The organism is Paraburkholderia sabiae, assembly GCF_030412785.1.
In the GTDB taxonomy this organism is placed as follows: Bacteria; Pseudomonadota; Gammaproteobacteria; order Burkholderiales; family Burkholderiaceae; genus Paraburkholderia; species Paraburkholderia sabiae.
This window is the reverse complement of the sequence record NZ_CP125295.1, coordinates 2,874,668-2,931,358: the sequence shown is the minus strand read 5'-3', so window position 1 is coordinate 2,931,358 and position 56,691 is coordinate 2,874,668. Positions and strand designations below refer to the sequence as shown.

Here is a 56,691-nt window from a genome sequence, read left to right as displayed (position 1 = left end):
CCCGCCATGCAAACGCCCATCGATCACCAGGCCGCCACCGATGAACGTTCCAACGAACAGATACAGAAAGTTGTGAATGCCACGCCCCTGGCCCATCACGAGTTCCGCGGCGCACGCAGCCGTCGTGTCTTTGGCGAACTCGACGGGCAAGCCCGTCATCGACGCAATGCGCGCGCGGATGTCGATGTCGTTCCATGCGTCGAGCGCCTCAGGCGGTGCGCCGAGAAAATCGCGCCATCCGCCGAGCCACAGCGGCGCCGCCACACCCACGCCAACTACTTTCTCGCGCCGCGCGCCAAGCTCGTCGTTGATGCGCGCAAGCTTGCTGTCGAGCGATGCGAACAGCGTGCGCGGATCGGGATACGCATATTCCTGCACTTCACGACAACACACGCGGCCTAGAAAATCCATCGCGAGTACATCCAGGCTGCGCCGCCCGACTTTCACGCCGATCGTATACGCGCCTTCCGCACGCAACGCGATGGGCACGGAAGGCTGCCCGATGCGCCCGCGCACGCGCGCCTGTTTTTCGAGCAGACCATCATCGATCAGCCGTTCGACGATCATCGACACGGTCTGCATCGACAGGCGCGTGAGCCGTCCCACGTCGGCCTTCGGCAACGGTCCATGCAGACGGATCGCCTGCAGCACGATACGTTCGTTGAACTGCCGCATGCCGACCTGGTTCGAGCCGACCGTGCGTTTTAGCGGTGAGCGTGTGCCCGTATCCATCGACGTTTTCTGGCTAGTGGTGCTCATGCATCAGGCAATCGCGCGAACATCGGCCTGCTTCGCGCCCGTCATGATGGCAACGGCATCGGACATGTGGATGTCGTTCTTGTTCACAAGCGCCGCGCGTCGTCCAAGCCGCTGGATGTGAATGCGATCCGCGATCTCGAACACATGTGGCATGTTGTGACTGATCAGAATCACGGGCAGGCCGCGGTCGCGCACGCGACGAATCAGTTCCAGCACCATGTTGCCTTCCTTCACGCCGAGCGCCGCAGTCGGTTCGTCGAGAATCACGACGTGCCGCGCAAACGCCGCGCTACGCGCCACGGCGACGCCCTGTCGCTGGCCGCCTGACAACGTTTCGACGGCCTGGCGCATCGAGCGGATGCCGATCTGCAAGTCCTTCATCGCGTTGGTCGCTTCGTCGAGCATGCGGCGTTTGTCGATCATCTTGAAGATCTTGCCGCGCCAGCCCGGCTTCACGAGTTCGCGTGCGAGGAACAGGTTCTCCGCGATGCTCATCGCAGGTGCGACGGCGAGATCCTGATAGACGGTTTCGATGCCTTGCTGGCGCGCGTCGATCGGGCTGCGGAATTTGACCGCCTTGCCATCCAGCAGCAGTTCGCCTTCATCGGGCACGAGCGCGCCGGAGAGCGCCTTGATCAACGACGACTTGCCCGCGCCGTTGTCGCCGATCACGGCCATGATTTCGCCGGGCATCACTTCGAAGTCGCAGCCGTCGAGTGCGGTGACCTGGCCATAACGCTTGATGAGTCCGCGTGCCTGCAGAACGGCTGTCTTGCCGTTAGCGCTGTTGGCGGAAGAGGGGGATGTCGACATGACAGGCTCCTTCGAATATCTGTTCAACGTGCGCCACGGCGCGACAGCTTGTCGGCGGCGACTGCGAGAATCACGAGAATGCCGGTGATCAGCACCTGGTACACCGACGACACACCCATCAACGTCAAGCCATTGCGGAACACGCCGACGATCAATGCGCCCAGAAGCGTGCCCGCAATCGAGCCGCGTCCGCCGAACAGACTCGTACCGCCGAGCACCACAGCCGTGATGCTGTCGAGGTTCTCCGTCTGACCTGCTTGCGGATCGCCGACACCCGTACGTGACACCGACAGCAGCGCAGCAATACCGTAGATCGCGCCCGACAGCGTGTAGACCGTGATCAGAATGCGTTGTGCGGAAAGACCCATCAAACGCGCGGCTTCCGGATTGTTGCCGAGCGCGTAGAGGTGACGGCCGGGCACGGTGTCGCGCAACACGAACCACGTCGCGAGATACATCAGCAGCGTGAGCACGGTGCCGTATGTGACGGTCGCCGGTCCGAGATTGAACGTGTTGCCGAAGAACATGATCGCGTCGGGCAGATTCGATACGCTCTCGGCATTCGAATAGATCTGCGTGACGGCGAATGCGATGTTCAAGGTGCCCAACGTAACGATGAACGCCGGCAGCTTGATACGCGTGATGAGCACGCCGTTGAGCAGGCCGAACAGCGTGCTCGCGCCGACGCCGCATAGGATCGCGATGGCGGGCGGCACGCCCAGCACGACGGCGAACTTCGTCATCACGATGGAGCCGAGCGCCATCACCATCCCGCATGACAGATCGATGCCGCCCGTCAGCACGATCAGCGTCTGACCGATTGCGATGACGGCGACGACCATCGTCTGCTGCAAAATCAGCGACAGGTTCTGGAACGAAAGAAAGCGGTTGCTCTGCGAAATAAAGAAGATGCACGCGAGCACGAGTGCTATCAACGGACCCGCTTCAGCAAGCGTCGGCAGATGATCGGCGAACCGCCGTTGATTGTGAGCGGGAACGGTGGGAGTCGACATGATGTGTTTCCTCGAAGCATTGCGTGATGCGCGTGCGGCAGATGCAATACCGCTGTGTTCACGCGGGAGAACTGGCGGAGATGCACGCCATGCGCATCTCCTTCACTGCGTGGTGACTGCCTTACTTGTTGCCCCAACAGTTGTCGAGGCCGAACTTCGTGTCCTTGCTGTCGACGCCGTTTTGCGGCTTGTCGGTGATCAGCGTGACGCCCGTGTCGTGATAGCCGGTGGCCTTCTTACCCGTCTTCGCGTACTCGACGCCGGCCTCGACGCCCAGCGAAGCCATCTTTAGCGGATACTGCTGCGACGTCGCGGCGATCGCACCAGCCTTCACGTTGCGCACGCCTTCGCAGCCGCCGTCGATCGATACGATCATCACGCTCTTGTCCTTGCCCGCGCTCTTCAGCGCGCGATACGCGCCTGCCGCTGCCGGTTCGTTGATCGTGTAGACGACGTTGATGTCGGGCGATTTCTGCAGGCAGTTTTCCATCGCCGTCTGACCCTTCGCCTGATCGCCGCGCGTGTCCTGGCTGCACACGATCGACGGATCGCCTTCCTTCACGCCGAAGCCCTGCAGAAAGCCGTTATGACGCAACACGCCGACGGAGACACCAGGCGCGAGGTCTAGCGTCGCGATCTTCGCGGGCTTGCCGCCGAGCGCCGCTTTCGCGTACTGGCCGATCAATACGCCCGCCTTGAAGTTGTCGGTGGCGAAGAGGGCGTCGGTTGCATCCTGCGGCTCAGTCGGCGTGTCGAGCGCAATCACGAGTGCACCCGCCGCGCGCGCTTTCTTGATGCTCGGCACGATCGCCTTTGTGTCGCTCGGCGTGATCAGAATCGCTTTCGCGCCTGCCGTGATCATGTTTTCGATGGCCGTGACCTGCGCGGCGTTGTCGCCGTCGAACTTGCCGGCCGCCGACAGCAGCTTCGCGCCGTCTTTCTGCGCGGCGGCTTCCGCGCCTTGCTTCATCTTGACGAAGAACGGATTGGTGTCCGTCTTCGTGATGAGGCCGACGATCGGTTGATCGGCGGCGAGACTCGTGCCCGCGCACCACAGCGCGGACGCCGCAATACACGCAGCGGCGATGCCCTTGACGACGGGCTGAATGTGGGACGCGCGGCGCTGCGGCCTGCGGGAAATCGGGTTCATGGGACGCTCCTCCGGATGATTGACAACGACGTTGTGATCAGCGGTCGATTCAGCGGCTGATTCGTGCGCTGATCGCGCCTTCTTGCGCATTCGCCGGACATTTGACTGCCGGCGATGCGGGCCTTACTAAATCAAGTTGTTTTAGTTAGTACAGCAGCGACGCTTCCGAAAATCAAGGTGGAGTTTTGATGCGGCGCGTGCCGGGTGATACATCCGGATTGCGCTGAAGCCTTTGCTGGATAAGGGTTTGAGCCATCAATTCCAGTGTGTCGCCGGTTCGTGAGATTGGGGTAAATCAGGAGCGCGTCGGACCGCCGATTAAGTTCTTTTGATCTAGCAATGAGCAAATGTTCGCCCAATTTGAATTTTTGCTTTCAGTATTGGCGGTGCGGATCAGGACTGCTGCTTGCTCTGTTCGTTGTCGAGGGTCCGAGCGCAACGACGCGAGCGGAGGTCGACGTGGAGAGCGTGAAAAGTGTGAAGCGCGTGAAGAGGGCACAGAATCGCGCGCTGGTTTTCGTCGCCACGCATCCCGCGCGATTTGCGTTGCAGGTGATCAAGGCATTCCGCAAGAACCAGGGGCTGCTGCTCGCGGGCGCGATCGCCTACTACGCGTTGCTGTCGATCGTGCCGCTGCTGATTCTGGTCGCGATTGCATTCAGTCATTTCGTCGGCGAGAAGCTGTTGCTCGATACGCTCGCGCGTCTGCTCGAATGGCTCGTGCCGGGACAGTCGCGAGCGATCGTCAATGAGTTGGCGAACTTTCTTGCGCATCGCTCGGTGATCGGCTGGTTTCTCGTCGTGACGATGATCTTCTTCAGTTCGCTCGCATTCACGGTACTCGAGAATGCACTGTCGATTATCTTCGTGCACCGCGTAGCGATCCGGCGCAGGCATTTTCTTCTGTCGGCGATATTGCCTTATCTGTTCAGTCTGTCGCTTGGTATTGGCGTGTTGCTGGTGACGCTCGTGTCGAGCAGTTTGCAGGCGATTGCAAGCGATAGCGTCGTGCTCTTCGGCCACGCAATTCCACTCACCGGCGCAACGCGCGTCGTGCTTTATCTGTTCGGTCTTGCGGGTGAGATCTTCGTGCTCACTGCAATCTATCTCGTGATACCCGCAGGGCGTACGACGTTGTGGCACGCGCTCTTTGGTGCAGTCGCGGCGGCAGTGCTATGGGAAATCACGCGGCGCGTGCTCGTGTGGTACTTTGCGACGCTGTCGCAAGTGAGTGTGGTGTATGGCTCGCTGACAACGGCCATCATCGTTCTGTTCAGCCTCGAAGCACTGGCCACGCTGATGTTGTTCGGCGCGCAATTGATCGCCGAATACGAGCGCCTCAATGTCAATCCGAAAGAACCTGCCGCGAAGCCCTTCGTGACGAACTAGAAATGAAATGAAAGAACATGTTGGGGCCGCATCGGAACGAATGCGCGCCGGTTAACGGCAGTCGTTGCGAAAACTTTAGCGTCGTTTGCAGACATGTTCTATTGTGCGTTTTATTCAGCAGAAGAATGCGCAATGGTCACAGCTTCGTCATGACCCGCCGACGATAATCCCGTCGCCCGCCAAATGGACCAATCAGAGCGGGCAGCACTGCCGCAGTGCAGTGACAGACCACGGGGAATACCACATGACCATCCGTCACCGCATCACTTTACTGGTGGTGTTGATGCTGGTCGCCTTGTCGGCGATCGGCGGATACGCTGTCTACCAAACTCGCGGCAGCGCTGCCGACGTCAGGCAGGTTACGCAGGGCGTCGTGCCGAGCGCGCTGGCTTCCGCCGACCTCGTCTCGCAAGTCAAGGACGTGCAGCTCGCGACCATGACGCTCGTGTACGCGCCCGACGCCAACATGGTCGAGCAGGCGCAAAAAGAACTCGGCACGAAAGAAAAGTCGCTACGCGAAGCACTCGACGTACAGGCCAAAGCTGCCGCGAGCCACGCGCAGGAAGGACTCGTCACGCAGGCGCGCGACAGCCTCGCGAACTACTTCTCCGCGATCAACGACACCGCGAAGATGAAGGCCGAAGGCAAGAACGACCTTGCGCAAGCCTATCTGTTCGCGAACGTCGCGCAGTACCGCGACGAACTGGAAGGCATCGTCGAAACGCTGCGCATCGAAAAGAACCGCCAGAAAGACGAAGCTATCGACGCGCTCAACACCGGCCTTGCGACGACGACGACGGCAATCGGCAGCGCATCGGGTGCTGCAATTCTCGTGCTGATCGCGATCGGCTTGCTGCTGTATCGCCAGATCACGCGACCGCTTTCGCGCATGCAGGTAATGATGAGCGAGATCGCATCGAGCCAGGATTTCACGCGCCGCGTGCCGGTTGGCCGCATGGATGAAATCGGTCATTCGATCGTCGCGTTCAACGGCATGATCGAGAAGATCCAGCAAAGCTCCGCGCAACTCAAGCAGAAGACGGCCGACATTCAGGCGATGTTGCAAAACATGCAGCAGGGCATTCTGACTGTGGTCGACGGCGCGGTGATTCACTCCGAGTACTCGGCTTATCTGGAAGCGATCTTCGAAACGAAGGACATTGCCAATCGTCCGTTGATGGATCTCGTGTTCGCAGACTGCGACCTGGGTTCGGATGTCGTGTCGCAAGTCGAAGCTGCCGTGTTTGCGTGCATCGGTGAGGACAGCATCAACTTCGAATTCAACCAGCATCTGCTCGTCAACGAATTGACGCGCAAGATGCCCGATGGCCGCGAGAAGACGCTCGATTTGAGCTGGTCCGCGATCACCGACGAAAGCGACACCGTGATGCGCCTGATGCTGTGCGTGCGCGACGTGACGGAGTTGCGCCAGCTTGCCGCGGAAGCGGGCGAGCAGAAGCGTCGCCTCGAAATGATCGGCGAAATTCTCGCGGTGAACGAAGAGAAGTTCCATCATTTCGTGGACAGCGCGACGGGCTTCATCAACGAGAACGAACGCATCATTCGTCAGCACACGCATGCCGATGGCTCGGCCGTTGCCGAACTGTTCCGCAACATGCACACGATCAAGGGCAATGCGCGCACGTATAGCCTTCAGCATCTGACCAGCATCGTTCACGAAACCGAGCAGCGTTACGACGCGCTGCGTCAACCGGAGTCGGCGCACGAGTGGGATCAGGAACAGTTGATGGCCGAACTCGAGCGCGTGAAAGAAGCGCTGCAGCACTACGCGACGATCAACGAAGTGAGCCTCGGCCGGCGCAAGGCGGGTCGTGTCGACAGCGCGGAACGCTATCTGGTGGTGGATCGCGAGCACATTCAGGAAAGCCTGCGTCTGCTCGATGCAGCGAATCCTGCTGACGTGCGCGATCTGCTGACGGCACGCGATTCGGTACGCAGAACCTTGCGTCTGCTCGGCACGGAGAAGGTCGAAGATGCGCTTGCAGGCGTGCTGCAATCGCTGCCGTCGCTTGCTACAGAACTCGGCAAGGCGGCGCCTGCCGTACGTATCGACGACAACGGCTATCGCGTTCGCACGCAAGCGGGCACGACGCTCAAGAATGTATTCATGCACCTGCTGCGCAATTCCGTCGATCACGGCATCGAGTCGATCGAACAGCGCGTTGAACTCGGCAAGCCGGAAGCGGGCGTGATCGATATCGAAGTGGGTGTGGCGGAAGGCGCGCTGCAGATCACGCTGAGCGACGATGGTCGCGGTCTCGCGCTGTCGCGCATTCGCGGCATTGCAGCCGATCGCGGCTGGCTGCAACCCGATTCGCAAGTGAGCGACGAAGCCGTGGCGGAATTCATTTTCCGTCCGGGCTTTTCGACGGCGCAAAACGTGACGGAAGTCTCGGGACGCGGCGTCGGTATGGACGCAGTGCGCGATTTCATCAAGCGCGAAGGCGGCCGCATCGAATTGCGCTTCACGGACGATCACGCGGGCGCGGACTTCCGCCAGTTCCAGACGATCGTCTATCTGCCGGAACACTGCGCGGTCGACAGCGTCGGTACGTCGATGGAAGATGCCGCGAAAACCGTGAGTTCGATTCAGGCGAACGCACACTTCGAATAGCAGGACGGGGAACGTTGTGGTCGATCAGTATGTGATTGCGGCAGCAGTGGCGGGCAGCGCGGTAGGCGCGCTGGCGGCTGTGTTCGCCCATCGGTGGTGGTATGGGCGAAAGGCCGTCGCGCAGCAGGCGACGGCGCTCGATTCGCAAAACAAGGCGCTCGAGCAGGCAGAAGAACGTCATGCGGCCGAGATTCGCCAGCACGAACAGCAGGCGCGCGAACTGCACGCGCTCGTCGAGACGTTGCGCGACGATGTCGCCGAGCAGTCCGTTTCCGCGGAAGACGCGCGAGCCGCATTGAATGCGTTGCAAGCGCAGAAGGACGAATGGCTGCAGCAGGCCACGCGTCTTGCGACGGAAGCGGGGCGTCTGCGCCATCTGTCGGCGACGTTCGAGCGCTGGCACGAGCAGATGATCTCGCTGATGGCGCAGAACCACGACATGCACTCGAAGAACAATGAGTTGTCGTCGATCGTGCGTCATGTGCTGATCGTGTCGTTGAATGCATCGATCGAAGCCGCGCGTGCGGGCGCGGCGGGGCGCGGGTTCTCGATCGTGGCGAGCGAAGTGCGCACGCTGGCGGCGCGCTCGCAGGAATTGTCGAAGAGCTATCACGACAGCCTGAACCGCAACGACCTTATCACGACCGCGACGTTTCAGGACATTCAGGCGGGCGGCAAGATGATCGCTGCATCGCTGGCGAGCGTGGAGTCGCTCGCCGGTCAGATTCAATCCCGGTTAGAGCAGGCGACGACGTGATCAGTCAGCAAGCGAAAGAAAGTATCGAGCGGATCTTTTTTCATTCCGCGCGCACGCGTTTGCCGATCGATTCCGCCGACGCGTGCGATATCGCGCCGCTCGATGCGCAGCAGGCCAATCAGGCGCTCGCGGCGCATATCGTTGTTCTGACGATATCGTCGATCGCATTCCGCTTCTTGCTCGTGCTGCATTTCGACGACGATCAGACCACGCGCGACTATTACCTGCGCGAGTCGGAAGAGCGGTCGCTGGGGGAAGCCTTGATGGAAGTCGGCAATCTGTGCTGTGGCGCGATCAACCAGAAGATGGTCGAGTTCTTTCCGGACCTCGGCATGTCGACGCCATATCAGCTTAGCGGCGCGTGCGTGCCTTATCTGACGGAGTTGAAGCCGGACTATCTGGCAGCCTTTCGCATCGGCATCGGCGCAAACGTACAACTCGGTGCGACGCTTTGCGTGTGTGCAAGCTCGCCCGTCGATTTCGTCGCGCACATCAACGAGGCCGAAGAGAGCACGGGCGAACTCGAACTCTTTTAATGTTTTAGAACTCTTCCGACGCAACGCGCGAAGAGGCTATTTTCAATCAATGCGCCGTTTCGAGGCGCGACGGGGTAAGCAATGGCAAAGGTTCTGGTAGTGGACGATTCGAGCACGGTTCGCGATGAAGTCGCGGGCTTTCTGAGGAAGAACGGGCTCGACGTCGATACGGCTGTCGACGGCAAGGACGGTCTGGCGAAGCTGAAGGCATCGCCCGGCATCCGTCTGGTGGTCAGCGACGTCAACATGCCGAACATGGACGGCCTGACGATGGCCGAGAAGATTCGCGGCGAACTGGCCAACGCAAGCGTCAACATCATCATGCTGACGACGGAAAGCAGCCCCGCGATGAAGGAGCGCGGCAAGGCAGCCGGCGTGAAAGGCTGGATCGTGAAGCCTTTCAAGGGCGACGCAGTGCTCGAAACGTTCCGCAAGCTGGCGAGCTAAAAGGCGGTGCGCGGTCATGGCCGGGCTGTCGCGTCGGGGGGCGCGGCAGCCCGGTTTGCTTCTGGGGATTGTAACGATTCCCTGAGAGATCTATTCGAGCCTCGCCTGTTTATCGGCGGCGGCCACGCCTCTACACTTTGTTCAACGGTTGCAGAACACAGGTTCTCGCGCAACCCAATGGACAGATACGGAGGTAGTTGCCATGAAATCCCTTGGTCGATTCGTCGTCGTTGCTGCGCTGCTTGGCGCTCCTTTCGACGCATTTGCTCAGAGTAACCAGCCAGTGACGCGTGCTCAGGTCCGCGAAGAACTCGTGCAGTTGCATAACGCCGGTTATAACCCGCTCGACGACCGCAATAGCTACCCGACACATATCCAGGCCGCGGAAGCGCGGCTAGCCGCGCAACAGGCGGCGTCCGAACCGCAAAGCGGATATGGCGGTGCGGCCAATAGTGTGTCGCAGTCGGGCATGCGCGCCGATGCGAACGGCATGACGTTCGCGCATCATTGAGAGCCTTCGTTTGAGCTGACGGAAAGCGGTAATAAGTGAGTCGGGAGCCGGGTGCTGTTCTACGCAGCCCGGCTCTTTCTTTTTTGACGTGATGTGCGAAGTGCGGCTCTTCACTGCTCATGCGACATGAATCGCATGGATGTCCATAAGCGCGCCTCTATTTGGGAAAAGAAGCAGTGAGTATGAATTTTTATCCTCCGCTTCTTTTTTGCCATCGACTATCTGGAAAGAGAAGCCGAGTACTCTATTCTTGTAATAGGCAGCGCTTTCTGACGGTGAAAGCGAAAAAGTCTTATGGATAGCGTGAGTAGTTGGATTATCGGCACCGATGCAAGCCTTTTGACATTCGCGGTATCCGATATGAAAACCCGCCTGGGCCGGAAACCCGCCGTCCCCTCTGGACAACGGATAGCGCCTGTCTTTTCATGTAATAGTTGAACTCTAGCCATATATGACCGGTCCATGGCATAGTGCCGGTATCTTCAATCAGGAGTTTCAATATGGCTACACTCGAAGCACTTCAGGCAAAGATAAAAAAGCTTCAGGCCGAGGCGGAAGCCATCGTGTCGAAAAAGTCGACGGCAGCGCTCGAAAGTATTCGCGCGCTGATGGCAAAGCACGATCTGACAACTGCTGATATCGACGCGCATCTCGGCCATAAGAAGCGTGGCCGTCCTTCGCTGAAATCGGCAGGCGTGCAGAAGAAAGGCGTAGCGAAGTATCTTGATCCGAAGACGGGTGCGACGTGGACGGGACATGGCCGTGCGCCGGCCTGGATCGCGAGTGTGAAAGACCGTTCGAAGTACCTGGTTGCCGGCGCATCGGAAGCCGCTGTGACACACATTGCCGTCAAGCACGGCACGGGCAATGGCCAGCCCAAGGGTCCGCAACCCGCGAAGTACCGTCATCCTGAAACGGGCGCGACGTGGAGCGGCCGTGGTCCGGCACCCGCATGGCTCGCAGGCGAGAAAGACCGCAATAAGTTTCTCGTCGCGGGCGCGCATGCTGCGGGCATGAACGGCGTCGCGCGCACGAAGGCGGCGGCCAAAAAGGCAGGAAGAAAGGCACGCGCGTAAAGCGGCCAGTGCAATCAGGAAAGAGGCGAGAATGTTTCCTCGCCTCTTTTATTGCTGGTGTCTTTGAGCTTTTTGCCTTGCAGAGAGTGGTCGGCAATTACCTGTGTTCCCTTGCTCTGCGGCTAACGCAGCCAGGCAATTGAACGAATGACTCGGTGTGTTCGTCAATGCGATTGCGGCATCGCGCGCGCCGTCCTTGCCATCCGGCGCACGCCGCCTGCTAGTTCTCTCAATGAAAGTCGCGAGTCTCCAGCTCGACCGACTGTCCCCCATTTCGCTGCAGCACGCGGCGTGCTGCATCTTCGATTTTCCGCCGATTCCCTTCGAACGCAGTGATCAGATCATGCGACGACGTGCCCGTATTGCCGAAATGGTCGTTCAGGGCGTCAATTGATACGCTGCACCATACCTCTTTTCCTTCGACGGTCGCTTCGAATGCGACTCGCGATGCGGCCACGACGTGCCGGCGGCTGGTGAATTCGATGGTCATTTGATTTCTCCGTGAGTGCCAGATGAAATTCACGAACGCCCGCTGGCGCCGGCCTTCCGGGCGATGGGTCTCGCGGTCCTGGGACAGGCGGGCCGGTTGGGGCGTTCGCTTCGGTGCTGTGGAGCAAGGAACGGTCCAGTCCGCTCCCGGCGAAACGCGCCGGGAGCGATGAGACCGTTCTCTCATGATAGGCCGTGGACGGTGCAAAAGCCCGGGAAACTACTGATCCGGCGCACCCGTGATCTGCGCGATCAGCTTCTTCGTGGCAGGCGAATGCTCGAATTTCCGGTAGACGGCTGCGACCTCCGAAACGATCGGCTCGCCCGCGAGCGTCTTGAAGACCACGTTCGGCAGGTTGACGACCCGCGTCAGCAGATTCGGCACGATAGCGACGCCCACGCCGACGGAAACCTGCGTCAACACGGCCAGCAGCGTGCCGGGTGCGCTGACGATGCGCGGACTGAACCGCCCGCGCCGCGCGACCTCACGCGTGCCCAGATCCTGTTCCGGCACGACGAAGTTCTCGCCTGCAAGCGAGCGGGCCTTGACCGATCCCGACACTGCCGCCAGCGGATGCTCGGCGGGCAAGGCCACGCAGAATGCATCTCGCACGAGCACATGCGCGCGCAGCGACGAAGGCAGATCGACGGGCAGCCGAACGAAGGCGACATCGACCCGGCCTTCTTCGAGCAGCGCAGGGAGTTCGCCCATTGGATGCTCGGTTGCCTGCACGAGCACGTGCGGTCGCGACTTGCGGAATGCACGAAGCTGTTTTTGCAAGATGCCTGAAAAAGCTGCCGAGCCGACGTAGCCGATATGAATGCGCCCCAGCTCGCCGCGTCCCGCGCGCTGGCCGACATTTAGCGTTCGTTCGAACTGGGCGATGGTTTCGCGGGCCTCGACGAGAAACGCTTCGCCCGCAGGGGTCAATGCAACCGAGCGCCGGGTGCGCCGAAATAGCTGGGCCTGCAGCGCGCGCTCCATTTCCTGAATCTGCACGGTCAGCGTGGGCGGTGCAATACCGAGTGCTTCCGCGGCCTGCGCGAAATGCAGCCTTTCAGCGACAGCGATGAAGTAACGCAGATGCCTCAGTTCCATGAGCGGAGATGTCGAGCCAGTCTATTAGGTTCAGCCTAATTATATTGGTCGAAGCGGGCAATGAAAGGAATAGAGAAAACTGGTGGAATACAGCCTTGCTTTTTGCGCACATTTTCGCCGGAACTATCCGATGAGTTCGATTTCCGCTGACCGCTCCGCTTCCCGTTCTGCTTCGCGCGGCACGCCGCTGCTGCTCATTGCGTCGATGGGCTGCGCGATGACCGTGCTCGATACCAATGTGGTCGGCATTGTGCTGCCCACCATCGCGCGCGATCTGAATGCTTCGTTCGCCGATATCGAATGGGTGATCAGCGCATACGTGCTGTGTTTCGCGGCGCTGCTGTTGCCGGCCGGTTCGCTTGCCGACCGCTATGGACGCAAGCGCGTGTTTCTGACGGGCATTGCGCTGTTCGCCGCAGCTTCACTGGCTTGCGGCATCGCGCCGAGCGCAAGGCTGCTGTACGTCGCGCGTGCAGCACAGGGCGTCGGCGCCGCGTTTTTGCTGGCACCGGCACTCGCGATCATCGGCCACGCGTTTCATGACGAGCATGAGCGCGCGCGGGCGTGGGCTGTGTGGGGCGGCATCATGGGGCTGACGATGGTGCTGTCGCCGCTGATCGGCGGCGTGATCTCCGCATGGCTCGGCTGGCGCTGGGCATTCGCGATCAATGTACCCATCTGCGCGCTGCTGGCGACGGGCGTGGTGCGCATCGTCGACGAATCGCGCGATCCGACGCCGCGCGCGCTCGATCTGCCCGGCATCGCATTGTTTGCATCCGCGATGTTTGCCCTGACATGGGCGCTGATTCTCGGCCCCGATCATGGCTGGTTCAGCGAAGCCGTCGCGTTGCGCGCGTGCGCAGGCGTCGCGTTGTTTGCGCTGTTTGCGTGGGTGGAGAGCCGGCGCGCGCACCCGATGCTCGATCTTGCGCTATTCCGCTCGCTGCCTTTTGTCGGCGCGATCGTCGCGATGTTTGCCTATGCGTCGTCGGCACAGGTGATGGCCTCGCTATTGCCGCTATTCCTGCAGAATGCGCGCGGCGAGAGTGCGTTGACGGCTGGCGCGGGCATGCTGCCTTTTGCGCTGGCCATGCTGATCCTGCCGCAGTTAGGGCGCAAGCTCGCGGCCTGGATGGATTCGTGCCAGATCCTGACGCTCGGCCTCGCGGTCGTTGCGTGCGGCAATCTCGCGATGATGCTCGCCGCGCGCAGTACCGATCACGCGTGGCTGATCGTCGCGATGGCTTTGCTCGGCAGCGGCGGCGGCTTGCTGAACGGCGAAACGCAGAAGGCGATCATGGGCACGGTGCCGCGCGAACGTGCCGGCATGGCGTCGGGCATCAGCACGACGTCGCGCTTCACGGGCATTCTGCTCGGCTTCTCCGGACTGGGCGCAGTGCTTGCCGAAGGCGTGCGTTCGGCGTTGTCGGCACGGATGGCGGACACGCATCTGCCCTTCGTGCAGGGCTTTGCCGAGCGCGTGATGGCGGGCGACTTTGCTCGCGCATTCGCACTGTATCCGCCTGCATCGCTCGATACGCTCGTGCACGTTGCACACTCGAGCTACGGCGAGGGTTTTGCTCGCGCGTTCACTGCGGCGGCAATCGTGGCGGGTGTCTGCGCAGTGATCGTCTTTCTGTCGATGAAACACAAGAAGCGCTGATTGAGTTGATTGCGCAGGCGTGTACCGATTAGTATAAAAAGCTCTCCGTTACGAGCGCACGGCTACGCGCAATTTTCAATGAACCGATATGAAGCACTCGCCAATACGATGGCCGCCGAAATCCGCTCGGGCAGCCTCGCAGTCGGCGCGCGCATGCCCTCGTTGCGGCAGGTCATCGCGCAACATGGCGTGAGTCAGTCGACGGCGTTTCGTGCTTACTATCTGCTCGAAGAGTGGGGGCTCATACGCGCGCAGGAGCGTTCAGGCTACTACGTCGCGCCCGGTGCGGCCGTTCGCGACAAGCGCGAGGCGAGTGCGAAACGTGCGCTGGCGGAATCCGCAAAAGTCGATATCAGCGAACTCGTTTTCAGCGTGCTCGAAGCGGCGAAACATACGGGCGTCGTGCCGCTGGGCTCGGCCTTTCCTTCGCCTGTGCTGTTTCCGCTGCCGCGTCTCGCGAAGTCGCTGGCGCAAACGTCGCGCACGATGAACCCTTGGAGCACGGTTGTCGATTTGCCCCCGGGCAACGAGGCCTTGCGTCAGCAGATCGCGCTGCGTTATCTGGGCATGGGCCTGTCGCAACCGCTCGATGAAATCGTCGTCACCAATGGCGCACTGGAAGCACTGAATCTTTGCCTGATGGCAGTGACGCGGCCCGGCGACGTCGTGGCTGTCGAGTCGCCCGGCTTTTATGCCGCGCTACAGGCGATCGAAAGACTCGATTTGCGCGCGGTTGAAATACCCGTCGATCCGCAAACCGGCCTCGATCTGGAAGCGCTAGCGCAAGCGCTGGAGAAGCAGCCCATTCGCGCGTGCTGGTTCATGACGAACTATCAGAACCCGACGGGCGCGACGATGCCGCTCGACAAGAAGAAGGCGCTCGTCGAATTGCTCGCGCGCCATGAAGTGCCGTTGATCGAAGATGACGTGTACGGAGAACTGCATTTTCAGGCGGATTATCCATTGCCTGCGATTGCCTTCGACCGTAAAGGGCTCGTCATGCATTGCAGTTCTTTCTCGAAGACGCTTGCGCCAGGCTATCGGATCGGCTGGGCGGCGGCAGGACGATTCGCGGAGAAGGTACAGCGGGCGAAACTGATGACGACGCTATCGGCGAGTATTCCCGTGCAAGCCGGTATCGCCGATTATTTGCAGCATGGCGGCTATGACCGGCATCTGCGCAAATTGCGCACTGCCTTGCGTGCGCAACTCGATGCGATGAATCTCGCGCTACGTCGCGCAATGCCTAAAGGCGTGAAATGGACATTGCCTTCAGGCGGCTATTTCGTGTGGCTCGAATTGCCCGAACACGTCGATGCGCTGACGCTTCACAGGCAGGCCATCGAACAGGGCGTGAGCCTCGCGCCCGGGCCGATCTTCTCGGCCTCGCGCAATTTCCGCCATTGCGTGCGTCTGAACTTCGGGCATCCGTGGAATGCGGATATCGATCGCTCGATTAGCGTGCTGGGCGAATTGATTACGCAAGCGTCTCCGCAATAGAACACACGCGTCAGTGCGCGATCGTCACCGCGATCCTGGCAAACGCGAACAGCAGCCCGCCGAAGCACAGCGCGAGCACGACTGCCATCACGGGCACGAGCGGCAGTTTGACGGTGGCAAGATCGGCTTCATGTCCGGCGCCGCGCCGTACGCCGAAGAAACTCCACAACACCATCCGCATCATGTTCAGCAAGGCCATTTTCGTTCTCCTGCAACGCGCGCGGGTCGCGCGTTTCATGTGTCAATCGTAGGGGCGGAAGGCGGGTGGCGTAAGAAGCAGATGTCGTCGTTTACTGCGCAGCAGCGGTGCGGCGGGTTGCCGCACAGCGAAGATATATACGGTAAAAATGACGTGATATCGGTGTCGATAAGTAAAACGTGCTGAAAGTCGCGTATATCCATTTGCCGCGCTGCAAGGAACAGGAACGACCATTGCGCGCCACTCCTGCGCTCACTTTCACAAGGAGGCAAGCAATGGGCTCAATCAATCCGCAAACGCGCAGAACGGGTGGTGCAGATATCGTTGGCGGCGGTGTCGGAGAAGGTCCGGGGCCGGAAGTGATGGCGGCGGCGACGCTCGACGGCACCAAAGTGTATTCGTCCGACGCAGAACATGTCGGCAAGATCTCCGACATCATGCTAGACGTGCGAAGCGGACGTATCGCTTACGCGGTGCTGTCCGAAGGCGGTTTTCTCGGCATGGGTGCGAAGCTGCACGCGATTCCATGGAGCGCGTTGACGCTCGATACGGAGCAGAAGTGTTTTCACGTCGATATCAGCGCGCAGCGTCTGAAGGACGAACCGGGCTTCGACAAGGATCACTGGCCGAGCATGGCCGATTCACGCTGGGGCGAATCGCTGCACACGTATTACAACCGCGATCCGTACTGGGTGTCGCGTAGCGATTACGTCGATCCCGACGTTCCGCCAACCGCGCATTGACACGGCGCATCGGCCGCATAAAAGACGAAGCCGCGCGCCCCGAAGGCGCGCGGCTTCATGAAAACAACTGTTTAGACCTTGACGGCAGACGCGTCGTAAATCTCGTCGATCGCTTCAGCCAGCTTCGCATCGAACTCGCTGTCGCTCATCGGCTTCTTCAGGTCGTTGATCAGCGCGCGCGAAAAGCTCGCGATCATGCCGTGATTCTTCGCGAGCAGTTTGCAGGCTTCCGTGCGCGTATAGCCGCCCGATAGCGCCACGACGCGCAGCACGCGCGGATGATCGATCAGCGGCTTGTAGAAATCGGCGACATCGGGGATGGTCAGCTTGAGCATGACCTGCTTGTCGGCGGGGAGGGCGTCCAGACCTTTGAGGATCTCGTCGCGCAGCGCCTTTTCTGCGCCGGCTTTATCCGGCGTCTTGATCGACACTTCGGGTTCGAGGATCGGCATGAGGCCGCCCGCGTCGATTTGCGCGCCGTATTCGAACTGCTGCTTGACGACAGCGGCAATCCCCGCAGGCGAATTCTGCTCGATGACCGAGCGCATCTTGGTGCCGAAAATGCCGAGCTTGACCGCGCGTGCGACGAGCGCGTCGAGTCCGGGAATCGGCTTCATCAGACGCACGCCGTCGCTTTCTGCTTCGAGTCCCTTGTCGACCTTGAGGAACGGCACGACGCCGCGGTCTTCCCACAGGAACGCCGGCACCGGCTTGCCTTGAGCCTGCCCATCCATCGTGGCTTCGAAGAGAATCGCCGCGATGACTTTTTCGCCCGTGAATGCAGGGGCGGTGATGATGCGCACGCGCATTTCATGGATCAGCTTGAACATTTCGGCGTCGCCGCTATAGGCGTCGTCGGGAATGCCGTACTGCCGCAATGCGCCAGGCGTGGAGCCGCCGCTCTGGTCGAGCGCGGCAATGAAGCCCGCCTTCTCCGAAATCTGCGCCAACATTTTTTCATTTGCCACGGACGTTTCCCTCCTTGAACAACTGATTGATGAGCATGCAATTCCGACCCGACAAGTGTAAGGCATAGCGGCGCACGCTCCTACCGCGCGCGGACATCGGCCAATCGAACAGACAGGCGAATCCCATTCCAGCCGCGATTCAAGCCGCTATTTGCCGGGCGCAGCCTTGCGAATGAATAGCTCCATGAAGCCCGTTTGCGGATCGGGCTCACGCGAGAACGCATGATCCGGCAGCAGCGCGAGCAGAATTTCAACGGTCGTTCGTACGATGCAGCCGCGCGCCACATGTCCGCCGAACACGCGGCCTTCTGCATCGGATACGGACATGTGCAGATGCGCGCCGTCGGGTGCAACCGATCCCGCGAGCGTCAGGATTTCCAGGTCGCCGCGCAATTCCGTCGGTTGATCGATGCCCGCGAATCGCAACTGCGCGACGCTGAGGCTGCCGATGCCCTGCACGACGAAGGCTGCCGTCGCGCCGAGTTCATGCGCGGTCTGTTCGAGAGCGTCGCGCAGGTCCTGTCCAGGGTGCAGGCGTAGGGGATGGGCTTGCATCGGTCGTGTTCCATGTTCCATTAGCGTGACAGCGTGCGAAGTGCGCGGCGACGTCGCCGCCCGCATACGGTAGCAGTAAGATCGTCACGCGGGCTGCTTTCATACAGGCGGCGGCCCGAACCCCGCTTCATTCGGACGCGCGCGGGCACGGCGCGAACAGCGATGAAAACGCTACTGCGAGCGATCGTGACGGTGGCATGCGTGGCGGCCGCCATCGGCGTGTTGTTCATTCCGCTGCCGCGCGCCTACCCTCTGTCGACGACCATTGTCACCGCCATGCCGATCGCGCGCCCGCCCACGGCCGTTTTCGACTACGTGACGACGCCTGCGCACTGGCCCGCGTGGCATCCGTCGTCGCTGTCGGTGACGGGCGCGATCGATCACCCCCTCGACCTCGGCGAACGGACCACGGAAGAATTTCGTGTGGCGGGGCGGCGCGGGCACGTGGTGTGGACGGTTGTCGAACGTCAACGTCCGCAGAAATGGACGATCGACGGCACGATAGAAGGCCGTCCGGCGGGCACCGTCAGCTACGCGCTGACGCCCGACGCGGACGGCACGGAGTTCGAGCGCACCTTCACGTATCGCTCGCCGACGCTGTGGTTCGCGCTGCTCAACGCGGTCTTGCTGCGCGCGAAGATCCAGTCAGAGTCCGACGAAGCCGTCGAGCGGCTCAAGGACGTGCTCGAACAGCCATAACCCGCCTTGTCCGGCGAGCGCTTCAATCAGTCTGCGGTGCCTTGCGCCGCAAGGCCAGCGCGACGCCGCTCAACGTCAGCGCCATCGCCAGGGCTTCCTTCCAGCCGAGCGGTTCGCCGAGCGCAAGCGCCGCCGCGACGATACCCATGATGGGCACGAGCAGCATGCCGATCGATGCGATCTGCGGCGGTAGATGCCGCAACGTCGCGAACCACGCGAGGTAGCACACGCCCATCGGCACGAGCGTCATGTAGATCAGCACGGCCCAGCCGTCCGTGTGCAGCGAGGCGAGGACGGGATGCTCGATCAACAGGCCCGCGACGATCATCGGCGCGCAGCCGAGTCCGACCTGCCACGCGACGAGGCTGATCGGCGCGACGGGAATCGGCGTGCGCGCGATCACGGTGCCGAGCGCGAACAGCACGGCGGCGAGCAGCGCGAAGGCGATGCCGGCGATCTTGCCCGCGTCGAAGGCGACATCGCGCCCGCCCAGCAGCACGACAACGCCCGCAAGCCCAAGCAGCAGCGCAAGAAATTCGACGGTCGACGGCCTGCGCGACAGAATCGGCCACGCCAGCAGCATCGCCCAGATCGGCATCGTGTAGACGAGCAGCGCGCCTTCGCTGACGCTGAGCCATTTCATCGACAGCGTCGAAAAGCCCATCCATGCAAAGACATTCGTGCAGGCCGCGAGCAGCAGACGCGGCACGTACTGGCGCGGCACGCGCGGTTTTTCGCCGACGCACACGGCGACGACCCCGAGCAGCAGCGAGGCTGTCACGCCTGCGACGCCGCGCGAAAAAAGCGGCGGCCATTCGCGCAGCAGCACTTTCATGGCGGGCCAGTTGAGCGCCCATCCCGTTGCGGTGATCAGCAGATAGATGAGTCCCGTCCAGCGCGGCTGCTTCATCGACGATTCGTATGAGTTCTTTTAAGAGCCTCGATCATACGGGGTTCTGCCATAACATGGATTTCTCCATTGCAGGGCGCGTGACATATCCCGCAAACGATTGCGTTGTATGCTTCTCCACAGGAATACCTTTTAAAGCGCGGATTCGTTCGTGCACAAAGTTTCGTCAGAGGTAAGTCGGATTGAGAACTCCGCACTGCGCGCCATGCAACTGCGCGCGTAAATCGAGGTCTCACGGCGGAGGTGATCTGCACGAAAGCCTTCAAAATGCGAACATGTCGGACGTTTTTTATCGTCGCCATCTGAAGACGACATGTGTCGCGGCCATAAAAACGTTTGCAGTGAGGCACTTCAAGGGTTCGCCCGAAATGATCGATGCCGAACGGAATGAGATAGTTTGTGTGCGGGAATATTCACGCACGGTTCACGAAAGCAACACGCAATACAGGTAATCGCAGTTCAAGAGAGGCTGAAAATGGAACAGTCCTTAAGCAATTTCGCCCTTTCGCATAACGGCCAGTCCGTGACTTTCGATATCGTCGTGCAAAAGCGCGCGATAGGCTGCGCGATCACGCGCGATGCACTCGAGCGGCATTTCTGGCTGGAGCGCGGCGCGGACGAATCGCACCTCACGAAGGCGTTTGGCAACGGCCAGCGCCGTATCACCGCTGTCGCCGAGCGCAAGGCGCTCGCGAAAGGGGTGACGCAGGTGTTGATTACCGCAGACGATTTCGAATACCGGTAAAGGACCGGCTACCGACATCAGGCGCCCGCGTTTCCCTATGAATACGCGGCGCTTTTCTTCGAGTGTCCCTGCGGGTTTCACTGCGGGTGTCACTGCGCGCGAGCGGCGGACCCTGTAGAATCGCGTGCGCTGCGAGAGTCTCGCACATCGGGCCGTCCGGCCCGCCAGGCCGTCACGAGCCTGTCTTTTCCATCTGTTCATCTTTGCACCCGAACGTACGCCACCTCGGTACGCCACCTCGCGTAGGCCGAGCCCGTCGTGCCCAGACCGGGTGCATCGCAATCCGTCCACTTTGCCTGCGCGCGTGAGTGTTGCGTGACCGCGCGCCCGATCCGTTCGAACAACAACATGCAAGACCGCCGTTTCAACTTCTCTTCGCTGCGCGGTGACGTGCTCGCCGGCCTCACGTCGTCGTTTGCCTTGGTGCCCGAGTGCATTGCGTTCGCGCTCGTCGCGCATCTCAATCCGCTGATGGGCCTGTATGGCGCCTTTTTTATCTGCACGATCACCGCGCTGTTCGGCGGGCGGCCGGGCATGATTTCGGGGGCAGCGGGGTCGATGGCCGTGGTGATCGTCGCGCTCGTCGTGCAGCACGGTCCGCAGTATCTGTTCGCGACCGTCGTGCTGGGCGGCGTGCTGATGATGCTGTTCGGCGCGCTGCGTCTGGGCAAGCTGATCCGGATGGTGCCGCATCCCGTGATGCTCGGCTTCGTCAACGGACTCGCCATCATCATCGCAATGGCGCAGCTCGAACACTTCAGGCAGGCGACGCCGCAAGGCACCGCGTGGCTGCACGGCCAGGCGCTGTGGCTGATGTGCGGGCTCGTCGCATTGACGATCGCGATCGTGTACGGCTTGCCGCGCCTCACCAAAGCGGTGCCGCCTGCGCTCGCTGCCATCGTCGGCATTGGCGTGCTGAGCGAACTGCTGCATCTGCCGACGCGCACGCTCGGCGATATGGCGCACATTGCGGGCGGGCTGCCGCAATTCAGCGTGCCGGGCGTACCGTTCGATCTCGACACGCTGCGTATCGTGTTTCCGTACGCGGCGCTGATGTCGATGGTCGGTCTGCTCGAAACGCTGCTCACGTTCAATCTCACCGACGAGATCACGGAATCGCGCGGCCAGCCGAATCGCGAATGCATTGCGCTGGGTGCGGCCAATATCGTGTCGGGTCTGTTCGGCGCGATGGGCGGCTGCGCGATGATCGGTCAGACCGTGATCAACCTCAGTTCGGGCGGGCGCACGCGCGTGTCGGGCGTGACGAGCGGCGTGATGATCCTGCTGTTCATCCTGTTCCTGTCGCCGTTGATCGAGCGCATTCCGCTCGCGGCGCTGGTCGGCGTGATGTTCGTCGTGGCACAACAGACGTTCTCGTGGGGCTCGTTGCGCGCGCTGAAAAAAGTGCCACGTAGCGACGCGCTCGTGATCGTCGCCGTTACTGCGATCACCGTGTTCACCGATCTCGCGACGGCCGTGCTGTGCGGCATCGTCATTTCGGCGCTGAGTTTCGCGTGGCAGCACGCAAACGAAATTCACCGCGAGACCACGGACGGCGCAGACGGAGAAACGACGCACGCGCCGCGCGGCACCCTGTTTTTCGCATCGACGACGCATTTTCATGCGCTCTTCGAGCCGCACAACGATCCCGCCGACGTGACGCTCGATTGCCGACACCTGCATTTCGCGGATCATTCGGCGATTGCGGCGCTCGAAACGCTGCACGAGCGCTATGCGAAGCTCGGCAAACGTCTGCGGCTGACGAATCTGTCGACACGCAACCGGCGTCTGTTGCAGCGCGCCGATGCGAGCGTGGTGATGGACACGACATCTGCCGCATAGGCGAGTCATAAGCGAAGCGCGGCTACAATGCGAGCCTGGCTTGCATCGCACGCCGGGCTCGCATCGACACAGGAGACAGAACAATGACAACGCAAGACCAGGCGGGCACCTTGCAGCCTGGGAACCAGCAGAACTGCACGCACGCTGCTTCTTCCCTCGCCATCGACGCGGGCTCCATCGGCGCGCGGCTCGACCGTCTGCCCGCGACGCGCTCCGTCTGGAAGCTCGTCGTGATGCTGAGTCTCGGCTTCTTCTTCGAACTCTACGATCTGCTTTATACGGGCTATGTCGCGCCGGGCATCGTCAAGAGCGGCATTCTGACTGCGACCACGCATGGCCTGTTTGGCACGACGGGCATAGCGAGCTTCATCGCAACGCTGTTTCTCGGCCTGTTCATCGGCACGATCGCATGCGGCTTTCTCGCCGACCGCTTTGGGCGTCGCGCGATCTTCACGTATTCGCTGCTGTGGTACACCGTCGCGAACTTGATCATGGCGTTTCAGGAAACGGCGACGGGGCTCAACTTCTGGCGCTTCATGGCAGGCCTCGGCATCGGCGTCGAACTGGTGACGATCGGCACGTATATCTCCGAGCTGGTGCCGAAGCACATCCGCGGCCGTGCGTTTGCGTGCGAACAGGCGGTCGGCTTTACGGCTGTGCCTGTCGTTGCGTTTCTCGCGTGGCTGCTGGTGCCGAGCGCACCGCTCGGACTCGACGGCTGGCGTTGGGTCGTGCTGATCGGCGCACACGGCGCGCTGTTCGTCTGGTGGATCCGTCGCAATCTGCCCGAAAGCCCGCGCTGGCTCGCGCAACAAGGGCGCGTCGAAGAAGCGGACCGCGTGATGCGCGCACTCGAAGCGAAGGTCGAGGCCGAGTACGGCAAGCCGCTGCCGGCCGCAGCGCCGCCCGTTCCCGTGCCGCCGAGTGGACGTTTCAGCGACATGTGGGTGCCGCCGTATCGCAGCCGCACGCTGATGCTGGCCATCTTCAACATCTTCCAGACCGTGGGCTTTTATGGCTTCGCGAACTGGGTGCCGACACTGCTGATCAAGCAGGGCATTACTGTGACGACGAGCCTCGCGTATTCGACCATCATTGCGCTCGCGGCGCCGATCGGTCCCATCATCGGGCTGTTCATCGCGGACCGCTACGAGCGCAAGAGCGTGATCGTCGCGATGGCAGCGCTGATCATCGTGTGCGGGTTGTGGTTCAGTCAGACGACGGCGGCTGTGCTGCTGATCTGTCTCGGCGTGGGGCTGACGCTCGGCAGCAACATCATGTCGTACAGCTATCACGCGTATCAGGCCGAACTCTTTCCGACCAGCATCCGGGCGCGCGCAGTCGGCTTCGTTTATTCGTGGAGCCGTTTTTCAGCGATCTTCACGGCGTTCTTTATCGCATCGGTGCTGAAGTACTTTGGATCGACAGGCGTATTCGTGTTCATCGCGGGTGCGATGGCGATCGTGATGATCGTGATCGGCATGATGGGGCCGCGCACGCGAGGCATCGCGCTCGAAGAGATTTCGCATTGACGTAAAGAACGATGCGATAAAAAGCGGCCAGTGCCTTTGAAAGCACTGGCCGTTTTTCTTTTGCTTTGCGCGAGCGATATGCGCGTTAGTGGCTACGCCTCGAGTGCAAGCGTAGCGAACGTGGCGAGCCAATGTTCGCCCATGTAGTCGCCCGCAACATGCTCTAGCGCGCTTTCCAGATGCACGTCGGCGGCTTCGAAGAGCGCGGCGCGGCGTGGATCGTCGTTCGACAGCGCGCGCGCCAGCGAGCGTTGACACCACGCGCGGCTCAGATTCAGCCCGTCGAGATGCGCGATCTTGCCGTCGCTGCGATCCGTAACGGTAGCGGGAACGAACAGCGTCGCCGGCTGGCGTTGCGCCAGATCCGGCAGAAAGCGCGCGAACCATGCGTCGAACTCGGCGGGCGCCAACACGCGGCGCATCAACTCGGCTTCCATCAGCGCAGGCGACAGAAACTCGTCGCCCGACGGCTCCCATGCCTGACATCCGGCGTCGTTCAGATACCAGCGCTTCGCGGTATCGACGATCAGCCTGGCGAGCGTATCGCGTTGCGTGCGATGCGCGAAATCGAGCGTGAGTGCCAGTGCGAATGCGGTATTGAAGTGTGTGCCGACGCGCAGCGGATACGTCGCTTTCGGCAAGAACTCTTCGAAGCGTTCAACGAATGCTTGCGTTAGCGGCTCGATGGTCTTCGCCCAGCGCTCGCCTTGCGGCACTTTCAGCGCCGCGACCTGACCCGATAGCGCAAGCAGCCACGCCCAGCCGTAGGGCCGCTCGAAACCGCGGTTATGCGGCAGGTCGAGATAGGCGCGCTCGCCGGCGACGTTGTGTTCCGTAAAGTGCTCGTCGACGACGGCGATGATGCGCGCCGCTTCGGGCAATTCAGGGAAGCGTTCGATCAGATGCAATAGCAACCAGTAGCCGTGCACGCACGAGTGCCAGTCATAGCTGCCGTAAAAGATGGGATGCAGCGCGCGCGGACCTTGCACGTCCTGCGGGCCGGCGAGGGAATGCGTGAGCTTGTTCGGATACTCGCGCGTCAGGTGGGCAAGCGCGAGTCCCGCGAATTTCGATGCGATTTCAGAAGTGAGCAGGGCAGTCATCGACGCCTCGTCGTAACGAATAGTGGGTTACGGTAAGCCTTCAACACGGCTGTTAAGGCGCGTTGAAGGCGAGGTGCACATTCTGCCCGTTTCGAGGTCGGTCTGTCATGTACTGCGCGTGTTGCAGCGCGGCTTGGAACGTTAGAACAGTTCGCGTATGCGGTGATAAAGCATACCGAGTTCCAGGGCTGGGCCGCGCAGCGCTGGGCCGCCAGGGAAACGCGCATGCCGGATGCGTGCGAATAGATCGAGCGCAGCCGTATCGCCCGCGATGGTCTGCGCGATGACGCGCCCAGCAATGCCCGTCAGCGCGACGCCATGACCAGAGAAGCCTTGCACGTAAAAGTAGTTCGGATCGATCGAGCCGAAGTCGGGCGCTCGATTGCGCGTGATGTCGACGAAACCGCCCCACGCGTATTCGATTTTCGTATCCGCGAGTTGCGGGAACACGCCGAGCATGCGCTTGCGGATATCGTCGGTGAGTTGGGCGGGCGAGGCGCCCGTCGAACTCGCGCGTCCACCGAACAGCACGCGATGATCCGCCGACACGCGGAAGTAATGCAGGAAAAAGTTGTTATCGCAGATCGCGGTGCGGTCTTTGATTAGCGCATCCGCGCGTTCCTTGCCGAGCGATTCTGTCGCCACGATATACGACGCGATAGGCGCGATGCGCGCAGCAATCGCTGCGGGCAACACGTTGCCGAGCGTCGCGTTGCCGCACGCTGCGACAAAGCGGCAGCGCACTTCGCCCGTCGCGGTGCGCACGACAGGCCGCGCCCCACTTCGAGCACGGGCGAATGCGCAAAAAGCTGCGCGCCTTCGCGACGCGCGGCATCGGCGAGACCGAGGCAGTACTTGAGCGGATGCAGATGGCCGGACAAGGCATCGTAGACGCCCGCCAGATAACATTCCGACGCGATGCGATCGCGCATATCGGCGGCGTCGACCCACGAAAGATGCGAGTAACCCCAGCGATTCGTCGCCGCATCCATCCAATCACGCAGATCGGGGACGCGCTTCGCTTTGGTCGCGACCGTCATGAAGCCGGGCGTGAAATCGCAATCGATTCCATATCGCTCGATCCGTTCACGCACGAGCTTGACGGCTTCGACCGATAACGCCCAGGCTGCGCGCGCGCCCTCAAGGCCCAGTTCTTTTTCGATGATCTCGTCTTTCGCAAAACCGGCGAGCATCTGTCCGCCGTTTCGGCCCGACGCACCCCAGCCCGGACGATGCGCGTCCAGCACGACTGCGGAGAGCCCGCGCGCACGGCATTCCAGCGCCACCGACAGGCCCGAGAATCCCGCGCCGATCACGCACACGTCGGCATCGAGCGCGCCTTCGAGCATCGGATCGTCGACGAGCGGACGCGAAACCGAAGCTTCATAGTACGAGTTGCGGATCAACGCATCCGCGCGGCGGTCGAGTGTTTCAGTCACAGCAAGTCCTTCATCCGATACCAGGCCATTGCAAGCACGAGCGCGGGCGTGCGCAGCATCGCGCCGCCAGGAAAGTCGCGATGGCGGATTTTACCGAACAGATCGAAACGCGACGCCTGTCCGTCGATGGCTTGCGCGATCAGCTTGCCCGCTAGACCTGTCGTATTGACGCCGTGGCCCGAGAAGCCTTGCGCGAAATAGACGGTCGGCGCGAGTCGGCCGAAATGCGGCGCGCGGTTCATCGTAATGTCGACGAAGCCGCCCCACGCGTAGTCCACTTTGACGTCGGCAAGTTGAGGAAAGGTCTTCAGCATGTCGCGGCGCATCGCTTCACCGAGATTGTGTGGCGCGAATGTCGAATAGCTGACTTTGCCGCCCCATAGCAGACGGTTGTCGGTAGAAGGGCGGAAGTAATCGAGCACGAATCGGCTGTCGCAGACGGCTGCGCGTGCGGGCATCAGAGCGGCGGCGCGTTGTGCGTCGAGCGGTTCAGTTGCAATCACATATGTGCCGACAGGCATGATCTTGCGCGATACGTCGGGCGCGAGCGAGCCGAGCCATGTATTGCACGCCAGCACGACATACGATGCCCGCACCGTGCCGCGTTCCGTTTCGACGACATGTATGCCGTTTTCGCTGCGCAACGCGGTGACGCAACTGTCTTCATAGATGCGCGCGCCGCTTTCAACGGCAGCGCGTGCGAGTCCCAATGTGTAGTTGAGCGGATGCAGATGCCCGCTATCGGGATCGAAAAGTCCCCCAAGATAACGCGAGGATTGCACATACTGATCCATCTGCGCGCGTTCGACGTAGCGAAATCGCTCGTATTTGAAGCGCTCTTTCGCATCGTCGCGCCACGCACGCAATGCATCGGCATGAGCGGGTTTGTTGGCGGCCGTCAGATAACCCAGCGTCAGATCGCAGTCGATACGATGTTTCGCGACACGTTCCTTCACGATATCCAGCGTTTCGAGGCCCATTTCCCACATGCGCTGCACGTCGCTCTCGGGCATGTACTTCGCGAACGTATCGATATCGCACGCAAAGCCGCCGATCATCTGGCCGCCATTGCGTCCGCTCGCCGCCCAGCCCACTTTCGACGCTTCCAGCACGGCCACCGAATGCCCGCGTTCGGCGAGATTGAGCGCCGTCGAAATACCCGTGAGACCCGCACCGATCACGCAGACATCGACACTGATGTTGTCGTCCAGCGGCGGATGACGGGTGGAATCGTTGACAGTCGCCGCGTACCAGGACGCGGCATGAGGCTGGTTGGCGAATTTGAGCATAGGCAGTCAGAGAAAAAGGGAACGGCATGCGCCGCTCCCGCCCTACGTTTTAGAACGAATAGATGAACTGCGTGGCGAGCAGATCGTTCGACTTGCTATACGAACCGTCGTTGCGCAGGAACACATTCTGGTTCGCCCAGTCGTGACGATATTCGACCTTGACCGTGATCTGCTGGGTCGGGAAGAACAGCAGATCGAGCGCAATGTCCTGACGGTTCGCGCCCTTGCACTCGAAGCCGAGACCGCCATTGGCCTTCGAGTTCGCAAGACAATCCGCACCGATGCCGAAGCCGTTGTTCACGTCCATGCCGTTCGAGTTCAACGCAATGCCGCCACCGCCGCCGCCGTTCTTGCTGTTGACGAGCAGGTCATAGCGCAGCGTTGCGCCCATGCGGCCCACCACAGGCATGTTGAACTTGCGGTGCGCGAGCAGCGACAGGCCATACCATTGCGCCTGGCCGCCGTTGAACGCCGCGTTCTGCTGCTGACCGTAGTCCAGTTCCGCGTTGTACTGCACGTCGGCGAGCAGATACGTCGCGTCCACTTCGCCGAAGAAGAACGTGCCGCCGGAACTCGGCGCCTGACCGCCCACGCCGTAGGTGACGTTGCCCGTCGTCGCATCGACTGCGCTCGGCAGCGTCTGACGGCCGATGTTGATCGAGCCGCCGATATCGAGCGCGCTCGACCACGTGTAGTCGGCGCGAGCGGTGAAGGTCGGGATCTTGTTGCTCGTCGTGATCGGATCGCCCAGCGCATTCGTGCCCGTCTGCGTGACGGCGCCATACGTGCGGTACTGTTCGTTGCCGAGGAAGAACTTCCACGCCCAGTTGCCCTTCGTATAGTTCGCACCGACGCCGACATAGCTGCCCGGATCGGAGAAGTCGTACAGCAGGTTGTGCGTGAGCGTGAGCATCTGATTCGACTGCTGCACTTCATAACCGCCGAAACTCGGAATAAGACCGGCGACGAACGTCGTGGAACCCGTCAGCGGCACGTTGACCACGGCGGTGTTCAGGATGTTGTTGCCGATCTCGCCATGCGAGTTCTGCAGCAGCGTGATGCCGTTGCCGCGGTTCGGCATCAGCGTGATTTCCGCCGACGGCGCCATCGGTCCGACACCGAACGTCTTCTTGATGTCGAGATAGAGATCGCCGAACGTGCTGTTGTAGTAGTTGTACGCGCTCTCGTGGTTCGCGAACAGGAACGACGACGAGCTCTGCGCGCGGTTATAGATGTAGGTCGGGTCGATATAGCCCGTCACCGAGAGGCCCGCGATCGGTCCCGTCTGCGCGGCATCTTCGAGCGAGTCCACCTTCAACTGCTGGTTCGCGATCTGCTGCTTCATTGCCGTCACGTCGTCGTTGCTGAGCCGCGCGGGCGCCTTGCCGTAGTCCGGCGATGAAATATCGATGGCAGGCCCGGCCGCCAGCGCAGGCGCAGCGGCTGTTCCCCTAGCCGGTGTTGCAGCAGGACTGGAAGCAACTTGCGCACGCAATTCCTTCACTTCCTTTTGCAGCGCGTTGAGTTGTTGCTGAAGGGCCTTGATCTGCGCGCTGGTCGAGTCCGCGAATGCGGCACCCGGCAGAGCCCCCGCTACCAGCAGACAGATAAGTTTCTTTCTCATGCAATTTTCTCCTTGTTTGTCGTATTGCGAAGAACTTCTTATGCGTTGGCCGTATCGAGTTTCTTTCTTGCCATGGCAGGGCGTGTGGTCGTCGGCGCATCGGTGGCATCGGCCTCATTGGCAAGCGCGAACGCCATTTGCATGTCGCGCGTGCGCTTGCGGTCGCGCATCAGCATCCATTGATTCACAGCGATCACGCCGATCGTCACGGCCGTGATGAAGAGCGTCGCGAGCGCGTTCATTTCCGGGTTGAGACCGAGTCGGACGCGCGAGAACACGACGAGCGGCAGCGTCGTCGAGCCGGGGCCAGAGAGGAACGCAGAAAGCACGAGGTCGTCGATGGAGAGCGTGAACGACAGCATCCAGCCCGACAGCAGCGCCTGCGAGATCAGCGGCAGCGTGATGACGAAGAACACCTTGAACGGCGTTGCGCCAAGATCGAGTGCGGCTTCTTCAAGTGACTTGTTCAGCTCTTTCACGCGCGATTGCACGATGATCGCGACATACGACACGCACAGCATCACGTGGCCGATCCACATGGTCAGCACGCCGCGTCCTTTGGGCCAACCGATCATCTGTTCGAGCGCGACGAACAGCAGAAGCAGCGAAATGCCCTGAATCACTTCTGGAATCACGAGCGGCGCGTTGATCATGCCCGCGAAGAACGTGAAGCCGCGAAAGCGTCCGAAGCGGGCGAGCACGAAACCCGCCCAGGTGCCGATCACAACGGACGCACATGCCGTCATCAAGCCCATCTTCAGCGACAGCCATGCAGCTGTCAGCAGTTCGTTGTCGTGCAGCAGCGCGCCGTACCACTTGAGCGAGAAGCCGGACCAGACGGTGACGAGCTTCGACTCGTTGAACGAAAACACGACGAGACTGATGATCGGGATGTAGAGAAAGAGAAATCCGACCGTCAGTACCGTTGCGGATAAAGGCTTATTCGGCTTGATCATTTCGCGCCCTCCAGTTCCTTGACCTGGTAGTACTGGAATACGGCCATCGGTACGAGCAACAGCAGCACCATCGCCACCGTCACAGCGGATGCCATCGGCCAGTCCATATCGTTGAAGAACTCATCCCACATCACGCGGCCGATCATCAGCGTGTCGGCGCCACCGAGCAGTTCGGGAATCACGTACTCGCCGACAGCGGGAATGAACACGAGCAACGAGCCCGCGATGATGCCGTTCTTCGACAGCGGCAACGTGATGCGCGTGAACGCTGTCCATGGCTTTGCGCCGAGGTCGTAGGCGGCTTCCAGCAACGTGAGATCCATCTTCACGAGATGCGCATAGAGCGGCATCACCATGAACGGCAGATACGAATAGACCATGCCGATATAGACGCCGATATCCGTGTGATAGAGACGGAAGGGCGTGTGAATCAGGCCGAGCGCGATCAGCGTGTGATTGAGCAAACCGTCGTCTTTCAGAATGCCGATCCACGCATACACGCGAATCAGGAACGACGTCCAGAACGGCAGCATCACGCCCATCATCAGCAGATTGCGTGTCGCGGGTGCCGAGCGCGCGATGTAGTACGCAATCGGATAGCCGATCAGCAGACAGCAGATAGTCGACACAGCCGCCATCTTCAACGAGCTGAGATAGGTCGCGACATACAGGCTGTCCTGCAAGAGGAACGCGTAATGGCTCAGTTGCAGCGCGAAATGCACGACACCGTCTTTCACGCTGAGCAATTCCGTATAGGGCGGAATGCCGAGGCGCAAATCGGCGAAGCTGATCTTCAGCACCAGCACGAACGGCAGCGCGAAGAACACGGTGAGCCAGATGAACGGAATGCCGATGACAGTGCTGCGGCCCGAAGGCAGCAGCTTCGCAAGGCGTTGTTTGAACGATGCGAGCGCGGGACTCGCATGACGTGTGGCACTCAGTTGTGCCGCGGCAGGTTGGGCAGGATTTCTCATTGCGTCAGCACCACGCCGCTCGACGGCGACCAGGAGACGAACACGTCGTCGTTATAGGCGGGCGCACCTTCGCTCATCAGGTGCGAGCTGGAGAGATTCGACACGACGGTCTTGCCGCTCGGCAGACGCACGTGATACAGCGAATAGCTGCCCATGTAGGCCACATCCGTCACGACGCCGCGTGCCCAGTTGTGCGCCGCGCCCGGCTTCTCGCGCGACACGCGCACGCGCTCGGGCCGCACGGATATCCCCACGGGCATGCCGAGCGGTCCCGTCACGCCGTGGCTCACATACATGCGTGCTTCGAGATCTTCGCTTTCGACGAAGATGTGATCGGGTTCGTCTTCGACGACGACGCCGTCGAACAGATTGGTCGAGCCGATAAATTCGGCGGAAAAGCGGCTATTCGGAAACTCGTACACCTGGGAAGGCGAGCCGATCTGCACGATGCGGCCTTCGCTCATGACGGCGAGGCGGCTTGCCATCGTCATCGCTTCTTCCTGATCGTGCGTGACCATCACACAGGTGACATCGACTTTCTCGATGATGTTCACGAGTTCGAGTTGGGTCTTCTGGCGGATCTTTTTATCGAGTGCGGACATCGGCTCGTCGAGCAGCAACAGCTTCGGGCGCTTCACCAGAGAACGCGCGAGTGCGACGCGCTGCTGTTGACCGCCCGACAACTGATGCGGCTTGCGCTTCGCGTACTTGCTCATCTGCACGAGATTCAACGCATCGGCGACGCGTTCCCTGATCTCGTTCTTCGGCGTGCCTTCCTGCCTGAGACCGAACGCGACGTTCGATTCGACCGTCATATGCGGAAAGAGCGCGTACGACTGGAACATCATGTTCACGGGGCGGCGATAGGGCGGCAGTGTCGCGAGGTCTTCGCCGTCGACATAGATCTTGCCGGACGTGGCCGTCTCCAGGCCCGCCAGCATGCGCAATAGCGTGGACTTGCCGCAGCCCGAACTGCCGAGCAGCGCGAACAGTTCGTTCTTCGCGATGCTCAGGTTGACGTTGTCGACAGCCGTGCTGTCGCCGAATTTCTTCACGACGTTTTCGATGCGGACGAACTGTTCCGTTTTCGTTTGCGCCGCATTCGAGGTCGTGGGCTGCGTGGCCGCATTCGCGGTTTGCGTGGTGTGCGTCGTATTCATGTGTGACCGTTCTTTGCGGATCGCAGGCACGAACGGGCCCTGGCGAGGCGCGCGAAGCGCTCGCAGGATCGTGCTGCAATCGGGGAAACATGGGGCTGCGCGTGAGGCGCAGACTGACTGCGCGACTGCTCTGCGGTAGAGGGATCGAGCGATCCCTTTACCGCTTCATTCAGTTCCCTTTCATGTCTCTGATAACCGGCGTCGAATCAGAATCAGTGGCCGGTTTTCAGTTGCGCCCAGAGGCGGTTTTCGAGCCGCAGAATTTCTGTCGGCATCGGTTTCATCAGCGTCATCCTGGCGATCACGTCGTCGGCCGGATAGACCGTCTGATCCTGCGCGACAGCCGGGGTGACGAACTGGCGCGCGGCGCGATTGGCGGTGGGGTAGAACACTTCGTTGGTAATGCCCGCATTGTTCTTCGCGTCGGAGATGAAGTTGATCCACTTCATCGCGGCTTCAGGGTGAGGCGCATCCTTCGGCACGACCATCACGTCGAACCACAGCAGGCCGCCTTCCTTCACGTTCGAGAACTTGATCTCATACGAACGCTTGGCTTCCTGCGTGCGGCGTCGCGCGATGCCGACGTCGCCGGACCAGCCCACGACGACGCAAACGTCGTTATTGGCGAGGTCGTTGATGTAGCCAGAAGAGTTGAATTGCGTGATGTACGGGCGGACTTTCTTCAGCACTTCATAAGCAGCCTGGTAGTCGCCGGGATTCGTGCTGTTCGGATCCTTGTGCATGTATTGCAGCGTCGCGGCGAACACGTCGACGGCCTGATCGAGGAACGACACCCCGCAGCTCTTGAGCTTCGACAGATTCGCGGGATCGAACACGAGCGACCAGCTGTCGACGGGCGCATTCGCTCCGAGTACTTTCTGCACGGCCTGCACGTTGTAACCGATACCGTCCGTGCCATATGCCCAAGGCACGCCGTACTGGTTGCCCGGATCGGCGTCGGCAATCAGCTTCATCAAGGTCGGATCGAGATTCTTCAGATTGGGAATCTGCGTCTTGTCGAGCTTTTGATAGACGCCGGCCTGAATCTGCTTGGCCATATAGTTCGACGTCGGCACGACGATGTCGTAGCCCGAACTGCCTGCAAGCAATTTAGCCTGCAGCGTGTCGTCGCTGTCGTAGTTGTCGTACTTGACGTGAATGCCCGTCTGCTTCTCGAAGTTCGGAATCGTGTCCTTCGCAATGTAGTCGGACCAGTTATAAACATTCAGTTCGGTGTCGGCAGCGTGCGCCGGCGTAGCTGAAAGTCCCGTAATGCCGGCCGCGGCGAGCAGTGCGGCCCCCGCGACCGCATGACGAAGATACCAAACGCTCATGTTGATTTCCCTTGAAGAAAAGTCCGGCATGAGCGTGTGTCGCGTTGTGGATGCGTCACGGCGCCCGCGCCGGTGGTCTGACTGCCGTTATGAAAGCCCGAGTTGTTGTGCGGTTGCGTCGATGGCTTTTTTCGCCTTCGAAACGATTTCGTCGATCTCGCTCTTCGTGATGACGAGCGGCGGCGAGAGCAGCATGCGGTCGCCCGTTGCACGCATGATCAGATTGCCGTTGAAGCAGAAGTCGCGGCAGATCGTGCCGACGTCGCCGCCGTTCTCGAAACGCTTGCGCGTCTTCGGGTTCTCGGCGAGTTGAATACCCGCGACGAGACCCACACCCGCAATATCGCCGACGATGGGATGATTCGCGAGCGCTTCACGCAAAGACTTCTGGAAATACGGGCCCGTTTCGTTCTTCACGCGCTCGACGATCTTCTCGTCGCGCAGCAGCTTCAGATTCGCGACGGCGACCGCGGCGGCGACAGGGTGGCCCGAATACGTGAGGCCATGATTGAACTCGCCGTTTTCGATGATTGCTTTTGCGATGCGGTCGTGCAGGCCGACCGCGCCCATCGGGATATAGCCGCTCGTCAAGCCCTTCGCCATCGTGATCAGATCCGGCTCGAAGCCGAAGTGCTGATGCGCGAACCATTCGCCCGTGCGGCCAAAACCGCCGATCACTTCATCGGCAACAAGCAGCACGTCGTACTTGCGGCAAATGCGCTGGATTTCCGGCCAGTAGGTAGACGGCGGAAAGATCACGCCACCCGCTCCCTGGAAAGGCTCACCGATAAACGCCGCGACGTTTTCTGCGCCGAGTTCGAGAATCTCCGTTTCAAGCTGACGTGCACGCGCGAGGCCGAATTCTTCTGGCGTCATGTCGCCGCCTTCGCCGAACCAGTAAGGTTGGTCGATATGCACGATATGCTCGACCTGCGACGGCATCTGTTCGTGCATATAACCCATGCCGCCCAGCGTGCCGCCTGCGATCGTCGAACCGTGATAGCCGTTCTTGCGCGAGATGACGAACTTCTTCAGCTTCTTGCCCTGCGTCGCCCAGTACTGATGGACGATGCGCAGCACCGTGTCGTTGCCTTCCGAGCCGCTGTTGCAATAGAAGAAGTGATTGAACGGCGCGGGTGTCAGTTCGGCGAGCAAGGCCGACAATTCGATGACGGGCGGGTGCGTGGTTTTGAAGAACGTATTGTAGAAGGGCAGTTCCTGCAATTGCTTATAGGCGGCGTCTGCCAGTTCCTTGCGTCCGTAGCCGACGTTGACGCACCACAGGCCTGCCATGCCGTCGATGATCTTGTTGCCGTCGGAATCCCACAGATACACGCCTTCCGCCTTGACGATCACGCGGCTGCCCGCGCGATTCAGTGCGCCCATGTCGGAGAACGGATGGATATGATGCGCGGCATCCAGCGCGCGGTATTCCGCAGTGCTGCGCTGCTGTTGCGATGCGCCCGCCGTCGCGGCCGATTGTGCGGATTGCGCGGGTTGTACATAAGTGATTTCTTCTGTTCTGAAACTCATGTTGCCTCCAGTTTTCTTTGCTAATTGCGCGTTCGTCTGTCGAGTACTTCCTAAAGGCGACTTAGACGTGCAACAGCAAATGTCTGCGCTCCCACGAACTGATGACGCGGAAGAACGCTTCGTATTCGGTTTCCTTCAGCGCGAGGTAAGCCTTGATGAACTGCTCGCCCATGATTTCCGCGAGCGGTTCGCAGGCGCCCATCAAGGTGAGGCCTTCTTCCAGATTTCGCGGTAACTGATAGGGCAGTTCATAGCCGTCGCTGGAAAGCGGTTCAGTGGGCGTGAGCCGCTGTGTCATGCCGAGATAGCCGGCCGCAAGCGTGCCCGCAATCGCGAGATACGGATTGCAGTCGACACCCGGAATGCGGTTCTCGATACGACGCGCCTGCGGACCCGAATGCGGAATGCGGAACCCAACGGTGCGGTTGTCGTAACCCCATTGCACGTTGATCGGCGCAGCCATGAAACGCGAAAGACGGCGATACGAGTTGATGTACGGCGCGAAGATCGGCATCAACGCAGGCGTGTACTTTTGAAGTCCCGCCAGATACCCGTTGAACATTTCCGTCGGCTTGCCGTCGCTGCCCGTGAACAGGTTCTGGCCCGTCTCTTCATCGACGAGACTTTGATGCACGTGCATCGCCGAACCCGGTTCGCCTTCCATCGGCTTCGCCATGAACGTCGCGTACATGTGGTGACGCAATGCCGCTTCACGCACGGTTCGCTTAAAGAGGAACACCTGATCCGCAAGCTTGAGCGGATCGCCGTGCAGGAAGTTGATCTCCATCTGCGCGGCGCCCACTTCATGAATCAGCGTGTCGACTTCGAGTTCCTGAATGTCGCAGTACTCGTAGATGTCTTCGAATAGCGGGTCGAACTCGTTGACGGCTTCGATCGAATACGCCTGGCGTCCTGTTTCCGCACGCCCTGTACGACCGACAGGCGGGCGCAAAGGCAGGTCCGGGTCCTTGTTCATATCGACCAGATAGAACTCCAGCTCCGGCGCAATGACGGGCTTCCAACCCTTTGCCTTGTACAGATCGAGCACGCGGCGCAGCACGCGGCGCGGCGAGATCGCGACGGGCGTGCCGTCGAAATGCACGCAATCGTGGATCACCTGCGCGGTGGGGTCGACGGCCCAGGGAATGATGCGGATCGTCGACGGATCGGGCACGCACACCATGTCGGGATCGGTGACGCCCGTGAGCGAGCCGTCTTCGGGATATTCGCCCGTCACCGTCTGGATCATCACGGCTTGGGGCAGGCGCATCGATTCGCCCGATTCGAACTTGCTGCGCGGAATGATCTTGCCGCGCGCGATTCCCGCCATGTCGGGAATGATCGCTTCGATTTCAGTGATGTGATGTTTCTTCAGAAACTCGTCAATCTCTTGCATGATCGTTCTCTCTGTTTTTTGCGCGGACGGGGATCAGACATGTGCGTTTGCAGTAGCTGCCGAACCCGTCCTCTTGCGCATTCGATCGCGGCATGCGGCACCGAACGCACGGAAGATCGCTGTCGATAGCGCATCGCTCGCATGCTTCCACTCGGGGTGCCACTGCACACCCAGCGTGAAGGCACGCGCATGCGACACGCTGATCGCTTCGATCAACCCGTCCGGCGCACGGGCTTCGACCGTGAGGCCGTCGCCGAGCCGCTCGACGCCTTGTCCATGCAGCGAATTCACGCGCACTTCGCTCGCGCCACCGGCGAGCTTCTGCAACAGCCCGTCTTGCACGAGTTGCAGCGCATGCGAGGGCGCGTACTGCAGATCGAGGTCGTCTTCCTTGTTCTCGCGATGGTCGTCGTAGCCTTCCACCGTTTGAACGCTTTGATGCAGCGTTCCGCCGAATACGACATTCATTTCCTGAAAGCCACGACAAATCGCGAGGACGGGAATGCCCACGTCGATGGCGGCGCGCATCAGCGGCAGCGTCGTCGCGTCGCGCGCGGCGTCGTGCAGCGTGCCAGGCGCGCTCGCATGACCGCCATAGCGATCCGGCTCGACGTTCGAATAGCTGCCCGTGAAGAGCAAGCCGTCGATATGCGCGAGCAGATCTTCCGGCGACTGTCGAACGCCCATCGCGGGCAGCACCATCGCGAGCGCCTGCGCGCCGTCCACGATGGCGGCGAGGTACTTCTCGCCGACCACGTGCGACGGATGCGGGCCCATCATCGTTCTGTCGGCACTGACGCCGACGAGTGGTTTGATTTGCATGACTAACATGTATTCGTGTTGACTGCGGGAACGCGGCAAATATTGCGTCGTATACGTGCGGCACGATTCCGCCGCCGTGCGCAGAGCGCAAAGCTGCTGAAGGGTGCTTGCGTGGCAGCGCCGTCAGCGCATCGCGCCGCGCGTTGCAATCAGATACGCTGTCCGATTCGCTCCGCTGCGTGCGATCGCAGGCGTGCAACGGCGCGCGCCCGATTTGAAGACGAGCGCAACCGATGACGCAGCGCAATCACGCGCGCGAAGCAATGACCCGCGAGCGGGCCGGACAGCGAAAGGCGGAGAGGCGCTAGGGCAAGAGCGATGCGACTTCGTCGGTATGTACCGCGATGAACGCACGCGCTGAAATGGAGTTATGACGACGGACGGAACGGCGCGACAGGATCGTGAAGACGGACAGAAAGCGGCGAAACGCAAGCCTGCCGTTGCTGCCGTCGGCGATGGCGTTGTCAGCGCGAAGACACCTCGCGAACTGACTACGATCCCACCTAACCAAAGGGCCTCGGACTCTCACGATTACACTCGACTGGCACGTTGAAAGTATTGAACGCCCCGTTCATCAAACGAGTCTGACGTTTAAAGAATCGGGACGACAGGTTGTTATTCGCGTTGCATCGTTTAGTCGTTGTGAGGCGATGAATCGGGCCTTTTCACCGGCTATTCGAACAAAGCAACATCAACCTGTAGACCAGCATATACGAGTCAAAAAGGGCGTCAAAGTCTTTTTACGAATCTTTGATGAGGGCTTACCCTGAGCTATCTACAGGCATTTATGTCCACTTCGAAGCCCGTCGATGCGTAAGAATTTCGCTTTGCTTACAGGGTTTTCCCCAGAAGCGGTCAATTTAAAGTGATTAGAATATTCAACACACGCGCGTGCTATTCGAATGCCGTTCTCTTTGTGCAGAACTTTCCGTTTTCGTGAGTGCATCGATGTCCATTGAAGTCGCAACCCGCCTGCAGTACATCCGCAAAAAGCACGGTCTTTCTCAGCGCGAGCTGGCGAAACGGGCGGGCGTGACGAACGGCACGATTTCGCTGATCGAACAGAACCGCGTGAGTCCTTCCGTCGGCTCGCTAAAGAAGCTGCTCGAATGTATTCCTATGAGCCTTGCCGAATTCTTCACATTTGAAGTCGAGGCCGAACGCACTGTGGTGTCGCGTCGCGCGGAGATGCCGAATCTCGGCAATGAGCAGATCGAGTTCTATCTGGCGGGATCGAGTGTCAAGGATCGCAATATGGGGATCATGCGCGAGGTGTATCAGCCGCTCGCGGATACGGGCCCCGAAATGCTGCAGCATGCGGGACACGAGGGCGGCGTGGTGGTCAGCGGTCAACTGGAGTTGACCGTCGACGGCACTACGTGGCTGCTCGACCCCGGCGACAGCTATTACTTCGAAAGCCGCTTACCGCATCGTTTTCGCAATCCCAGCGCGCAGCAGGTGTGCGAAGTCGTGTCGGCGAATTCGCCGCCCACTTTCTGATTCTTTCGCACGCTGCTTCGCGTCAACGCGTTCTCGCGCAGCACCGCATCATGCATAGGTCAGATGCGCTGCGCTGAACGCATAACATTGAGGCATCCTGATGGACAAGACGACATTGGCTTACTGGCAGGAAAAGGCAGCGACGCTGGCAATCGAAGGGCGCGCGTTTATCGACGGCGAATATCGTTCCGCTGAAAACGGGCGCACGTTCGATTGTGTGAGTCCCATCGACGGCAAGGTGCTGACGAAAGTCGCCGATTGCGGCGAAGCCGACGTGAATGCTGCCGTACGCGCAGCGCGTCATGCGTTCGATACAGCAGTATGGTCTGGACTTAATCCGCGCCAGCGCAAGGCGAAGCTGCTTAAATGGGCCGCGCTGATGCGCGAGCATCTCGACGAACTGGCTTTGCTCGAAACGCTCGATGCAGGCAAGCCAATCGGCGACACGACTTCCGTCGACGTGCCGGGCGCCGCGTATTGCGTCGAATGGTTCGCAGAGGCAATCGACAAGGTCGGCGGCGAAGTGGCGCCTGCCGATCATCATCTCGTCGGACTCGTGACGCGTGAGCCGCTCGGTGTCGTCGCGGCTGTGGTGCCGTGGAATTTCCCGATCCTGATGGCGTCGTGGAAATTCGGGCCTGCGCTTGCGGCGGGCAATAGCGTCGTGCTGAAGCCCTCGGAGAAGTCGCCTCTAACGGCGATTCGCGTCGTACAGCTCGCTCACGAAGCGGGCATTCCCGCAGGCGTGTTCAATGTCGTGCCGGGCGGCGGCGAGCCGGGCAAACTGCTCGCGCTCCATCACGATGTGGATTGCCTCGCGTTCACAGGCTCGACGAATGTCGGCAAGCTGATCATGCAGTATGCAGGGCAGTCGAATCTGAAACGTGTGTGGCTCGAACTCGGCGGCAAGTCGCCGAACATCGTGTTGCCTGATTGTCCCGATCTCGATCGCGCGGCAAAGACGGCGGCGGGCGCGATCTTCTACAACATGGGAGAAATGTGTACGGCGGGCTCGCGTCTGCTCGTGCATCGCGACATCAAGGACGTCTTCCTCGACAAGCTGGTCGCGGCGGCGCGCAGCTATACGCCGGGCAATCCGCTTGATCCGAAGACGTCGATGGGCGCGATCGTCGATCAGGTGCAGCTCGATCGCGTGCTCGGCTATATCGAAGCAGGGCGCGCCGAAGCGAAGCTGCTACACGGCGGCGCACGAGTGCAGCAGGAGAGCGGCGGTTTCTATATCGAGCCAACGGTGTTCGACGTGCCGAAACACGATGCGAAGATCGCGCGTGAAGAGATCTTCGGACCTGTGCTGTCGGTGATCACGTTCGATACGATCGACGAGGCCGTGCAGATCGCGAACGACAGCGACTACGGTCTCGCCGCCGCTGTATGGACGTCGAATCTGACGACAGCGCACGAAGTATCGCGACGTTTGCGCGCAGGTACTGTCTGGGTCAATTGCTATGACGAAGGCGGCGACATGAATTTCCCGTTCGGCGGCTACAAGCAGTCGGGCAACGGGCGCGACAAGTCGCTGCATGCGCTGGAGAAGTACACGGAGTTGAAGTCGACGCTGGTGCGTTTGCGTTAAAGAAACGCGGCGCGTGCAGAAGCTGCGCGCGTCGCTTATTCATGTCGATGAAGGCGAGGGCATCCGTTGTTGCGCCTGACGATGCCCTTCACGCATACCAACCGTGTAGATCATGAGCGCGCCGCTCATGATCGCGAGTTGCCACATCAACAGATCGTTGCCGAGTGCTTTCATCGCGGGGCCTGCAAATAGCGGCCCGGCAATCGAGCAAGCGGTGAACGCCAGCGACAGCACGCGCATGTTGCGCGTGATCGCCTGCTTGTCGCTGCAAGCGGCTGCATACATGCCGAGCGTGATGTACGCGCTGTTCATGCCGCCGAGAAAAAGCGCGGCCGCGATATACGCAAACGAAGCGCACGGTGCGAACGAAAACGCGACGATAGATGCCGTGCTCGCCAACGCGCAAACGATCACCGTTGCGGCAAGCCCGAAGCGATCCGCCAGCCATCCAACGGGAAATTGCAGCACCATGCCGCCGATGCCGAAGCACGCGAGCATCGTCGCGGTTTGTGCGGCAGTGAGTCCGCGGCTATCGGCAAAGAGTGGAAAGAGTCCGTAGAGCGCGCCATCGCCGATCCCGCCGACGGCAATCGTGACAAGGCCGAGGCATACGATTGGCCCAAGTTCGACGCGCTTGCCTTGCACCGCGGGAATCACCAATACAGTCTGACGCGCCGACGAACGCGTAAGCCAAAGCGGAATCGCGGCGGCTGCCGTCAGCAATGAACCTGCCAGAAACACGAGCGTTCCGCTCACGCCGCACAACACGGCCAGCGCCGGCGCAAGCACGCCCGCCGATGCAATCAGCGCTTCATGAATGCCGACTACCTTGCCGCTCTTGTCGGCGGGCACGAGACTGTAGAGCCACGTTTCGTTCGCGATCCAGCGCAAGCCGATACCGAGTCCCGTCAGCATGCCCGGCAAGATCCACGCGGGCCACGTCAACGCGCCTAATGTCCCGTACGCGACGAGCGACGACAAAAGTCCCAGCGATACCGTGAGCTTCGATCCCATACGCTCCATCAAACGCGGCGCGAACAGCAGCCCGATGAACATGCCCGTCCATTGCGCTGCCGCGAAGAGCCCGGCGCTCGGGGCGTCGAGTCCCTGATGCGCGAGCCACACGGGCAGCACCATGAAGCCGATGCCGAACTGACCGATCTGCGACAGCGTGGAAACAGCCGTCAATGCAGCCACGGCACTCCAGCGGGTGCGGATCGCGTCGGACCCGGGCGTGTTCATGATGCATTCGCCTCGGGCATCGGCAGCCCCTGATCGCGGCATTCGACGGGACAACCTGCTTTCAGGCACGGCTTGTCGTCGCAGAAGCGGCAAAGCTGCATCGCGTGCGACGCATCGCGTGTTTCGTTCCAGAGAATCTTGATCAGCAGACGCTCGAGCACGTCGCGCTCGTCTTCATCGAGCCTCGCGACGATGCGTTCGAGCATGCGCCCGCGCGCGTTCCGTAGACGGTTCGCTTCGCGTCGTCCTGTTGCGGTCAGCGCCAGTGCGACGGAGCGCTTGTCGCTGCCCGCTTTCTTCTCGACGAGACCGGCATCGACGAGTCCCGCAACGGCGCGCACCGCTGCGGGATGCGAGAGATCGACGGCGTCGCGCAACAGTTCGATCGATGAATCGGGGTACTGGCCGATCGCATTGAGCATCGCGCGTGCCGTCGATCCGGACAGCGCGGGAATGGAGGGTTGTGCGTCGAGTTCGTCCGTCACCAGAAGGGCGAGCACGCCAAGCAGATTTTCCGTACGCCGGGTCATCGCATCACCTCGATGTGTGCGCTGTGCATATGTGCATGATGCACATATAAGGCGGCAGTTTCAAGGTGAATCCGGCTGGCCCTTTTTTATGTTGTTCAGCGTCTTGCACAGAAATATCCAGTAACGGATTAGTAACTCACGCGCGGGTCGATTCGACTATTGTTCATATATTGCAGGTTGGATTTTCACATTGGCAGGTCGACGAAGATGAACAAGACTCAGGTCGCTAGAAAGGTCGCTGTGCCGGCGCTCGTCGTCGGGGTGTTGCTCGCATTGGGCGGTTGCGCGGTCGCGCCACCGAGCGGGCCGAGCGTGGTGGCGCTGCCGCGCAAGGGCGAGCCGCTCGAACAGTTCCAGCAGGAAGACTACGCGTGCCGTGACTACGCGTATCGCAGCACGGACGCGAACGGTGCGTCGCAAGCCGCGACGAACAATGCGGCGGGCAGCGCGGCTGTCGGTACGCTGGGCGGCGCGGCTGTCGGCGCGCTGCTCGGTGCGGCGGCGGGCAATGCAGGTGCCGGTGCCGCGATCGGCGCGGGCAGCGGCCTGCTGATCGGCGGCGCGACGGGCGCGAACGGCGCGTCGTATTCGGCGTATGGTTTGCAGGCCCGCTACGACGCGGCTTACGCCCAGTGCATGACGTCGAAGGGCAACACCATTTCGCAGCCGCCCGCGCCCGTCTATGCGACGCCGCCTGCATACTACGCGCCTGCGCCTGCTTATTACGCGCCGCGTCCGTACTACTATGGCCCGCCGGGCGTCGTGTACGCACCGTATCCGTACTACTGATTCACACCGTCTGCACGTTCGAAAAGCGTGAGCGCCTCATCCGCGCTCACGCTTTTTTGTTTCAATCTGTGCATTGCGCACATGTCGTCGCGGGCACTTCCCGGCGCTGCGGGCGCGTTGTCATCGGGCCGAACGTCAGGAAGCTGGCCAGCGCGAGCAGCCACACACCCACGCCGCCATACAACATCACCCAGCCGAAGCCGTGCACGAGCGCATCGTGTGAGATCTTCGGATCGAGCGCGACAGTGTGGCCTGCTGCGATCGCAGCGCTCATCGCGTGAATCTGCGTGACGTCCTGCGCGGCCGGCAACGCGTGCGATAAAAACGCAGCGACGCCCGCCACCAGCACGAACCCCATCAACGCGATGTTGATCGCAAGCGCGATCATTCGCGCGCTCATGTCGATGCCCGAAGCCATGCCCGCGCGTGCCGTCGATACCGCGCCCGTCGTCGTATTCGTCACGGTCGTGTTGGTGAGGCCGAGTCCGGCTCCCGCGACCATGCAACCCGGCAGCATCGTGATCCAGCTCGCGTGTTCGGCGGCGCTGCCCGCACGCATCAGAAAGAAGCCGAGGCCGATCGTGAAGAGCCCGCCAGGGATCACGAAGCCGGGCTGATAGCGATGCGCAAGCCGCTCCGCAATGGGCGGCACGACGAGCGTCGGCAGCGTATAGGCGAGCAGCGCGAAACCCGCGTGCAGATCGTCGTAACCGAGCGCGTGATGAAAGTACACGGGCAGATAGATCATGAAAGGCCAGAAGCTGAAGTTCATCGCCGCCGATCCGATCAGCGCGCCCGAGAACTTGCGGATGCGAAACACGGAGAAGTCGAACATCGGATGCGCGCTGACGTTTTCGGCGATGACGAACGCGATCAGACACAGCGTGCTCGCCGCGACGATGCCGAGCGCCGGCAGGCTCGCGAAGCCGAGATCCGCGCCCTGCGTGATATAGAAGGCCACGCCGAACACCGCAAGCGACAACGTGACGATGCCCCGCACATCGAGCTTCTGCGCATGCGGATCGCGTGATTCGCTCACACCGCTGACAGCGAGCGCGATCGTCGCCAGCGCGAGCGGCGCGTGAACGAGAAACACCCATTGCCAGCCGATCATTGCCACCGTCGCGCTGCCGATGATCGGCCCGAAGCCGAGCCCGATGCCGAAGATGATGCCCCACGCGGCGAACGCCTTGACGCGCTCGTGTCCCTGCTGGAACTGATGCGACAGCACGGCGACCTGGCAGATCAGCATCGCGCCGCCGCTCGCGCCCTGCAGAAAGCGGCCCGCGATCAGCACGGCCATGTCGGACGCGAGCCCGCACAGCAGCGACGTGATGCCGAACAGCGCAATGCTGACGACGAATACGCGCTTGCGCCCGTAGCGGTCCGCGAGTGTGCCCGTCGCCATCAGCACCGTCGTGCACGCAATCGTGTAGGCGTTCATGACCCATTGCATGTCGTTGAAATCGCCGTGCAGAAGGTGTTCGAGCGTCGGGAGGATGGCGGGGACGCTGGAAATCTCGAGGCCGAACATCAACGACGAAAGACAGGCGGCGAGGAGCGCGAGCGTGTTCTTGCGAAGTGGGAAAAGCTGCATGGCGGGAACCCGATGCTGTGAATGTGCGGCTACTATATCGGAACGATAGTCCCGATTGACGAGATGAATTCCGATGAATGATTCCTTCATGGAACCAATCAGTGAAGTAATGAGGTGCTCCGATGACTGACCGGCTCGATGGCGTGATGACCTTCGTGCAGGTCGTCGAAGCAGGCAGTTTCGCGGTTGCGGCGGAGCGTCTGAACCTCACGCGTTCGGCCGTCGGCAAGGTGATCGCGCGGCTCGAAACACGGCTCGGCGTGCGCCTGATCCATCGCACGACGCGCAGCCAGAGCCTCACGGAAGACGGCCAGGCATACTACGAGCGCTGCGTGCGCGCGCTCGCCGAACTGGAGGCCGCCGAAGCCGAACTCGAAGGCGGCCGGCGCACACCGCGCGGGCGGCTGCGGGTGAGCTTGCCGCTCGCGTTCGGCCAGTTGTGCGTCGCGCCCGTGCTGATGCATCTTGCGCGCCGGCATCCGAAGCTGCAGATCGACATGTCGTTCAGCGACCGCATGGTCGACCTCGTCGAGGAAGGTTTCGATCTCGCCGTGCGGATCGGCGAACTGCGCGACAGCACGAGTCTCGCGGCGCGGCGTCTGGGCGTGCAATACACGAGCATCGGCGCGTCGCCGTCGTATCTCGCACAGCACGGCATGCCCGCTTCGCTCGATGAAATGGACGGGCGCGACGGCATCGTGTACGCGCGCGCCGGTGCGCTGGTGCCGTGGGATCTGCACGATGAACAATCGGGGCAGGTGAAGCGCGTGAAGATCCACCCGCAACTGAGCATGGACGATGTGCAGGCGATCGCATCGGCGGCGATTGCGGGCTTTGGCCTCGCGCGCATTCCGTCGTGGCTGCTCGCGCGTTATGTGAAGACGGGCGAACTCGCGCTCGTCAAGGGGCGTTGCAGCTTGCCGCCGCAGGACATCCACGTCGTGTGGCCGCAAACGCGCTATATGGCGTCGAAGACGCGCTGCGCGATCGATGCGCTCGTCGCTGAAATTCCCGCGTTGATCGAAGATTGAAGAAGGCCGCCGTGCACGCGAAGTGCGTGGCGGCCATGCAGCCAATGCGCCGAATCAATCCGGCGCGTACTTGAACTCTGGCAGCGCTTCGAGCGAGCGTTTCGTCGCATCCGGCAACAGCACCGACTTGCTGCTGATCTGCAGATCGCTCAACGGCACGGCGACGTAGTGCTTGCCCATGCCGAGAAAGCCGCCTACCGACAGGATCGCGAACGCATTGTGGTCGGCCGGCGAGACGATCACATCGTCGATGGTGCCGATGCTGTCCTTGTCGCGGTTATAGACGGTCGTGCCCGACAGCTTCGATGCGCGAAAACCGCTGCCCGTCTGCGTGACTTCCGTGTGGCGTTCGGTGATCGATTGCGGCGCGCCTTGTGCGAGCGCCGCCGTCGAAACCGATGCAGAAGCGGCCGCGAGAAGCGCGCCCACGAGTGCGCGGCGATAAGTCTTGTTCAGAACCTGTTGCACGATGGTGATCCTCCCTGATTTTTTCTGGTGAACGGATGCGCGAACGCTGCTGATGGCTACGGCTTCTCGTCCTCGTGATCGGGATCGACATCGGGATCGAGCGGCGGCGCATCCGGGTCCTGAGGCGGCCCGACATCGGGCAAATCGGTTTGCACGACGTCGGACTGATCGGGGCGGATCGGGTTTTCGCCTTTGTTGGGCGTGGTCGACATGGCCGGTCCTCCTTGGGTTTCGTTGCTGACGTCAACCTCGTCAGCAAGTTGCGCACCCGGCCGGCGCGGCTGTATTGGCCTGTGGCTTCAGGCGTCTTCGCTGGTATTTGCAAGCCGCGGCGCGCGCTGCTTGTGCGCGGCTTCCGCTTCGGCGAGACGGCGCGTCGCCTCGCTCACTTCCTGGCGAAATTGCACGAGCGCATCGAGCGATGCGTCGGGCGGTTGCAGCGCCGACCACAGCACGTCGATCAGACGGTCCGCGGTGGCGTCGATATCGGTGCGTCGATTGCCGAGCGCCGCGTCCCACAGCACGTGCTCCATCGGTCCGAACACAAGCGAGCGCAGCAGACGCAGCGGCATGTCCGAGCGGATCTGACCCGTCTGCTGACCTTGCGACAGCACGCGCATCAGCGGCGCCGTGTAGCGCCGTTGCAGCCCGGTGAGTTCTTCGCTGAGTTCGTGCTGACGCGTGCGGCCTTCCGACAGCACGAGCGCGCACAGCCCCGTGCCGTTGACCAGCATCAGCCGCAAATGTGTGCGGACGATGAACGCGAACTGCTGGCGAATGCTGCCGTCGCGCGGCAGGCCCGATTCGATCGCTTCGATGATCTCGTCGTACCAGTCGCCGATCACGCGCGCGCACAGCTCGCGCTTGCCGCGAAAGTAGCTGAACACCGTGGCCTCGGAAATGCCGAGCCGTTGGGCGATCTCCGCCGTGGTCGCGCGGTCGTAGCCTTTTTCGGAGAAGACGTCGCGGCCCGCCTGAAGAATCTCCTTCACGCGCTGCTGCGACTTGCGTCCCGCCGGCTGGCGGCGCGATGCCGGCACTTCGGCCCTTGCTACGCCCATCATATGAGTCCAGTTCAGATTTCGGAGCAGGAAGGCTCCGTTGCGGCCGATACTACCACGGTAAACAGGCGCTGATAACGCCTCGGTCAATTTTGAGTGACACTCAAAAATACCGATTGACGCTTACGTAAATCTGGAGTGAAATGCGCTCTATGCTGTCGCGCGCCGGCTTATGTCGGATGAATCGTCTGTTCCTGACCGGGTCTTGACGATCGCGCGGCGCGGCCGGCTGAGCCCGGCTCAGAAAAATGCCCTGATGCACATAGCTTGATGCGACGGCGCTTGCAACACGCAAGCCGCCCGTGACGAACTCCTGGAGACACACAGATGAGCAACTTGCCCGGTTTGCAGTTCCCGCTTGGTGAAGAGATCGAGATGCTGCGCGACACCGTCGCGTCGTTTGCGGCGAAAGAGATCGCGCCGCGTGCGGGCGAAATCGACCGCACCGACCAGTTCCCGATGGATCTGTGGAAGAAGTTCGGCGATCTGGGCGTGCTCGGCATGACCGTCTCCGAGGAATACGGCGGCGCGAACATGGGCTACACCGCACACATGATCGCGATGGAAGAGATTTCGCGCGCATCGGCGTCGGTGGGTCTGTCGTACGGTGCGCATTCGAATCTGTGCGTGAACCAGATTCACCGCAACGGCACGGCGGCGCAGAAAGAAAAGTACCTGCCGAAGCTGGTGTCGGGCGAACACGTCGGCGCGCTCGCGATGAGCGAGCCGAACGCCGGCTCCGACGTGGTCAGCATGAAGCTGCGCGCGGAGAAGAAGGGCGACCATTACGTGCTGAACGGCACGAAGATGTGGATCACGAACGGCCCGGATTGCGACACGCTCGTCGTCTACGCGAAGACGGATATCGAAGCCGGTCCGCGCGGCATCACGGCGTTCATCGTCGAGAAGGGCATGAAGGGCTTTTCCGTCGCGCAGAAACTCGACAAGCTCGGGATGCGCGGCTCGCACACGGGCGAACTCGTGTTCGAGAACGTCGAAGTGCCCGTAGAGAACATCCTCGGCGAACTGAACGGCGGCGTGAAGGTGCTGATGAGCGGCCTCGACTACGAACGCGCGGTGCTCGCGGGCGGTCCGACGGGCATCATGATGGCCGTGATGGATGCCGTCGTGCCGTACATCCACGACCGCAAGCAGTTCGGTCAGTCGATCGGCGAATTCCAGCTGATCCAGGGCAAGGTCGCCGATCTGTACACGACGTTGCAGGCGTGCCGCGCGTATCTGTACGCAGTGGGCCGTCAGCTCGACACGATCGGCTCGGGCCACGTGCGCCAGGTGCGCAAGGACTGCGCAGGCGTGATTCTGTACACGGCCGAAAAGGCGACGTGGATGGCGGGCGAAGCGATCCAGATTCTCGGCGGCAACGGCTACATCAACGAGTACCCGGTCGGCCGTCTGTGGCGCGATGCGAAGCTCTATGAAATCGGCGCGGGCACGAGCGAAATCCGCCGCATGCTGATCGGCCGCGAGCTGTTCGCGGAAACGATGTAATCGTCTGCCAGGACACGACATGCCGATCATCGAATCGAAACTGAACCCGCGTTCCGACGATTTCCGCACCAACGCGGCTGCGCTCGAAGCGCTCGTCGAAGACCTGAAGGCGAAGATCAGCAAGCTCGCGCTCGGCGGCGGTGCTGCTGCACGCGACAAGCACGTGTCGCGCGGCAAACTGCTGCCGCGCGATCGCATCGCGCAACTGCTCGATCCGGGCACGCCGTTTCTCGAACTGTCGCAACTCGCGGCGTACGGCATGTACGGCGACGATGCGCCGGGCGCGGGCGTGATCACGGGCATCGGCCGCATTGCGGGCCAGGAATGCGTGATCGTCTGCAACGACGCGACCGTGAAGGGCGGCACGTACTATCCGGTGACGGTGAAGAAGCACGTGCGCGCGCAGGAAATCGCCGAAGAAAACCACTTGCCGTGCGTGTATCTCGTCGACTCGGGCGGCGCGAATCTGCCGAATCAGGACGACGTGTTTCCCGATCGCGATCACTTCGGCCGCATCTTCTACAATCAGGCGAATCTGTCGGCGCAAGGCATTCCGCAGATCGCTGTCGTGATGGGCTCGTGCACGGCAGGCGGCGCGTATGTGCCCGCGATGAGCGACGAATCGATCATCGTCAAGAATCAAGGCACGATCTTTCTGGGCGGCCCGCCGCTGGTCAAAGCGGCGACAGGCGAAGAAGTCAGTGCGGAAGACCTGGGCGGCGGCGACGTGCATACGCGTCTGTCGGGCGTCGCGGATCATCTCGCACAGAACGATGCACATGCGCTGTCGATTGCGCGCAGCATCGTCGGCAATCTGAATCGCCGCAAGGACGTGCCCGTCGCAATGCAGGAACCGAAGCCGCCGCGCTACGACACGAAGAGCATCTACGGCGTGATTCCCGTCGATACGCGCAAGCCGTTCGATATCCGCGAAGTGATCGCGCGCATCGTCGACGATTCCGCTTTCGACGAATTCAAGGCGCGCTACGGCACGACGCTCGTGTGCGGCTTCGCGCACATCTGGGGACACCCGGTCGGCATCGTCGCGAACAACGGCATTCTGTTTTCCGAGTCGGCATTGAAGGGCGCGCACTTCATCGAACTGTGCGCGCAGCGCAAGATCCCGCTCGTGTTCCTGCAGAACATCACGGGCTTCATGGTGGGCCGCAAGTACGAGAACGAAGGCATCGCGCGCAACGGCGCGAAGATGGTGACGGCCGTGGCGACGGCGAAGGTGCCGAAGTTCACGGTGATCATCGGCGGTTCGTTCGGTGCGGGTAATTACGGCATGTGCGGCCGCGCGTATTCGCCGCGTTTCCTGTGGATGTGGCCGAACGCGCGCATCTCCGTGATGGGCGGCGAACAGGCGGCTTCCGTGCTCGCGACGGTGAAGCGCGACGGCATCGAAGCGAAGGGCGGCACGTGGACGCCCGAGCAGGAAGAAGCGTTCAAGCAGCCGATCCGCGAGCAATACGAGCATCAAGGCCATCCGTATTACGCGAGCGCGCGCCTGTGGGACGACGGCGTGATCGATCCTGCGCAGACGCGCGACGTGCTGGGTCTCGGTCTGTCGGCGGCGATGAATGCGCCGATCGAAGACACGCGCTTCGGCGTGTTCCGCATGTAACGGCCGCGAGCGAGGATCATCGAAGATGCAATACGACAACCTGACTCTCACGTTCGATAACAGCGTGGCCACGGTCACGCTGAATCGCCCGGACGTGCGCAACGCGTTCAACGAAGCGATGATCGCGGAAGTGACGTCCGTGTTCAAGGCGCTCGACGAGCGCGACGACGTGCGCGCCGTCGTGCTCGCGGCAAACGGCAAGGCCTTTTGCGCGGGCGCGGACCTGAACTGGATGAAGAAGATGGCCGGTTACTCGGACGACGAGAACCGCGCCGACGCGATGCGTCTTGCCGACATGCTCGCGTCGATCTATCGATGCAACAAGCCGGTGATCGCGCGCGTGAACGGCGATGCGTACGCGGGCGGTATGGGCCTGCTCTCGGCGTGCGATATCGTCGTCGCCGTGGACAGCGCGAAGTTCTGTCTGTCCGAAGCGCGCCTCGGTCTGATTCCCGCGACCATCGCGCCGTATGTGATCCGCGCGCTCGGCGAGCAGGCTTCGCGCCGCTACTTCATGACGGCGGAAGCATTCGATTGCGCGACCGCACAGCGGCTAGGCTTCGTCGCCGAATGCGTGAGCGCCGACAAGCTCGACGAAACCGTACAGCAACTCGCCGCGACATTGTGCGCGAACGGTCCGCAAGCGGTGAAGGCCTGCAAGCAGCTTGTGCATGACATCGCGGGCCGCGAGATCAGCGCGGCGTTGATCGAAGACACGGCGGTACGCATTGCGAAGACGCGTGCGGGCGCGGAAGGGCGCGAAGGCGTCGCGTCGTTCCTCGAAAAGCGCTCGCCTTCCTGGCGCGCGTAATTCGCGCGAAGCAACGGCACAGAACAACTCATCGAGACACCTCATGTTCAACAAGATCCTGATTGCGAACCGGGGCGAGATTGCCTGCCGCGTCGCCGCGACCTGCAAGCGGCTCGGCATCACGAGCGTTGCGGTCTACTCCGACGCCGACGCGAACGCGAAGCACGTCGCCGCGTGCGACGAAGCCGTGCATATCGGCGGATCGACGGCGGCGGAAAGCTATCTGCGCGTCGAACGCATCATCGAAGCAGCTATCGCGACGGGCGCGCAGGCCGTGCATCCGGGCTACGGCTTTCTGTCGGAGAACGAGGATTTCGCGCAGGCCTGCGAGAAGGCGGGCATCGAATTCATCGGACCGCCCGTCGAAGCGATTGCCGCGATGGGCTCGAAAGCAGCGGCGAAAGCGCTGATGCATTCGGCAGCCGTGCCGCTCGTGCCGGGCTATCACGGCGACGATCAGAACGCGGATTTGCTGCATCGCCAGGCCGACGAAATCGGCTATCCCGTGTTGCTGAAAGCGAGCGCGGGCGGTGGCGGCAAGGGCATGCGCGTGGTCGAGCGCACCGAAGATTTCTCGGCGGCGCTCGCGTCGTGCAAACGCGAAGCGGCGAGCAGCTTCGGCAATGACCGCGTGCTGATCGAAAAGTATCTGACGCGTCCGCGTCACGTCGAAGTGCAGGTATTCGCCGACAAGCACGGTGGCGCGGTGTATCTGTTCGACCGCGACTGCTCGGTGCAGCGGCGCCACCAGAAAGTGCTCGAAGAAGCGCCTGCACCCGGTCTGCAACCACATGTGCGCCGCGCGATGGGCGAAGCGGCTGTCGCAGCGGCGCGCGCGGTGAGCTACGTTGGCGCGGGCACCGTCGAGTTCATCATGACGGAGGGCGGCGAGTTCTACTTCATGGAGATGAACACGCGCCTGCAGGTCGAACATCCTGTGACGGAGATGGTGACGGGGCAGGATCTCGTCGAATGGCAGTTGCGTGTGGCGGCGGGCGAGCCGTTGCCGCTTGCGCAGGATCAGTTGCGCATCGAAGGCCACGCGATCGAAGCGCGCATTTACGCCGAGCATCCGGCGCGCGGCTTTCTGCCGTCGACGGGAACGCTCAAGCATCTGCGCATGCCGGAAGGCGTCGAGTTCACATTGGGCGTGGGCGGCGAGCGTGCGCCTGTTCGTATCGACAGCGGCGTGCGCGAAGGCGACACGATCACACCGTTCTACGATCCGATGATCGCGAAGCTGATCGTGCACGGCGCGAGCCGCGAAGACGCGTTGAAGCGCATGAGCCAGGCGTTGCGCGGCTGCGAAGTGGTCGGGCCGCATACGAACGTCGAGTTCCTGCAACGCATCGTGACGAGCGTGCCGTTTTCGACGGGTGATCTCGACACGGGTTTGATCGAGCGTCATCACGACGCGCTCTTTGCACCCGTCAAGAAGCCGTTCCTTGAAGCGCTCGCGCTTGCATGCGGCGCATTGATGACGCGCGAAGGCGGTGTCGCGCATGGCGCCTCGCCGTGGGATGCGCTGTCGCACTGGCGTCTGAACGGCGGCTACACGCAGACGCTGAACTGGCGCGATGTCGAGAAAGAGTCTGCATTTACGGCACTTTTCTCACGCGACGGCGATACGCGGACGCTCACACACGATGGCCGCACAGAGCCGTTCAAGTGGTGGACGGGCGCGGGCCAGCACGAATACGGCGCGACGATCGGCGATGCGCATGTGACGGGCCGTGTGTTTATCGACAACGATACGTTCCATGTGTTCTGCCGCGGCGAAGCGCTCGCATTCGAATGGCAGAACCTGCTCGCGCATGCAGCCGATGCCGAACATGGCGAAGGACGCCTCACCGCGCCGATGCCAGGCAAGGTGATCGCGGTGCTGGTCGAACAGGGCGCAGTCGTCGAGAAGGGGCAGCCGCTCATCGTGATGGAAGCGATGAAGATGGAGCACACGATCGGCGCGCCCGCAGCGGGCAAGGTGGCGGAGGTGCTGTACGGTGTCGGCGATCAGGTCGCCGATGGTGCGCAGCTGTTGGTGCTCGACGTCGAATAAGGCCTGTTTTAAGGGCTGGACGTCATGCGAGGCGCGCGTAGTTCGCTACGCGCGCCTCGTTTTCCATCTGGCGAATGCTGTCGTAGTGTTCTGCCGTCAAGTGCGAGAAGCCTTTGAGTTTCAGGCGGCGCGCACGTTCAGGCTGTGCGTTCAACGCTTCGTCGAGCGCCGCGCGCAATGCGTCGGCTTGCTCGGGCGATACCTGCTTCGATGCAATCAACGGCAGTCCCGGCGATGAACACGTGTATCTGATCTCACGCAAACGGCCTGTCAGTTCCGGATACGCTTCGCGTGCGAAAGCCATCGTCACGCAATCGATCGCAGCGACATCCGCGCGGTTCTCTGCGACCGCTCGCAGCGAGCCGAGATGCGAGCCTGTCTCCAGCGTGTCGTTAAAGAACCTGCCATCGCGCGCATACGGCGCAACCGTGTGCCGCAACGCGTTGTAGCCGCTGTTCGAATCGACGGAGTTGAACGCGGCGCGTGCACCACGGCACGCTTCGATCGAATCGAATGGCGCGTTGCTGCGCGTAACGATCACGCTCGAATAGTTCGCGCCGTCGCAACCGGACGCGTCGAACTCGGGCGTCGCGATCAGTTGCACATACTCGTTCAGTCCGAGCACATACGGATAACCGCAAGTCTGCGACAGCAGCAGATCGGGACGCCGCCAGAACGTGTGCAGATCGTCCGGTTCGATGATGTCGGCGGAAGGCTCGACACGGCGCAGCACGTCCGCGAGCAGCGCGTGCCAGTCGGCGGCGAGCGCGGGCGAGACGTTGTACATCGGCAGGGCGGCGATCTTGTTCATGCAGGCGATTCTAAACGCGGAGCGATTCGCGCGCCCGTCATCGCCAGTACGTGTCAGGCGAGCACCTTGTTGCGCCCATCGACCTTCGCCCGATACAGCGCACTGTCCGCGCGATGCAGCGCGTCGTGCAGATCGGCGTCGCCCGCTTCGATCTGCGAGAAGCCGATGCTGATCGTCCACACGGGCAGGCCGTCCGCGTGTCGGCGGCAAGCTTCGTGGATTTGCCTTGCGCAGGCGTCGGCGTACGGTGCGCGGCTTGCGGGCAGGACCGCGAGGAATTCGTCGCCGCCGAGCCGTCCGAACTCGCCGCCCAGCGACGCGACCTCCGCGCCTGCGAGACGCGCGAGCGCCTTGAGCACGTCATCGCCGGCAGGATGGCCGTGGCGGTCGTTGATCTGCTTGAAGTGATCGAGGTCGATTGCGAGCACGGTCGCGCCGGGCGCGATCAGACGCTGCGAATGCGCCTCCAGGCCCGCGCGATTCCACACGCCCGTCAGCGGATCGCGCAACGCGGCATCGCGCAGACGTTGCTGCGCGCGCTCGGCGGGCATCGCCAGCAGACCGAGATTGAGCACGCCGAGCAGCAGTTGATCGGACAGCATCGGCACGAGCGCGAGCAGATTGATGCCAGGCCCTGTCCACAGATAACCGACCAGCGTGATCGCGTAGCCGGGCAAATAGCCGAGCATCGCGATGCCTGCGAGACGACGGCCACGGCTCGGCGGCGCGAGCGCGTGCGTGCCGGGCGCACCTGTCTCGCGTGGTTCGCCGACGAGGCACGCGGCCCCCGCAATCAGCGCTGAGATCGCGACGCTCAGCGTATCGGCGACTTCCGTGACGAGCGCCGCGCGCGGGTGAGCCAGCGCGATCGTCGCGGGCACGATATGCGTAGCGACGCAGCCCGCGATGGGCAGCACCATCCACCAGCGAAAGGGCGGCTTGCCGTCGAACGCGCGCAGCCCCGAGACGATGAGCATGTTGGTCGCCGCGAGCGCGCCGAGCAGCATGCTCTTGAAGAACACGTGGCCCGGCGCGAAGTCGAAACCGACCAGCACGGCGGCATACAGCAGCGCGCTTGCGGACCAGTGCAGGCAATAGCGCTCGCCGGGCCGGTTGAAGCGCATCAACGCGAACACGAGCCCGAAGGCTGTGCTCGACAGCACGCTGCACAGGCGGAGCGTTTCGGTGTCGGGTGTGTGAAACATGAAAAGCGTCACGCTAAAAGTGGTGACGTTCAGCGAAAACAGTGCGGAAGGCGCCAACGATGGTCGATGTGCAGGACGACGGCGTTGTCATTCGCCCGCCGAAGTTCCTGCATTCGACCCCAGATTAACTAGATAGTTAAGCCATTCTACCTGCTGACGGGGCGAACGATCGTTCGCCCGTGGGGAGTGTCAGCCGTGCTGTGCCGTAGCTCGTCCAGACGTGGCGCAAACCTGAAGTCATGCCGCCGCGTCGAGCTGCGTGCGCGGCTTGTCGGGTTCGTGTTCGGCGGTGACGGCCTGCACGACGGCCTCCACGACGCGCCCTACAGCCGGCCATTCCTCCAGCCGCTCGCCCTGCGCCGACCGCTCGGGCGCGACGCTGACATAGTGCGTCGGATAACCCCAGATCGCGTCGTGTACCTCCGGCTTCGTGATGCTGCCGCCAAGCACGGCGACTGTCGGACGATGGAACGCGGCTGCGACGTGCAGCAGCATCGTCGAATTCGTCAGCACGACGTCCGCCTGTTCGACGAGCGCGAACATGCTGCGCATCGGCAGGTCGCCGGCGAGCGAGCGGACAGCGACGCCCGCACCGGCAGCGGCGATGGCTTCGGCGGCGCGCGCCCGATCCGCCGCACTGCCGACGATCACGATGTCGCACGCGTTGCCGTTCTGTTCGAGCGCCTGCGCGATCTGCGCGAGCGCAGCGCCGAGTTCGCGCGCGGGCCACGCCTTCGCCGGCACGCCGGCCCCGACGCCCGCGACGATGCGCACCGTGCGATGCCCGGCAAGCGTGCCCGTTGCCCAGATTTGCCCTGCGCGGGCGCGCTCGTCGTCGGTGAGGAAGAGTTGCGGACGCGCTTCCGGCAAGTCCGTCGCGCCCAGCAGTTCGCCTTGTGCCAGCGCGGCGCGTCCGCATTGCCGCCGCGCATACACGACATGCGCCTGACATCCGCTGTCGCCGCCGCGATAGCCGCGCACGCCGATCCGGTAGCGCGCGCCGAGCCGCATCATCAGCATGGCGCCCATGTAGCTGCCGAGCACGTCGATCGCGACATCGAAGCCGCCTCGCGCACGCAGCGCCGCGATCTGCGGCGAGGACCACAGATAGCGCAGCACGTTCTTGTGCGACCGGTCCGCGACGATCTTGTTGTTCCAGGGCGCGTCGAGTTCGACGATCTCGTCGATGTACGGATTGTT

General features: G+C 61.8%; 52 protein-coding genes and 2 pseudogenes (2 of these 54 only partly in view). 22 read left to right on the top strand and 32 right to left on the bottom strand.

Annotated features, from left to right (window positions below):
• The 4 genes from QEN71_RS13105 to QEN71_RS13090 form a co-directional block, all read right to left on the bottom strand.
• Positions 1-732, bottom strand: partial view of an ROK family transcriptional regulator gene (locus tag QEN71_RS13105; protein WP_201653885.1) — the 5' portion only. Its footprint begins 486 nt before the window's first position; only the first 732 of its 1,218 coding nucleotides appear in the window; its start codon is at positions 730-732; its stop codon lies off the left edge, out of view.
• A 30-nt stretch (positions 733-762) separates the two neighbouring features.
• The gene (locus QEN71_RS13100; protein WP_201653853.1) at positions 763-1,572 is read right to left on the bottom strand and encodes an ATP-binding cassette domain-containing protein; all 810 of its coding nucleotides are present in this window, start codon (positions 1,570-1,572) and stop codon (positions 763-765) included.
• A gap of 23 nt (positions 1,573-1,595) precedes the next feature.
• Positions 1,596-2,585 (bottom strand): ABC transporter permease, encoded by a 990-nt coding sequence (locus QEN71_RS13095; RefSeq protein ID WP_201653850.1) that lies wholly within the window; start codon positions 2,583-2,585, stop codon positions 1,596-1,598.
• A gap of 121 nt (positions 2,586-2,706) precedes the next feature.
• Positions 2,707-3,735 carry a sugar ABC transporter substrate-binding protein gene (locus QEN71_RS13090; RefSeq protein WP_201653847.1) on the bottom strand — a complete coding sequence of 343 codons (1,029 nt, stop codon included), beginning with the start codon at positions 3,733-3,735 and terminating at the stop codon, positions 2,707-2,709.
• A gap of 486 nt (positions 3,736-4,221) precedes the next feature.
• Between QEN71_RS13090 and QEN71_RS13085 the strand changes: the two genes are divergently transcribed.
• The 6 genes from QEN71_RS13085 to QEN71_RS13060 all read left to right on the top strand — a co-directional run bounded on the left by QEN71_RS13085 (position 4,222) and on the right by QEN71_RS13060 (position 10,010).
• The gene (locus QEN71_RS13085) at positions 4,222-5,124 is read left to right on the top strand and encodes a YihY/virulence factor BrkB family protein (RefSeq protein WP_201653882.1); all 903 of its coding nucleotides are present in this window, start codon (positions 4,222-4,224) and stop codon (positions 5,122-5,124) included.
• A 244-nt stretch (positions 5,125-5,368) separates the two neighbouring features.
• Positions 5,369-7,759, top strand: a complete 2,391-nt coding sequence (locus QEN71_RS13080; RefSeq protein WP_201653844.1) for an ATP-binding protein — start codon at positions 5,369-5,371, stop codon at positions 7,757-7,759.
• A 16-nt stretch (positions 7,760-7,775) separates the two neighbouring features.
• Positions 7,776-8,516, top strand: a complete 741-nt coding sequence (locus tag QEN71_RS13075; protein WP_201653841.1) for a methyl-accepting chemotaxis protein — start codon at positions 7,776-7,778, stop codon at positions 8,514-8,516.
• The gene (locus QEN71_RS13070) at positions 8,513-9,052 is read left to right on the top strand and encodes a hypothetical protein (RefSeq protein WP_201653838.1); all 540 of its coding nucleotides are present in this window, start codon (positions 8,513-8,515) and stop codon (positions 9,050-9,052) included. Before QEN71_RS13075 ends, QEN71_RS13070 begins: the two co-directional genes overlap by 4 nt.
• Before the next feature lie 81 nt (positions 9,053-9,133).
• Positions 9,134-9,499 (top strand): response regulator, encoded by a 366-nt coding sequence (locus QEN71_RS13065; RefSeq protein WP_007731984.1) that lies wholly within the window; start codon positions 9,134-9,136, stop codon positions 9,497-9,499.
• Positions 9,500-9,701: 202 nt separating this feature from the next.
• The gene (locus QEN71_RS13060; protein WP_201653835.1) at positions 9,702-10,010 is read left to right on the top strand and encodes a DUF4148 domain-containing protein; all 309 of its coding nucleotides are present in this window, start codon (positions 9,702-9,704) and stop codon (positions 10,008-10,010) included.
• Between the two features lie 117 nt (positions 10,011-10,127).
• Here the strand turns inward: QEN71_RS13060 and QEN71_RS13055 are convergent, their stop codons facing one another.
• Positions 10,128-10,415 carry a hypothetical protein gene (locus tag QEN71_RS13055; protein ID WP_201653832.1) on the bottom strand — a complete coding sequence of 96 codons (288 nt, stop codon included), beginning with the start codon at positions 10,413-10,415 and terminating at the stop codon, positions 10,128-10,130.
• A gap of 95 nt (positions 10,416-10,510) precedes the next feature.
• Here QEN71_RS13055 and QEN71_RS13050 point away from each other — a divergent pair, with 95 nt between their 5' ends.
• A complete protein-coding gene (locus QEN71_RS13050) occupies positions 10,511-11,086 on the top strand; it encodes an H-NS family nucleoid-associated regulatory protein (protein ID WP_201653829.1) in 576 nt (191 codons plus the stop codon).
• 229 nt (positions 11,087-11,315) lie between these two features.
• Here the strand turns inward: QEN71_RS13050 and QEN71_RS13045 are convergent, their stop codons facing one another.
• Both QEN71_RS13045 and QEN71_RS13040 read right to left on the bottom strand, forming a co-directional pair.
• Entirely contained in the window at positions 11,316-11,576 is a 261-nt protein-coding gene (locus tag QEN71_RS13045) for a DUF1488 family protein (RefSeq protein WP_028366364.1), read from the bottom strand.
• Between the two features lie 219 nt (positions 11,577-11,795).
• Positions 11,796-12,674, bottom strand: coding sequence for a LysR substrate-binding domain-containing protein (locus QEN71_RS13040; RefSeq protein ID WP_201653826.1), 879 nt, complete (start codon positions 12,672-12,674; stop codon positions 11,796-11,798).
• A 130-nt stretch (positions 12,675-12,804) separates the two neighbouring features.
• On the opposite strand from QEN71_RS13040, the gene QEN71_RS13035 reads away from it, so the two are divergent.
• Complete coding sequence (locus QEN71_RS13035; protein WP_201653823.1) at positions 12,805-14,337, top strand: MFS transporter; 1,533 nt, start codon at positions 12,805-12,807, stop codon at positions 14,335-14,337.
• 78 nt (positions 14,338-14,415) lie between these two features.
• On the top strand, positions 14,416-15,837 hold the full coding sequence (locus tag QEN71_RS13030; RefSeq protein WP_201653820.1) for an aminotransferase-like domain-containing protein: 1,422 nt from the start codon (positions 14,416-14,418) through the stop codon (positions 15,835-15,837).
• Positions 15,838-15,847: 10 nt separating this feature from the next.
• Here QEN71_RS13030 and QEN71_RS13025 read toward each other — a convergent pair whose 3' ends face one another.
• Positions 15,848-16,036: a DUF2970 domain-containing protein gene (locus QEN71_RS13025; RefSeq protein WP_201653817.1), complete on the bottom strand. Its 189-nt coding sequence runs from the start codon at positions 16,034-16,036 to the stop codon at positions 15,848-15,850.
• 275 nt (positions 16,037-16,311) lie between these two features.
• On the opposite strand from QEN71_RS13025, the gene QEN71_RS13020 reads away from it, so the two are divergent.
• Entirely contained in the window at positions 16,312-16,779 is a 468-nt protein-coding gene (locus QEN71_RS13020; protein ID WP_201653815.1) for a PRC-barrel domain-containing protein, read from the top strand.
• A gap of 71 nt (positions 16,780-16,850) precedes the next feature.
• Here QEN71_RS13020 and QEN71_RS13015 read toward each other — a convergent pair whose 3' ends face one another.
• On the bottom strand, positions 16,851-17,747 hold the full coding sequence (locus QEN71_RS13015; RefSeq protein WP_201653812.1) for a fructose bisphosphate aldolase: 897 nt from the start codon (positions 17,745-17,747) through the stop codon (positions 16,851-16,853).
• A gap of 147 nt (positions 17,748-17,894) precedes the next feature.
• Positions 17,895-18,302, bottom strand: a complete 408-nt coding sequence (locus QEN71_RS13010) for a PPC domain-containing DNA-binding protein (RefSeq protein ID WP_201653809.1) — start codon at positions 18,300-18,302, stop codon at positions 17,895-17,897.
• 162 nt (positions 18,303-18,464) lie between these two features.
• Here QEN71_RS13010 and QEN71_RS13005 point away from each other — a divergent pair, with 162 nt between their 5' ends.
• Positions 18,465-19,001 (top strand): SRPBCC family protein, encoded by a 537-nt coding sequence (locus QEN71_RS13005; RefSeq protein ID WP_201653807.1) that lies wholly within the window; start codon positions 18,465-18,467, stop codon positions 18,999-19,001.
• Between the two features lie 22 nt (positions 19,002-19,023).
• Here the strand turns inward: QEN71_RS13005 and QEN71_RS13000 are convergent, their stop codons facing one another.
• On the bottom strand, positions 19,024-19,911 hold the full coding sequence (locus QEN71_RS13000) for a DMT family transporter (protein WP_201653804.1): 888 nt from the start codon (positions 19,909-19,911) through the stop codon (positions 19,024-19,026).
• Positions 19,912-20,386: 475 nt separating this feature from the next.
• On the opposite strand from QEN71_RS13000, the gene QEN71_RS12995 reads away from it, so the two are divergent.
• From QEN71_RS12995 to QEN71_RS12985, 3 genes are all read left to right on the top strand, one after another.
• Positions 20,387-20,656: a DUF1488 family protein gene (locus QEN71_RS12995; protein ID WP_201653801.1), complete on the top strand. Its 270-nt coding sequence runs from the start codon at positions 20,387-20,389 to the stop codon at positions 20,654-20,656.
• A gap of 348 nt (positions 20,657-21,004) precedes the next feature.
• Positions 21,005-22,498 carry a SulP family inorganic anion transporter gene (locus QEN71_RS12990; RefSeq protein WP_201653798.1) on the top strand — a complete coding sequence of 498 codons (1,494 nt, stop codon included), beginning with the start codon at positions 21,005-21,007 and terminating at the stop codon, positions 22,496-22,498.
• Between the two features lie 83 nt (positions 22,499-22,581).
• Positions 22,582-24,030, top strand: coding sequence for an MFS transporter (locus tag QEN71_RS12985; protein ID WP_233471976.1), 1,449 nt, complete (start codon positions 22,582-22,584; stop codon positions 24,028-24,030).
• A gap of 92 nt (positions 24,031-24,122) precedes the next feature.
• On the opposite strand, the gene QEN71_RS12980 is transcribed toward QEN71_RS12985, so the two are convergent.
• From QEN71_RS12980 to QEN71_RS12925, 12 genes and pseudogenes are all read right to left on the bottom strand, one after another.
• Positions 24,123-25,133, bottom strand: a complete 1,011-nt coding sequence (locus QEN71_RS12980; protein WP_201653795.1) for a DUF2891 domain-containing protein — start codon at positions 25,131-25,133, stop codon at positions 24,123-24,125.
• Positions 25,134-25,274: 141 nt separating this feature from the next.
• Positions 25,275-26,572 (bottom strand): annotated as a pseudogene (locus QEN71_RS12975) (NAD(P)/FAD-dependent oxidoreductase).
• Entirely contained in the window at positions 26,569-27,861 is a 1,293-nt protein-coding gene (locus QEN71_RS12970) for an NAD(P)/FAD-dependent oxidoreductase (protein WP_201653793.1), read from the bottom strand. The pseudogene QEN71_RS12975 and the gene QEN71_RS12970 overlap by 4 nt, the downstream one beginning before the upstream one ends.
• Before the next feature lie 49 nt (positions 27,862-27,910).
• Positions 27,911-29,485: a DUF3138 family protein gene (locus QEN71_RS12965; RefSeq protein ID WP_201653790.1), complete on the bottom strand. Its 1,575-nt coding sequence runs from the start codon at positions 29,483-29,485 to the stop codon at positions 27,911-27,913.
• Between the two features lie 38 nt (positions 29,486-29,523).
• Entirely contained in the window at positions 29,524-30,441 is a 918-nt protein-coding gene (locus tag QEN71_RS12960; RefSeq protein ID WP_201653787.1) for an ABC transporter permease subunit, read from the bottom strand.
• The gene (locus QEN71_RS12955; protein ID WP_201653784.1) at positions 30,438-31,415 is read right to left on the bottom strand and encodes an ABC transporter permease subunit; all 978 of its coding nucleotides are present in this window, start codon (positions 31,413-31,415) and stop codon (positions 30,438-30,440) included. The genes QEN71_RS12960 and QEN71_RS12955 overlap by 4 nt, the downstream gene beginning before the upstream one ends.
• A pseudogene (locus QEN71_RS12950) lies at positions 31,412-32,497 on the bottom strand (ABC transporter ATP-binding protein); the annotation flags it as partial. The gene QEN71_RS12955 and the pseudogene QEN71_RS12950, both read right to left, overlap by 4 nt.
• A 290-nt stretch (positions 32,498-32,787) precedes the next feature.
• The gene (locus QEN71_RS12945; protein ID WP_201653778.1) at positions 32,788-33,909 is read right to left on the bottom strand and encodes a polyamine ABC transporter substrate-binding protein; all 1,122 of its coding nucleotides are present in this window, start codon (positions 33,907-33,909) and stop codon (positions 32,788-32,790) included.
• Between the two features lie 87 nt (positions 33,910-33,996).
• A complete protein-coding gene (locus QEN71_RS12940; RefSeq protein ID WP_201653775.1) occupies positions 33,997-35,442 on the bottom strand; it encodes an aspartate aminotransferase family protein in 1,446 nt (481 codons plus the stop codon).
• 61 nt (positions 35,443-35,503) lie between these two features.
• Positions 35,504-36,838 carry a glutamine synthetase family protein gene (locus QEN71_RS12935; RefSeq protein WP_201653772.1) on the bottom strand — a complete coding sequence of 445 codons (1,335 nt, stop codon included), beginning with the start codon at positions 36,836-36,838 and terminating at the stop codon, positions 35,504-35,506.
• 33 nt (positions 36,839-36,871) lie between these two features.
• Positions 36,872-37,660, bottom strand: coding sequence for a gamma-glutamyl-gamma-aminobutyrate hydrolase family protein (locus QEN71_RS12930; protein ID WP_201653769.1), 789 nt, complete (start codon positions 37,658-37,660; stop codon positions 36,872-36,874).
• Between the two features lie 304 nt (positions 37,661-37,964).
• On the bottom strand, positions 37,965-38,171 hold the full coding sequence (locus QEN71_RS12925) for a hypothetical protein (protein WP_039901929.1): 207 nt from the start codon (positions 38,169-38,171) through the stop codon (positions 37,965-37,967).
• A gap of 437 nt (positions 38,172-38,608) precedes the next feature.
• Between QEN71_RS12925 and QEN71_RS12920 the strand changes: the two genes are divergently transcribed.
• Complete coding sequence (locus tag QEN71_RS12920; protein ID WP_201653766.1) at positions 38,609-39,160, top strand: cupin domain-containing protein; 552 nt, start codon at positions 38,609-38,611, stop codon at positions 39,158-39,160.
• A 100-nt stretch (positions 39,161-39,260) separates the two neighbouring features.
• Positions 39,261-40,754 carry an aldehyde dehydrogenase gene (locus QEN71_RS12915; RefSeq protein ID WP_201653763.1) on the top strand — a complete coding sequence of 498 codons (1,494 nt, stop codon included), beginning with the start codon at positions 39,261-39,263 and terminating at the stop codon, positions 40,752-40,754.
• A gap of 39 nt (positions 40,755-40,793) precedes the next feature.
• On the opposite strand, the gene QEN71_RS12910 is transcribed toward QEN71_RS12915, so the two are convergent.
• The gene (locus tag QEN71_RS12910; RefSeq protein ID WP_201653760.1) at positions 40,794-41,996 is read right to left on the bottom strand and encodes an MFS transporter; all 1,203 of its coding nucleotides are present in this window, start codon (positions 41,994-41,996) and stop codon (positions 40,794-40,796) included.
• The gene (locus QEN71_RS12905) at positions 41,993-42,526 is read right to left on the bottom strand and encodes a MarR family winged helix-turn-helix transcriptional regulator (RefSeq protein ID WP_201653757.1); all 534 of its coding nucleotides are present in this window, start codon (positions 42,524-42,526) and stop codon (positions 41,993-41,995) included. The genes QEN71_RS12910 and QEN71_RS12905 overlap by 4 nt, the downstream gene beginning before the upstream one ends.
• Positions 42,527-42,733: 207 nt before the next feature.
• Between QEN71_RS12905 and QEN71_RS12900 the strand changes: the two genes are divergently transcribed.
• Positions 42,734-43,315 (top strand): glycine zipper family protein, encoded by a 582-nt coding sequence (locus QEN71_RS12900; protein ID WP_201653754.1) that lies wholly within the window; start codon positions 42,734-42,736, stop codon positions 43,313-43,315.
• Between the two features lie 61 nt (positions 43,316-43,376).
• On the opposite strand, the gene QEN71_RS12895 is transcribed toward QEN71_RS12900, so the two are convergent.
• Positions 43,377-44,912 (bottom strand): MFS transporter, encoded by a 1,536-nt coding sequence (locus QEN71_RS12895; RefSeq protein ID WP_201653751.1) that lies wholly within the window; start codon positions 44,910-44,912, stop codon positions 43,377-43,379.
• 122 nt (positions 44,913-45,034) lie between these two features.
• Between QEN71_RS12895 and QEN71_RS12890 the strand changes: the two genes are divergently transcribed.
• Positions 45,035-45,943, top strand: coding sequence for a LysR family transcriptional regulator (locus tag QEN71_RS12890; protein WP_201653748.1), 909 nt, complete (start codon positions 45,035-45,037; stop codon positions 45,941-45,943).
• A gap of 54 nt (positions 45,944-45,997) precedes the next feature.
• Here the strand turns inward: QEN71_RS12890 and QEN71_RS12885 are convergent, their stop codons facing one another.
• From QEN71_RS12885 to QEN71_RS12875, 3 genes are all read right to left on the bottom strand, one after another.
• Positions 45,998-46,411 carry a PRC-barrel domain-containing protein gene (locus QEN71_RS12885; RefSeq protein WP_201653745.1) on the bottom strand — a complete coding sequence of 138 codons (414 nt, stop codon included), beginning with the start codon at positions 46,409-46,411 and terminating at the stop codon, positions 45,998-46,000.
• 56 nt (positions 46,412-46,467) lie between these two features.
• Entirely contained in the window at positions 46,468-46,623 is a 156-nt protein-coding gene (locus QEN71_RS12880) for a hypothetical protein (protein WP_201653742.1), read from the bottom strand.
• 87 nt (positions 46,624-46,710) lie between these two features.
• The gene (locus QEN71_RS12875) at positions 46,711-47,475 is read right to left on the bottom strand and encodes a TetR/AcrR family transcriptional regulator (RefSeq protein ID WP_201653739.1); all 765 of its coding nucleotides are present in this window, start codon (positions 47,473-47,475) and stop codon (positions 46,711-46,713) included.
• A gap of 324 nt (positions 47,476-47,799) precedes the next feature.
• Between QEN71_RS12875 and QEN71_RS12870 the strand changes: the two genes are divergently transcribed.
• The 4 genes from QEN71_RS12870 to QEN71_RS12855 are packed head-to-tail and all read left to right on the top strand — an operon-like array spanning position 47,800 to position 53,475.
• Positions 47,800-48,981: an isovaleryl-CoA dehydrogenase gene (locus QEN71_RS12870; RefSeq protein WP_201653736.1), complete on the top strand. Its 1,182-nt coding sequence runs from the start codon at positions 47,800-47,802 to the stop codon at positions 48,979-48,981.
• Between the two features lie 19 nt (positions 48,982-49,000).
• Entirely contained in the window at positions 49,001-50,608 is a 1,608-nt protein-coding gene (locus tag QEN71_RS12865; protein WP_201653733.1) for a carboxyl transferase domain-containing protein, read from the top strand.
• Positions 50,609-50,633: 25 nt separating this feature from the next.
• Positions 50,634-51,419 carry an enoyl-CoA hydratase/isomerase family protein gene (locus tag QEN71_RS12860; RefSeq protein ID WP_201653730.1) on the top strand — a complete coding sequence of 262 codons (786 nt, stop codon included), beginning with the start codon at positions 50,634-50,636 and terminating at the stop codon, positions 51,417-51,419.
• 43 nt (positions 51,420-51,462) lie between these two features.
• Complete coding sequence (locus QEN71_RS12855) at positions 51,463-53,475, top strand: acetyl/propionyl/methylcrotonyl-CoA carboxylase subunit alpha (protein ID WP_201653728.1); 2,013 nt, start codon at positions 51,463-51,465, stop codon at positions 53,473-53,475.
• A gap of 22 nt (positions 53,476-53,497) precedes the next feature.
• Here the strand turns inward: QEN71_RS12855 and QEN71_RS12850 are convergent, their stop codons facing one another.
• The 3 genes from QEN71_RS12850 to QEN71_RS12840 all read right to left on the bottom strand — a co-directional run.
• Positions 53,498-54,286, bottom strand: coding sequence for a phosphate/phosphite/phosphonate ABC transporter substrate-binding protein (locus tag QEN71_RS12850; RefSeq protein ID WP_201653725.1), 789 nt, complete (start codon positions 54,284-54,286; stop codon positions 53,498-53,500).
• Between the two features lie 53 nt (positions 54,287-54,339).
• Positions 54,340-55,491, bottom strand: coding sequence for a GGDEF domain-containing protein (locus tag QEN71_RS12845; RefSeq protein WP_201653722.1), 1,152 nt, complete (start codon positions 55,489-55,491; stop codon positions 54,340-54,342).
• Between the two features lie 237 nt (positions 55,492-55,728).
• Positions 55,729-56,691, bottom strand: partial view of a glycosyltransferase family 9 protein gene (locus QEN71_RS12840; RefSeq protein ID WP_201653719.1) — the 3' portion only. 228 nt of this gene lie beyond the right edge of the window; 963 of the gene's 1,191 nt are visible here — the last part of the coding sequence; the start codon falls outside the window, past its right edge — the gene reads right to left on this strand; its stop codon occupies positions 55,729-55,731.

What these genes read in the sequence shown, in the direction of transcription:
- QEN71_RS13035 (WP_201653823.1), top strand. Translation starts at nt 12,805, where the DNA reads ATGAGTTCGATTTCCGCTGACCGCTCCGCTTCCCGTTCTGCTTCGCGC.
- QEN71_RS13025 (WP_201653817.1), bottom strand. Translation starts at nt 16,036, where the DNA reads ATGGCCTTGCTGAACATGATGCGGATGGTGTTGTGGAGTTTCTTCGGC.
- QEN71_RS13100 (WP_201653853.1), bottom strand. Translation starts at nt 1,572, where the DNA reads ATGTCGACATCCCCCTCTTCCGCCAACAGCGCTAACGGCAAGACAGCC.
- QEN71_RS13060 (WP_201653835.1), top strand. Translation starts at nt 9,702, where the DNA reads ATGAAATCCCTTGGTCGATTCGTCGTCGTTGCTGCGCTGCTTGGCGCT.
- QEN71_RS13090 (WP_201653847.1), bottom strand. Translation starts at nt 3,735, where the DNA reads ATGAACCCGATTTCCCGCAGGCCGCAGCGCCGCGCGTCCCACATTCAG.
- QEN71_RS13005 (WP_201653807.1), top strand. Translation starts at nt 18,465, where the DNA reads ATGAAAACGCTACTGCGAGCGATCGTGACGGTGGCATGCGTGGCGGCC.
- QEN71_RS12995 (WP_201653801.1), top strand. Translation starts at nt 20,387, where the DNA reads ATGGAACAGTCCTTAAGCAATTTCGCCCTTTCGCATAACGGCCAGTCC.
- QEN71_RS12940 (WP_201653775.1), bottom strand. Translation starts at nt 35,442, where the DNA reads ATGAGTTTCAGAACAGAAGAAATCACTTATGTACAACCCGCGCAATCC.
- QEN71_RS12960 (WP_201653787.1), bottom strand. Translation starts at nt 30,441, where the DNA reads ATGATCAAGCCGAATAAGCCTTTATCCGCAACGGTACTGACGGTCGGA.
- QEN71_RS12920 (WP_201653766.1), top strand. Translation starts at nt 38,609, where the DNA reads ATGTCCATTGAAGTCGCAACCCGCCTGCAGTACATCCGCAAAAAGCAC.
- QEN71_RS12965 (WP_201653790.1), bottom strand. Translation starts at nt 29,485, where the DNA reads ATGAGAAAGAAACTTATCTGTCTGCTGGTAGCGGGGGCTCTGCCGGGT.
- QEN71_RS13065 (WP_007731984.1), top strand. Translation starts at nt 9,134, where the DNA reads ATGGCAAAGGTTCTGGTAGTGGACGATTCGAGCACGGTTCGCGATGAA.
- QEN71_RS13030 (WP_201653820.1), top strand. Translation starts at nt 14,416, where the DNA reads ATGAACCGATATGAAGCACTCGCCAATACGATGGCCGCCGAAATCCGC.
- QEN71_RS13095 (WP_201653850.1), bottom strand. Translation starts at nt 2,585, where the DNA reads ATGTCGACTCCCACCGTTCCCGCTCACAATCAACGGCGGTTCGCCGAT.
- QEN71_RS13050 (WP_201653829.1), top strand. Translation starts at nt 10,511, where the DNA reads ATGGCTACACTCGAAGCACTTCAGGCAAAGATAAAAAAGCTTCAGGCC.
- QEN71_RS12900 (WP_201653754.1), top strand. Translation starts at nt 42,734, where the DNA reads ATGAACAAGACTCAGGTCGCTAGAAAGGTCGCTGTGCCGGCGCTCGTC.
- QEN71_RS13080 (WP_201653844.1), top strand. Translation starts at nt 5,369, where the DNA reads ATGACCATCCGTCACCGCATCACTTTACTGGTGGTGTTGATGCTGGTC.
- QEN71_RS13010 (WP_201653809.1), bottom strand. Translation starts at nt 18,302, where the DNA reads ATGCAAGCCCATCCCCTACGCCTGCACCCTGGACAGGACCTGCGCGAC.
- QEN71_RS12955 (WP_201653784.1), bottom strand. Translation starts at nt 31,415, where the DNA reads ATGAGAAATCCTGCCCAACCTGCCGCGGCACAACTGAGTGCCACACGT.
- QEN71_RS12845 (WP_201653722.1), bottom strand. Translation starts at nt 55,491, where the DNA reads ATGTTTCACACACCCGACACCGAAACGCTCCGCCTGTGCAGCGTGCTG.
- QEN71_RS12970 (WP_201653793.1), bottom strand. Translation starts at nt 27,861, where the DNA reads ATGCTCAAATTCGCCAACCAGCCTCATGCCGCGTCCTGGTACGCGGCG.
- QEN71_RS12870 (WP_201653736.1), top strand. Translation starts at nt 47,800, where the DNA reads ATGAGCAACTTGCCCGGTTTGCAGTTCCCGCTTGGTGAAGAGATCGAG.
- QEN71_RS12980 (WP_201653795.1), bottom strand. Translation starts at nt 25,133, where the DNA reads ATGACTGCCCTGCTCACTTCTGAAATCGCATCGAAATTCGCGGGACTC.
- QEN71_RS12905 (WP_201653757.1), bottom strand. Translation starts at nt 42,526, where the DNA reads ATGACCCGGCGTACGGAAAATCTGCTTGGCGTGCTCGCCCTTCTGGTG.
- QEN71_RS12890 (WP_201653748.1), top strand. Translation starts at nt 45,035, where the DNA reads ATGACTGACCGGCTCGATGGCGTGATGACCTTCGTGCAGGTCGTCGAA.
- QEN71_RS12915 (WP_201653763.1), top strand. Translation starts at nt 39,261, where the DNA reads ATGGACAAGACGACATTGGCTTACTGGCAGGAAAAGGCAGCGACGCTG.
- QEN71_RS13020 (WP_201653815.1), top strand. Translation starts at nt 16,312, where the DNA reads ATGGGCTCAATCAATCCGCAAACGCGCAGAACGGGTGGTGCAGATATC.
- QEN71_RS13000 (WP_201653804.1), bottom strand. Translation starts at nt 19,911, where the DNA reads ATGAAGCAGCCGCGCTGGACGGGACTCATCTATCTGCTGATCACCGCA.
- QEN71_RS13045 (WP_028366364.1), bottom strand. Translation starts at nt 11,576, where the DNA reads ATGACCATCGAATTCACCAGCCGCCGGCACGTCGTGGCCGCATCGCGA.
- QEN71_RS12855 (WP_201653728.1), top strand. Translation starts at nt 51,463, where the DNA reads ATGTTCAACAAGATCCTGATTGCGAACCGGGGCGAGATTGCCTGCCGC.
- QEN71_RS13040 (WP_201653826.1), bottom strand. Translation starts at nt 12,674, where the DNA reads ATGGAACTGAGGCATCTGCGTTACTTCATCGCTGTCGCTGAAAGGCTG.
- QEN71_RS12990 (WP_201653798.1), top strand. Translation starts at nt 21,005, where the DNA reads ATGCAAGACCGCCGTTTCAACTTCTCTTCGCTGCGCGGTGACGTGCTC.
- QEN71_RS12935 (WP_201653772.1), bottom strand. Translation starts at nt 36,838, where the DNA reads ATGCAAGAGATTGACGAGTTTCTGAAGAAACATCACATCACTGAAATC.
- QEN71_RS12865 (WP_201653733.1), top strand. Translation starts at nt 49,001, where the DNA reads ATGCCGATCATCGAATCGAAACTGAACCCGCGTTCCGACGATTTCCGC.
- QEN71_RS12850 (WP_201653725.1), bottom strand. Translation starts at nt 54,286, where the DNA reads ATGAACAAGATCGCCGCCCTGCCGATGTACAACGTCTCGCCCGCGCTC.
- QEN71_RS12880 (WP_201653742.1), bottom strand. Translation starts at nt 46,623, where the DNA reads ATGTCGACCACGCCCAACAAAGGCGAAAACCCGATCCGCCCCGATCAG.
- QEN71_RS12875 (WP_201653739.1), bottom strand. Translation starts at nt 47,475, where the DNA reads ATGATGGGCGTAGCAAGGGCCGAAGTGCCGGCATCGCGCCGCCAGCCG.
- QEN71_RS12910 (WP_201653760.1), bottom strand. Translation starts at nt 41,996, where the DNA reads ATGAACACGCCCGGGTCCGACGCGATCCGCACCCGCTGGAGTGCCGTG.
- QEN71_RS12930 (WP_201653769.1), bottom strand. Translation starts at nt 37,660, where the DNA reads ATGCAAATCAAACCACTCGTCGGCGTCAGTGCCGACAGAACGATGATG.
- QEN71_RS12985 (WP_233471976.1), top strand. Translation starts at nt 22,582, where the DNA reads ATGACAACGCAAGACCAGGCGGGCACCTTGCAGCCTGGGAACCAGCAG.
- QEN71_RS12895 (WP_201653751.1), bottom strand. Translation starts at nt 44,912, where the DNA reads ATGCAGCTTTTCCCACTTCGCAAGAACACGCTCGCGCTCCTCGCCGCC.
- QEN71_RS12860 (WP_201653730.1), top strand. Translation starts at nt 50,634, where the DNA reads ATGCAATACGACAACCTGACTCTCACGTTCGATAACAGCGTGGCCACG.
- QEN71_RS12945 (WP_201653778.1), bottom strand. Translation starts at nt 33,909, where the DNA reads ATGAGCGTTTGGTATCTTCGTCATGCGGTCGCGGGGGCCGCACTGCTC.